49 protein-coding genes and 2 pseudogenes (2 of these 51 cut by a window edge) are annotated in these 57,671 nt (G+C 72.5%); 28 read left to right on the top strand and 23 right to left on the bottom strand.

Annotated features, from left to right (window positions below; translation table 11 throughout):
- A protein-coding gene (locus CG736_RS32505; protein ID WP_100589708.1) for an FAD-dependent monooxygenase crosses the window boundary here: on the bottom strand, positions 1-611 show its beginning. The gene continues 643 nt to the left of window position 1, outside the view; the window shows 611 of its 1,254 coding nt (coding positions 1-611); it begins with the start codon at positions 609-611; its stop codon lies off the left edge, out of view.
- On the bottom strand, positions 608-1,195 hold the full coding sequence (locus CG736_RS32500; RefSeq protein ID WP_100589707.1) for a chorismate pyruvate-lyase family protein: 588 nt from the start codon (positions 1,193-1,195) through the stop codon (positions 608-610). Before CG736_RS32500 ends, CG736_RS32505 begins: the two co-directional genes overlap by 4 nt.
- Before the next feature lie 137 nt (positions 1,196-1,332).
- Here CG736_RS32500 and CG736_RS32495 point away from each other — a divergent pair, with 137 nt between their 5' ends.
- Entirely contained in the window at positions 1,333-1,977 is a 645-nt protein-coding gene (locus CG736_RS32495) for a DUF2461 domain-containing protein (protein ID WP_100589706.1), read from the top strand.
- 27 nt (positions 1,978-2,004) lie between these two features.
- On the opposite strand, the gene CG736_RS32490 is transcribed toward CG736_RS32495, so the two are convergent.
- Positions 2,005-2,946, bottom strand: coding sequence for a heme o synthase (locus CG736_RS32490; protein WP_100589752.1), 942 nt, complete (start codon positions 2,944-2,946; stop codon positions 2,005-2,007).
- 402 nt (positions 2,947-3,348) lie between these two features.
- On the opposite strand from CG736_RS32490, the gene tkt reads away from it, so the two are divergent.
- The 5 genes from tkt to pgl all read left to right on the top strand — a co-directional run bounded on the left by tkt (position 3,349) and on the right by pgl (position 10,090).
- Positions 3,349-5,445 carry a transketolase gene (tkt, locus tag CG736_RS32485; protein ID WP_100589705.1) on the top strand — a complete coding sequence of 699 codons (2,097 nt, stop codon included), beginning with the start codon at positions 3,349-3,351 and terminating at the stop codon, positions 5,443-5,445.
- A 97-nt stretch (positions 5,446-5,542) separates the two neighbouring features.
- Complete coding sequence (tal, locus tag CG736_RS32480; protein WP_100589704.1) at positions 5,543-6,676, top strand: transaldolase; 1,134 nt, start codon at positions 5,543-5,545, stop codon at positions 6,674-6,676.
- A gap of 71 nt (positions 6,677-6,747) precedes the next feature.
- On the top strand, positions 6,748-8,307 hold the full coding sequence (gene zwf, locus CG736_RS32475) for a glucose-6-phosphate dehydrogenase (RefSeq protein WP_100589751.1): 1,560 nt from the start codon (positions 6,748-6,750) through the stop codon (positions 8,305-8,307).
- The gene (gene opcA, locus CG736_RS32470; RefSeq protein WP_100589703.1) at positions 8,304-9,374 is read left to right on the top strand and encodes a glucose-6-phosphate dehydrogenase assembly protein OpcA; all 1,071 of its coding nucleotides are present in this window, start codon (positions 8,304-8,306) and stop codon (positions 9,372-9,374) included. The genes zwf and opcA overlap by 4 nt, the downstream gene beginning before the upstream one ends.
- Positions 9,371-10,090, top strand: coding sequence for a 6-phosphogluconolactonase (gene pgl / locus CG736_RS32465; RefSeq protein WP_100589702.1), 720 nt, complete (start codon positions 9,371-9,373; stop codon positions 10,088-10,090). The genes opcA and pgl overlap by 4 nt, the downstream gene beginning before the upstream one ends.
- 492 nt (positions 10,091-10,582) lie before the next feature.
- Here the strand turns inward: pgl and CG736_RS32460 are convergent, their stop codons facing one another.
- The 9 genes from CG736_RS32460 to uvrC form a co-directional block, all read right to left on the bottom strand.
- Positions 10,583-10,918: an RNA polymerase-binding protein RbpA gene (locus tag CG736_RS32460; RefSeq protein ID WP_073814874.1), complete on the bottom strand. Its 336-nt coding sequence runs from the start codon at positions 10,916-10,918 to the stop codon at positions 10,583-10,585.
- A gap of 127 nt (positions 10,919-11,045) precedes the next feature.
- Positions 11,046-11,282, bottom strand: coding sequence for a preprotein translocase subunit SecG (gene secG, locus CG736_RS32455; protein ID WP_100589701.1), 237 nt, complete (start codon positions 11,280-11,282; stop codon positions 11,046-11,048).
- Positions 11,283-11,370: 88 nt separating this feature from the next.
- The gene (tpiA, locus tag CG736_RS32450) at positions 11,371-12,156 is read right to left on the bottom strand and encodes a triose-phosphate isomerase (protein ID WP_100589700.1); all 786 of its coding nucleotides are present in this window, start codon (positions 12,154-12,156) and stop codon (positions 11,371-11,373) included.
- A 7-nt stretch (positions 12,157-12,163) separates the two neighbouring features.
- Positions 12,164-13,369, bottom strand: a complete 1,206-nt coding sequence (pgk, locus tag CG736_RS32445) for a phosphoglycerate kinase (protein WP_100589699.1) — start codon at positions 13,367-13,369, stop codon at positions 12,164-12,166.
- Positions 13,370-13,528: 159 nt separating this feature from the next.
- A complete protein-coding gene (gene gap, locus CG736_RS32440; protein WP_100589698.1) occupies positions 13,529-14,536 on the bottom strand; it encodes a type I glyceraldehyde-3-phosphate dehydrogenase in 1,008 nt (335 codons plus the stop codon).
- A 232-nt stretch (positions 14,537-14,768) separates the two neighbouring features.
- Positions 14,769-15,749: a DNA-binding protein WhiA gene (whiA, locus tag CG736_RS32435; RefSeq protein ID WP_100589697.1), complete on the bottom strand. Its 981-nt coding sequence runs from the start codon at positions 15,747-15,749 to the stop codon at positions 14,769-14,771.
- A complete protein-coding gene (gene yvcK / locus CG736_RS32430; RefSeq protein ID WP_100589696.1) occupies positions 15,740-16,795 on the bottom strand; it encodes a uridine diphosphate-N-acetylglucosamine-binding protein YvcK in 1,056 nt (351 codons plus the stop codon). Before yvcK ends, whiA begins: the two co-directional genes overlap by 10 nt.
- A gap of 61 nt (positions 16,796-16,856) precedes the next feature.
- The gene (gene rapZ / locus CG736_RS32425) at positions 16,857-17,741 is read right to left on the bottom strand and encodes an RNase adapter RapZ (protein ID WP_369880792.1); all 885 of its coding nucleotides are present in this window, start codon (positions 17,739-17,741) and stop codon (positions 16,857-16,859) included.
- Positions 17,738-19,729, bottom strand: coding sequence for an excinuclease ABC subunit UvrC (uvrC, locus tag CG736_RS32420; RefSeq protein WP_100589695.1), 1,992 nt, complete (start codon positions 19,727-19,729; stop codon positions 17,738-17,740). The genes rapZ and uvrC overlap by 4 nt, the downstream gene beginning before the upstream one ends.
- 186 nt (positions 19,730-19,915) lie before the next feature.
- Between uvrC and CG736_RS32415 the strand changes: the two genes are divergently transcribed.
- The gene (locus CG736_RS32415; protein WP_100589694.1) at positions 19,916-20,347 is read left to right on the top strand and encodes a hypothetical protein; all 432 of its coding nucleotides are present in this window, start codon (positions 19,916-19,918) and stop codon (positions 20,345-20,347) included.
- A gap of 29 nt (positions 20,348-20,376) precedes the next feature.
- On the opposite strand, the gene CG736_RS32410 is transcribed toward CG736_RS32415, so the two are convergent.
- Both CG736_RS32410 and uvrA read right to left on the bottom strand, forming a co-directional pair.
- A complete protein-coding gene (locus CG736_RS32410) occupies positions 20,377-20,790 on the bottom strand; it encodes a Rieske (2Fe-2S) protein (protein ID WP_100589693.1) in 414 nt (137 codons plus the stop codon).
- A gap of 124 nt (positions 20,791-20,914) precedes the next feature.
- Positions 20,915-23,791: an excinuclease ABC subunit UvrA gene (gene uvrA / locus CG736_RS32405; protein ID WP_100589692.1), complete on the bottom strand. Its 2,877-nt coding sequence runs from the start codon at positions 23,789-23,791 to the stop codon at positions 20,915-20,917.
- A 238-nt stretch (positions 23,792-24,029) separates the two neighbouring features.
- Here uvrA and CG736_RS32400 point away from each other — a divergent pair, with 238 nt between their 5' ends.
- A complete protein-coding gene (locus CG736_RS32400) occupies positions 24,030-24,782 on the top strand; it encodes a maleylpyruvate isomerase family mycothiol-dependent enzyme (RefSeq protein WP_100589691.1) in 753 nt (250 codons plus the stop codon).
- A 47-nt stretch (positions 24,783-24,829) separates the two neighbouring features.
- Complete coding sequence (locus tag CG736_RS32395; protein ID WP_100589690.1) at positions 24,830-25,483, top strand: MBL fold metallo-hydrolase; 654 nt, start codon at positions 24,830-24,832, stop codon at positions 25,481-25,483.
- A 48-nt stretch (positions 25,484-25,531) separates the two neighbouring features.
- Here the strand turns inward: CG736_RS32395 and CG736_RS32390 are convergent, their stop codons facing one another.
- The 3 genes from CG736_RS32390 to uvrB all read right to left on the bottom strand — a co-directional run bounded on the left by CG736_RS32390 (position 25,532) and on the right by uvrB (position 29,595).
- The gene (locus CG736_RS32390) at positions 25,532-26,512 is read right to left on the bottom strand and encodes a TerC family protein (protein ID WP_100589689.1); all 981 of its coding nucleotides are present in this window, start codon (positions 26,510-26,512) and stop codon (positions 25,532-25,534) included.
- A gap of 234 nt (positions 26,513-26,746) precedes the next feature.
- The gene (locus tag CG736_RS32385) at positions 26,747-27,328 is read right to left on the bottom strand and encodes a TerD family protein (RefSeq protein WP_100589750.1); all 582 of its coding nucleotides are present in this window, start codon (positions 27,326-27,328) and stop codon (positions 26,747-26,749) included.
- A gap of 176 nt (positions 27,329-27,504) precedes the next feature.
- Positions 27,505-29,595, bottom strand: coding sequence for an excinuclease ABC subunit UvrB (gene uvrB, locus CG736_RS32380; protein ID WP_100589688.1), 2,091 nt, complete (start codon positions 29,593-29,595; stop codon positions 27,505-27,507).
- Between the two features lie 76 nt (positions 29,596-29,671).
- On the opposite strand from uvrB, the gene CG736_RS32375 reads away from it, so the two are divergent.
- Positions 29,672-30,220 carry a hypothetical protein gene (locus CG736_RS32375; RefSeq protein WP_232734331.1) on the top strand — a complete coding sequence of 183 codons (549 nt, stop codon included), beginning with the start codon at positions 29,672-29,674 and terminating at the stop codon, positions 30,218-30,220.
- 21 nt (positions 30,221-30,241) lie between these two features.
- Here CG736_RS32375 and zapE read toward each other — a convergent pair whose 3' ends face one another.
- Positions 30,242-31,198, bottom strand: coding sequence for a cell division protein ZapE (gene zapE / locus CG736_RS32370; protein WP_229847577.1), 957 nt, complete (start codon positions 31,196-31,198; stop codon positions 30,242-30,244).
- Positions 31,199-31,388: 190 nt separating this feature from the next.
- On the opposite strand from zapE, the gene CG736_RS32365 reads away from it, so the two are divergent.
- From CG736_RS32365 to CG736_RS32345, 5 genes are all read left to right on the top strand, one after another.
- Complete coding sequence (locus CG736_RS32365) at positions 31,389-32,165, top strand: pyrimidine reductase family protein (RefSeq protein WP_100589685.1); 777 nt, start codon at positions 31,389-31,391, stop codon at positions 32,163-32,165.
- Between the two features lie 128 nt (positions 32,166-32,293).
- Positions 32,294-32,758 carry an indole-3-glycerol phosphate synthase gene (locus CG736_RS32360; protein ID WP_100589749.1) on the top strand — a complete coding sequence of 155 codons (465 nt, stop codon included), beginning with the start codon at positions 32,294-32,296 and terminating at the stop codon, positions 32,756-32,758.
- A gap of 101 nt (positions 32,759-32,859) precedes the next feature.
- The gene (gene murC / locus CG736_RS32355; protein WP_255419055.1) at positions 32,860-34,266 is read left to right on the top strand and encodes a UDP-N-acetylmuramate--L-alanine ligase; all 1,407 of its coding nucleotides are present in this window, start codon (positions 32,860-32,862) and stop codon (positions 34,264-34,266) included.
- 27 nt (positions 34,267-34,293) lie between these two features.
- Positions 34,294-34,698, top strand: a complete 405-nt coding sequence (gene msrB / locus CG736_RS32350; protein ID WP_100589684.1) for a peptide-methionine (R)-S-oxide reductase MsrB — start codon at positions 34,294-34,296, stop codon at positions 34,696-34,698.
- Between the two features lie 39 nt (positions 34,699-34,737).
- Positions 34,738-36,867 (top strand): restriction endonuclease, encoded by a 2,130-nt coding sequence (locus tag CG736_RS32345; protein WP_157815822.1) that lies wholly within the window; start codon positions 34,738-34,740, stop codon positions 36,865-36,867.
- A gap of 21 nt (positions 36,868-36,888) precedes the next feature.
- Here CG736_RS32345 and CG736_RS32340 read toward each other — a convergent pair whose 3' ends face one another.
- The gene (locus CG736_RS32340; RefSeq protein ID WP_232734330.1) at positions 36,889-37,803 is read right to left on the bottom strand and encodes a GNAT family N-acetyltransferase; all 915 of its coding nucleotides are present in this window, start codon (positions 37,801-37,803) and stop codon (positions 36,889-36,891) included.
- Between the two features lie 192 nt (positions 37,804-37,995).
- Between CG736_RS32340 and CG736_RS32335 the strand changes: the two are divergent.
- The 4 genes and pseudogenes from CG736_RS32335 to CG736_RS32315 all read left to right on the top strand — a co-directional run bounded on the left by CG736_RS32335 (position 37,996) and on the right by CG736_RS32315 (position 41,802).
- Positions 37,996-39,274: pseudogene (locus CG736_RS32335) on the top strand (DUF692 domain-containing protein).
- An 82-nt stretch (positions 39,275-39,356) separates the two neighbouring features.
- Positions 39,357-40,400 (top strand): TIGR04222 domain-containing membrane protein, encoded by a 1,044-nt coding sequence (locus tag CG736_RS32325; RefSeq protein WP_100589681.1) that lies wholly within the window; start codon positions 39,357-39,359, stop codon positions 40,398-40,400.
- Positions 40,401-40,480: 80 nt separating this feature from the next.
- Positions 40,481-41,242 carry a TIGR04222 domain-containing membrane protein gene (locus tag CG736_RS32320; RefSeq protein WP_100589680.1) on the top strand — a complete coding sequence of 254 codons (762 nt, stop codon included), beginning with the start codon at positions 40,481-40,483 and terminating at the stop codon, positions 41,240-41,242.
- 92 nt (positions 41,243-41,334) lie between these two features.
- A complete protein-coding gene (locus CG736_RS32315; RefSeq protein ID WP_100589679.1) occupies positions 41,335-41,802 on the top strand; it encodes a hypothetical protein in 468 nt (155 codons plus the stop codon).
- A gap of 77 nt (positions 41,803-41,879) precedes the next feature.
- On the opposite strand, the gene hemQ is transcribed toward CG736_RS32315, so the two are convergent.
- Both hemQ and hemG read right to left on the bottom strand, forming a co-directional pair.
- Entirely contained in the window at positions 41,880-42,590 is a 711-nt protein-coding gene (gene hemQ, locus CG736_RS32310) for a hydrogen peroxide-dependent heme synthase (protein ID WP_043909976.1), read from the bottom strand.
- A pseudogene (hemG, locus tag CG736_RS32305) lies at positions 42,587-44,020 on the bottom strand (protoporphyrinogen oxidase); the annotation flags it as partial. The gene hemQ and the pseudogene hemG, both read right to left, overlap by 4 nt.
- A gap of 151 nt (positions 44,021-44,171) precedes the next feature.
- Between hemG and CG736_RS32300 the strand changes: the two are divergent.
- Positions 44,172-45,158, top strand: a complete 987-nt coding sequence (locus CG736_RS32300) for a DUF4349 domain-containing protein (RefSeq protein WP_100589677.1) — start codon at positions 44,172-44,174, stop codon at positions 45,156-45,158.
- 131 nt (positions 45,159-45,289) lie between these two features.
- Here the strand turns inward: CG736_RS32300 and CG736_RS32295 are convergent, their stop codons facing one another.
- The gene (locus CG736_RS32295; protein ID WP_100589676.1) at positions 45,290-47,167 is read right to left on the bottom strand and encodes an FtsX-like permease family protein; all 1,878 of its coding nucleotides are present in this window, start codon (positions 47,165-47,167) and stop codon (positions 45,290-45,292) included.
- 138 nt (positions 47,168-47,305) lie between these two features.
- On the opposite strand from CG736_RS32295, the gene CG736_RS38210 reads away from it, so the two are divergent.
- Entirely contained in the window at positions 47,306-48,571 is a 1,266-nt protein-coding gene (locus CG736_RS38210) for a sensor domain-containing protein (protein ID WP_232734329.1), read from the top strand.
- A complete protein-coding gene (locus CG736_RS38205; RefSeq protein ID WP_304528236.1) occupies positions 48,571-49,212 on the top strand; it encodes a response regulator transcription factor in 642 nt (213 codons plus the stop codon). Before CG736_RS38210 ends, CG736_RS38205 begins: the two co-directional genes overlap by 1 nt.
- A 7-nt stretch (positions 49,213-49,219) precedes the next feature.
- Here the strand turns inward: CG736_RS38205 and hemE are convergent, their stop codons facing one another.
- Entirely contained in the window at positions 49,220-50,299 is a 1,080-nt protein-coding gene (gene hemE / locus CG736_RS32285) for a uroporphyrinogen decarboxylase (protein ID WP_100589675.1), read from the bottom strand.
- 175 nt (positions 50,300-50,474) lie between these two features.
- On the opposite strand from hemE, the gene CG736_RS32280 reads away from it, so the two are divergent.
- The 6 genes from CG736_RS32280 to CG736_RS32255 form a co-directional block, all read left to right on the top strand.
- A complete protein-coding gene (locus tag CG736_RS32280) occupies positions 50,475-51,128 on the top strand; it encodes a DUF3000 domain-containing protein (protein WP_100589674.1) in 654 nt (217 codons plus the stop codon).
- A gap of 407 nt (positions 51,129-51,535) precedes the next feature.
- Complete coding sequence (locus CG736_RS32275; RefSeq protein WP_043909973.1) at positions 51,536-52,267, top strand: response regulator transcription factor; 732 nt, start codon at positions 51,536-51,538, stop codon at positions 52,265-52,267.
- Positions 52,268-52,446: 179 nt separating this feature from the next.
- Positions 52,447-53,682, top strand: coding sequence for a ribonuclease D (locus tag CG736_RS32270; protein ID WP_100589673.1), 1,236 nt, complete (start codon positions 52,447-52,449; stop codon positions 53,680-53,682).
- A gap of 345 nt (positions 53,683-54,027) precedes the next feature.
- Complete coding sequence (locus CG736_RS32265; RefSeq protein ID WP_100589672.1) at positions 54,028-55,245, top strand: acetyl-CoA C-acyltransferase; 1,218 nt, start codon at positions 54,028-54,030, stop codon at positions 55,243-55,245.
- A 2-nt stretch (positions 55,246-55,247) separates the two neighbouring features.
- Positions 55,248-57,374 carry a 3-hydroxyacyl-CoA dehydrogenase NAD-binding domain-containing protein gene (locus CG736_RS32260; RefSeq protein WP_100589671.1) on the top strand — a complete coding sequence of 709 codons (2,127 nt, stop codon included), beginning with the start codon at positions 55,248-55,250 and terminating at the stop codon, positions 57,372-57,374.
- Between the two features lie 108 nt (positions 57,375-57,482).
- On the top strand, positions 57,483-57,671 hold the 5' portion of the coding sequence (locus tag CG736_RS32255) for a hypothetical protein (RefSeq protein WP_232734327.1). It continues 177 nt past the right edge of the window; the window shows 189 of its 366 coding nt (coding positions 1-189); the start codon lies at positions 57,483-57,485; the stop codon falls past the right edge of the window.

Below are 57,671 nucleotides of genomic sequence, written 5' to 3'. Positions count from 1 at the left end.
TCGGCGTGCACCGCGTAGCGGATCTGCTCGACCGGCCGGGGGATCCGGGCCAGCACCGTCAGCCAGTCGTACGGGTAGCGCCGCCCGGGCCCGTCGGCGCCGTCGGGGAAGGCCGCGGCGACCGTGCTGTGCGCGCCGTCGCAGCCGATCGCGTACTCGGCGTGCAGCGGGCCGTCGGCGGTGTCCAGCACCGGCCGGCCGTCGGCGTCGAGCGCGACGCCCAGCACCGGGCGGTCGAACGCGATGCTGCCGCCGGCCTGCTCGTACGCGGCGATCAGGTCGCGCAGCAGCAGCTGCTGCGGGTACACCCAGTGCCGGACGCCCCCGGACAGCGCGCCGTAGTCGACCAGCACCCGCTCGCCGAGGCAGCTGATCTCGCACCGGCCGTGCCGCTCGCCCTCGGCGGTCAGCCGGTCGGCGAGGCCGAGCGCCCGCAGGTACTCCACCACCCGGTGCTCCAGCACCCCGGCCCGGGCGGCGCTCTCCACGGCGGCCCGGGAGAGCCGCTCGTGGACGGTGACGGCGACCCCGGCCCGGTGCAGCACGTGGGCGAGCACCAGCCCGGCGGGCCCGGCGCCGACGATCGCGACGGTGGTGGTGCGGCGGGTCATCGGCGGCCTCCGACGGCGAGCAGGGCGGCGACGGACGCGGCGGGCACCACGGCCGGGTTGAAGGTCTCGGTGACCACGGCCAGCGGCTGCGGACCGTGCCACATCAGGTAGGTCTTGTACGCGGCGTCCGCGCCGTCCCAGTCCCGCACCCCGGCGTCCAGCACGGTGCGCCGGTGGCCGGTGCCGGAGGCCTGCAGGGCGGCGCCGATCGGCGCCCCGGTGTCGGTCAGGCACTGCTCGGCGGCGGCGGAGAGCACCGGCCGGGCGACCACCGCGTTGCGGGAGAGCTCGACGCCGCCGTCGGTGAGCACCGAGCGGCGGACGATCAGCTCCTCGTCCGGGCCGGCCCGCAGCAGCGCCGCCGCGCCGGGCGGCGCCGCGCCCGCCGCGACCCGCAGGTGGTCGGCGCACCCGACCCGCACCGGCCCGCGGGTCCAGGCCGCCAGCAGGACGGTGGTGAGCCCGTCCGCGCCGAGCAGCATCCGGGTCGGCGGTTCGGCGAAGGCGCCGATCCGCTCGGCGAGCTCGCCCGGCTCCCGGGACAGGAACAGGTGTCCGGACAGGACGACGGACTGCAGCGGCATCGGTTTCCCCCGAAAGACGACGACAGGATCGCGGCGATCGCCGACCCTACTGGAGAACTGTTTCCGCTGACGAAACGTCACCCCTCGTCCGGGCACCGCCTCCCGGCCCGCGCCGAGCCGGCGTGAATACTGGCCCGGTGAACGATTTCCGTGGCTGGCCCGCCGAGGCGCTGGAGTTCTACGAGCACCTGGAGGCCGACAACTCCAGGACGTTCTGGACGGCGCACCGCGCCCGGTACGAGGAGCAGGTGCGCGCCCCGATGGAGGCGCTGCTGGCCCGGCTGGAGCCCGAGTTCGGGCCGGGGAAGATCTTCCGGCCGAACCGGGACGTCCGGTTCTCGGCCGACAAGTCCCCGTACAAGACGCACATCGGCGCGGTGCTGGAGTCCGGCGGGTACGTGCAGCTGTCCGCCGAGGGGCTGGCCTGCGGGCTGGGCTACTACCACCTGGAGAGCGACCAGCTGGCGGCGTACCGCACCGCGGTCGCCGAGGAGCTGCCGGGCGCCGAGCTGGAGCGGGTGGTGGCGGCGGTGCGCGCCGCCGGGCCCGAGGTGGTCGGTCGGGACAGCCTGAAGACCGCGCCGCGCGGCTACCCGCGGGACCACCCGCGGATCGAGCTGCTGCGCCACAAGGGCCTGATCGCCTGGCAGGAGTGGGAGCCCGCGCCGTGGCTGGGCACCGCGAAGGCGTACGGCCGGGTCACCGGGTTCCTGCACGCGGCCGCGCCGCTGCACGAGTGGCTGGAGAACCACGTCGGCCCCAGCGGGCTTGCGCCGCGCTGAGGCCGAGGGGGTGGAACGGAGGGGGTGTCACCCGATGAACGGGTCGATCGCGATCTCCAGGAACAGCAGCGTCAGGTACGTGATCGACCAGTGGAACAGCCGCATCTCCTTGAGCTTGGCGCCCACGATGCCGGCCTTGGCGCGCGACTGGAGCGCGTACGCCTCCTTCATCCACAGCACGCCGAGCACGGCGGCGGTGACCGGGTACAGCCAGCTGGTGTGCGCGACCGGCCACACCAGCATCGAGGTCGCCACCATCACCCAGGAGTAGACGACGACCTGCTTGGCGACGCCGATGTTGCCGCGGATCACCGGCAGCATCGGCACGCCGGCCCGGGTGTAGTCGTCGCGGACCTTCATCGACAGCACCCAGGTGTGCGGCGGCGTCCAGAAGAACACCACCAGGAACAGCAGCAGCGCCGCCCAGGACAGCGAGTTGGTCACGGACGCCCAGCCGACGAACACCGGCATGCAGCCGGCGATGCCGCCCCAGACGACGTTCTGCGCGGTGCGACGCTTCAGGCCCAGCGTGTAGACGAACACGTAGAACAGCAGGGCGGCCAGCGCGAGCGCCGAGGACAGCCAGTTCACCAGGACGCCGAGCCAGACGGTGGAGACCACGGCCAGCGTGATGCCGAAGACCACGGCCTCCCGGGGGGAGACCATGCCGGTGACGATCGGGCGCCGCTCAGTGCGGGACATCACCGCGTCGATGTCGCGGTCGATGTACATGTTGAGCGCGTTGGCGCCGCCCGCGGACAGGTAGCCTCCGACCACCACCGCGAGCACCCGCCACAGGTTGGGCACGCCGCCCTGGGCCAGGAACATCACCGGCACCGTGGAGATCAGCAGCAGCTCGATGATCCGGGGTTTGGTGAGGGCGACGAAGGCCCCGATGCGGGCCCCGAACGGCCGGCGTACGGTGCTCGTCCCTACCACCCCGGCGGGGCGGGATTCGACGGCGGTCACGGACACCTCAACAGTCGATGAACTTCCACAGGCGTCCCGGAGACCCGCAGGGTGCCCACCGTCCGCGCTGCGCGTACCACGCAACCATAGACGCTCCATATCTCCCGATCCGCCCCGGGGTCCCCCGGCGAGCCGTGCGCCCGCGCGTCTTACGCCTCGGACGGGCAAACCCTCTCCTGACGGGTGAATGTAGGACAGAGGAGTTGACGTCCCGACAGGGGAATGCGACGCCGCCGATCCTGGTTGCCCGGCACGCAGGGTGAGGTGCCTCGCAAACGGTAGGCTCGCACAGAGAAGCGGGATCAACCCTCCGTGATCGGCGCCGGCCACAGCGGCGTGGCCGACCGGTCCCCTTCACGGGGTGACACTTCTACAGAAATCCGGAAGGAGCCCTGAGTCAGGGTGAGCACGACGCCGAACGTATTCGAGTGGAGCGAGCTGGACCAGAGGGCCGTGGACACGGCCCGGGTCCTGGCCATGGACGCCGTGCAGAAGGTGGGGAACGGGCACCCGGGCACCGCCATGTCGCTGGCCCCCGCCGCGTACCTCATCTTCCAGCGCTTCCTGCGCCACGACCCGACCGACCCGACCTGGGCCGGCCGCGACCGCTTCGTGCTCTCCCCGGGGCACACCTCCCTCACGCTGTACACCCAGCTCTTCCTGTCCGGTTACGGACTGTCGCTGGACGACCTGAAGGCCTTCCGGGTCGCGGGCAGCCGCACCCCCGGCCACCCCGAGCACGGCCACACCGCCGGCGTCGAGACCACCACCGGCCCGCTCGGCCAGGGTGTCGGCAACGCGGTGGGCATGGCGATGGCCGCCCGCTACGAGCGCGGCCTGTTCGACCCGGACGCGCCGGCCGGCGCCTCGCCGTTCGACCACACGATCTGGGCGATCGTCTCCGACGGCGACCTCCAGGAGGGCATCTCCGCCGAGGCGTCCTCGCTGGCCGGCCACCAGAAGCTGGGCAACCTGGTCGCGCTGTACGACGACAACCACATCTCCATCGAGGGCGACACCGCCACCGCGTTCTCCGAGGACGTGCTGGCCCGCTACGAGGCGTACGGCTGGCACGTCCAGCGGGTCGTCCCGAAGTCGGACGGCGACATCGACGTCGTCGCGCTGGCCGCCGCGCTGGAGGCCGCCAAGGCGGAGACCGGCAAGCCGTCGATCATCGCGATGCGCACCATCATCGCCTGGCCCGCGCCGAACGCCCAGGACACCGCCAAGGCGCACGGCTCGGCCCTCGGCGACGCCGAGATCGCCGCCACCAAGAAGGTGCTGGGCTTCGACCCGCAGAAGACCTTCGAGGTGACCGACGAGGTCGTCGGGCACGCCCGCGAGGTCGTGCAGCGCGGCCAGGCCGCCCGCACCGCCTGGGAGGAGCAGCTGCGCGAGTGGCGCGCCGCCAACCCGCAGCGCGCCGCCGAGTACGACCGGATCCAGATCGGCGAGCTGCCCGACGGCTGGGAGAAGGCCCTGCCGGTCTTCCCGGCCGGCAAGGACGTCGCCACCCGCAAGGCCTCGGGCGACGCGCTGAAGGCCGTCGGCAAGCTGGTCCCCGAGCTGTGGGGCGGCTCCGCGGACCTCGCCGAGTCCAACCTGACCACCATCGACGAGGAGTCCTCCTTCCTTCCGGAGGGCAACTCGCTCAAGAGCGCCTCGCCGTACGGCCGCACCGTCCACTACGGCATCCGCGAGCACGCCATGGGCTCCGTGATGAACGGCATCGCGCTGCACGGCCGCACCCGCATCTACGGCGGCACCTTCCTGGTGTTCTCCGACTACATGCGCCCCGCGGTCCGGCTCGCCGCGCTGATGAAGCTGCCGGTGGTCTACGTCTGGACGCACGACTCGATCGGCCTCGGCGAGGACGGCCCGACCCACCAGCCGGTCGAGCACCTGGCCGCGCTGCGCGCCATCCCCGGCCTCGCGGTGGTCCGCCCGGCGGACGCCAACGAGACCGCCGTGGTGTGGCGCACCGTGCTGGAGCGGCAGACCAGCCACCCCGGCCCGGTCGGCCTGGTGCTGACCCGGCAGGGCGTGCCGACCTTCGACCGCGAGGTGTTCGGCTCCGCCGAGGGCGCGGCCAAGGGCGGTTACGTGCTGGCCGAGGCCGAGGGCGGCGAGCCCAAGGTGATCCTGCTCGGCACCGGCTCCGAGGTGCAGCTGGCGATGCAGGCCCGCGAGGCGCTGCAGGCCGAGGGCACCCCCACCCGGGTGGTGTCGATGCCGTCCGTGGAGTGGTTCGCCGAGCAGGACCAGGCGTACCGCGACAGCGTGCTGCCGCCGAACGTCCGGGCCCGGGTCTCGGTCGAGGCGGGCATCGCCCAGGGCTGGCGCGAGCTGGTCGGCGACGCCGGTCGGATCATCAGCCTGGAGCACTTCGGCGCCTCCGCCGACTACAAGGTGCTCTACCAGGAGTTCGGCATCACCGCGGACGCCGTCGCCAACGCGGCCCGCGCCTCGCTGCGCACGGTCGAGGCCGTCTCCCGCTAGCGGTCACACCCGGCCCGGGGGACCGCACTCCCCCGGGCCGGGTCCCCGGACTCCACCGCAGACGTACGAAGAACAGAAGAAGAGGGACTGAAGCACCATGACCGACGCATTGAACCGCCTCAGCGAAGAAGGCGTGGCGATCTGGCTGGACGACCTCAGCCGGGAGCGCCTGAACTCCGGCAACCTGGCCGAGCTGGTGCAGGAGAAGCACGTCGTCGGCGTCACCACCAACCCGACCATCTTCCAGAAGGCGATCGCCGGCAACGGCGCCTACAACCGCCAGCTGGAGGACCTCGCGGTGCGCAAGGTCACCACCGACGAGGCCGTCCGCATGATCACCACCTCGGACGTCCGCGACGCCGCCGACGTGCTGCGCCCGGTGTACGACGCCTCCAACGGCCGTGACGGCCGGGTCTCCATCGAGGTCGACCCGCGCCTCGCCCACGAGACCGCCGCGACCGTCGCCGAGGCCAAGCAGCTGTGGTGGCTGGTCGACCGCCCGAACGTGCTGATCAAGATCCCCGCCACGCTGGCCGGCCTGCCCGCGATCAGCGCCGTCCTGGCCAAGGGCATCAGCGTCAACGTCACGCTGATCTTCTCGCTGGAGCGCTACAAGGCCGTCATCGACGCCCACCTGACCGGCCTGGAGCAGGCCAAGGCCGCCGGCCTGGACCTCTCGCAGATCGAGTCGGTCGCCTCGTTCTTCGTCTCCCGGGTGGACACCGAGATCGACAAGCGCCTGGACGCCCTCGGCGGCGAGACCAAGGAGCTGCGCTCCAAGGCCGCCGTGGCCAACGCCCGCCTCGCCTACCAGGCGTACGAGGAGGTCTACGGCTCGGTCGACGGCGGCAAGCCCGCCTCGGCCCGCTGGGCGGCCCTGGAGGCGGCCGGCGCCAAGCCGCAGCGCCCGCTGTGGGCGTCCACCGGCGTCAAGGACCCGAACCTGCCGGACACCCTGTACGTGACCGAGCTGGTCGCCCCGGGCACCGTCAACACCATGCCCGAGGCCACCCTGGACGCCACCGACGACCACGGCGTCGTCACCGGCGACACCATCACCCCCCACTACGCGGACGCCAAGGCCGTGCTGGACGCGGTCACCGCGGCCGGCGTGGACTACGACGACGTGGTCCGGGTGCTGGAGGAGGAGGGCGTGCAGAAGTTCGAGGTCTCCTGGAACGAGCTGCTCGACACCGTCACCGCCGCGCTCCGGTCGCACGGCGACAACTGACACCTGCTCACGGAATCGACGCACGGAAAGCGGAGCACACCACAGTGAGCAACACCCAGCCGTACCCGGACGTGGAGGGAACGGAGCCGGCCGCGGGAGACACCCCGGTCCGGCCCGCCAACCCGCTGCGGGACCCCGCCGACCGCCGGCTCCCGAGGATCGCCGGGCCGTCCGGCCTGGTGATCTTCGGGGTCACCGGCGACCTGTCGCGCAAGAAGCTGATGCCGGCCGTCTACGACCTCGCCAACCGCGGCCTGCTGCCGCCGGGCTTCTCGCTGATCGGCTTCGCCCGGCGCGAATGGGCCGACGAGGACTTCGCGCAGGTGGTGCACGACGCCGTCAAGGAGCACGCGCGCACCCCCTTCCGCGAGGAGGTCTGGCAGCAGCTCGCCAAGGGCATGCGGTTCGTCCAGGGCGACTTCGGCGACGACGACGCCTTCGACACGCTGCGCCGCACCATCGAGGAACTCGACCAGGCGCAGGGCACCAGCGGCAACTTCGCGTTCTACCTGTCGGTGCCGCCGAAGTTCTTCCCCACCGTGGTCCAGCAGCTGAAGAAGCACGGCCTGACCGACCCGGCGCCGGGCTCCTGGCGCCGGGCGGTCATCGAGAAGCCGTTCGGCCACGACCTGGCCAGCGCCCAGGAGCTGAACCGGATCGTCCACGAGGTCTTCCCCCGTGACGAGGTCTTCCGGATCGACCACTACCTGGGCAAGGAGACCGTCCAGAACATCCTGGCGCTCCGCTTCGCCAACCAGATGTTCGAGCCGATCTGGAACCGGTCGTACGTCGACCACGTGCAGATCACCATGGCCGAGGACATCGGCATCGGCGGCCGGGCCGGCTACTACGACGGCATCGGCTCCGCCCGGGACGTCATCCAGAACCACCTGCTCCAGCTGATGGCGCTGACCGCCATCGAGGAGCCCGCGTCCTTCCACCCGAAGGCGCTGGTCGCCGAGAAGCTGAAGGTGCTCAGCGCCGTCAAGCTCCCCGCCGACCTGGGCAAGCACACCGTGCGCGGCCAGTACACCTCCGGCTGGCAGGGCGGCGAGGAGGTGGTCGGCTACCTGGACGAGGACGGCATCAACCCCGAGTCCAAGACCGACACCTACGCGGCCATCAAGCTGGAGATCAACAACCGGCGCTGGGCCGGCGTGCCGTTCTACCTGCGCACCGGCAAGCGGCTGGGCCGCCGGGTCACCGAGATCGCGGTGGTCTTCCAGCGTGCCCCGTACCTGCCGTTCGACTCCTACGCCACCGAGGAGCTCGGCCAGAACGCCCTGGTGATCCGCGTCCAGCCGGACGAGGGCGTCACCGTGCGCTTCGGCTCGAAGGTCCCCGGCACCGCGCTGGAGGTCCGCGACGTCACCATGGACTTCGCCTACGGCGAGTCGTTCACCGAGTCCAGCCCCGAGGCGTACGAGCGACTCATCCTGGACGTCCTGCTCGGCGACGCCAACCTCTTCCCGCGGCACCAGGAGGTCGAGCTGTCCTGGCAGATCCTCGACCCGATCGAGCAGTACTGGGACGCCAACGGCAAGCCCGCGCAGTACCCGGCCGGCACCTGGGGCCCGGTCGAGGCGGACGAGATGCTCGCACGAGACGGCAGGAGCTGGCGCCGCCCATGAAGATCGACCTGACGAACACCACGTCCAGCAAGATCAACGCTGCCCTGATGGACGCCCGCCGGGCCAGCGGTTCGACCGCCGCCGGCATGGTGCTGACCCTGGTCATCGTGACCGACGAGGGCAGCGCCTACGACGCCCTGAAGGCCGCCAACGACGCCTCCCGCGAGCACCCCTCGCGGACCCTGGCCGTCATCAAGCGGGCCGGCCGCTCGCCCCGCGCCCGGGCCGAGACCCGGCTGGACGCGGAGATCCTGGTCGGCAGCGACGCCGGCAGCGGCGAGACCGTCGTCCTGCGCATGCACGGCGAACTCGCCTCGCACGCCCAGTCCGTGGTGCTGCCGCTGCTGCTGCCGGACGCCCCCGTGGTGGTCTGGTGGCCGGACAACGCGCCGCTCAACCCCGCCCAGGACCCGCTCGGCGCGCTCGCCCAGCGCCGGATCACCGACGCGGTGACCGCCGAGTCCCCGGTCGGCCAGCTCGCCCAGCGGGCCTCCGGCTACACCCCCGGCGACACCGACCTGGCGTGGACCCGGATCACCGGCTGGCGCTCCATGCTGGCCGCCGCGCTCGACCAGCGCGACGTCGCGATCACCGCCGCGGTGGTCGAGGGCGAGTCGTACAACCCCAGCGTCGAACTGCTCGGCCTGTGGCTGCACAACCGCCTGCGGGTGCCGGTCGAACGGGTCGTCACCGGCGGCCCCGGCATCACCGCCGTCACGCTGCGCACCGAGGACGGCGACATCGTCCTGGACCGCCCCGACGGCCTGCTCGGCACCCTGTCGATGCCCGGCGCGCCCGACCGCATGGTCGCGCTCAAGCGCCGCGACACCGCCGAACTGATCGCCGAGGAACTGCGCCGCCTCGACCCCGACGACATCTACGCCACCGCCGTCCGCACCCCCGTGGACCGGCTGCGCGAGCGGATCGCCGGAGTCGAGCACGCGGGCCCCGGCGGCACCGTCGAGGGCCACGCCGCAGAACACGCGGTCGCGGAACACGCGGTCGGCGAGCAGGAGACGCCCGCCGCCACCAAGAAGGCCGCCGCCCGCAGGAAGAGCGCCCAGTGAGCGCCGGGACGGTCCTGATCCACCGCGACCCGACCCTGCTCGCCGAAGCGGCCGCCGCCCGCCTGATCACCACCGTGGTCGACGCGCAGGCCGCCCGCGGCAACGCCCACCTGGTGCTCACCGGCGGCCGCAACGGCAACGCCCTGCTCGCCGCGCTCGCCGCCCACCCGGCGCGCGACGCGGTGAACTGGGCGCAGGTCGACCTCTGGTGGGGCGACGAGCGGTACCTCCCGCACGACGACCCGGAGCGCAACGCCGTCCAGGCCGCCGCGTTCCTGGACGCCGTCCGACCGCTCGGCGCCCGCATCCACCAGATGCCCGCCGACGACGGCGCCTCCCCCGAGGACGCCGCCGCCCGCTACGCCGCGGACCTGGCCGCGGCCGGCGCGGTCTTCGACGTCCTGCTCCTGGGCGTCGGCCCGGACGCGCACGTCGCCTCGCTGTTCCCCGGCCACCCCGGGGTCCACGAGACCGGCAGCACCGTCATCGCCGTCCACGACTCGCCGAAGCCCCCGCCGACGCGGATCTCCCTGTCCCTCCCCACCCTCCGCACCGCCCGCCAGGTCTGGCTCCTCGCCGCCGGCCCCGACAAGGCCGACGCCGTCGCCTTGGCCCGCACCACCCGGGACGCGAACACCGCCCCGGCGGGCGCGGTGACGGGCACCGAGAAGACCCTCTGGCTCCTGGACGAGGCGGCAGCCGCCAAACTGTCCTGACGCCCCGTCAACCCCCCGCGCCCGCGCACCCACCCGGCACCCCGCCGAGTGACGTGACCCGACACCCGGACCGCCCGCAGCTTCCCACGCCCCATCAGGAACCTGCGGTCGGCCCCGCGCCCCGCCAGGGCCGGGGGAGAACTGCGCGAAGGGGAACGCAACAAGCCAGAAGCCGCCCACCCGGAGAACTCGAATCCCCGGGCGGGCGGCTTCAGCCGTTTCGGGTGCGCTCCCGCGAGGGGCCGCGCACTCGGCAGAAAGCCGCCCACCAAAGAATTCGAATCCCCGGGCGGGCGGCTTCAGCCGTTTCGGGTGCGCTCCCGCGAGGGGCCGCGCACCCGGCAGAAAGCCGCCCACCAAAGAATTCGAATCCCCCGGGCGGGCGGCTTCAGCCGTTTCGGGCGTGCTCCCCCGAAGGGGACGCCACCAGCAGAAAGCCGCCCATCCGGGGAATCCAGTCCCCGGTGGGCGGCTTTCGCGTTGCCGTACGGCTCAGATCTCGCCGCGCAGCTTGGCCAGCGCCTCAGCGAGAATCGCCTCGCCGTCCGCGTCCGTCCGCCGCTCGCGCACGTAGGCGAGGTGGGTCTTGTAGGGCTCGTTGCGGGCCGGGGCGGGCGGGTTGTGCTCGTCCTGGCCGGCGGGGAACCCGCAGCGGGGGCAGTCCCAGGTGTCCGGGATGGCCGCCTCCGCGGCGAAACTGGGGCGCGTCTCGTGCTTGTTCGCGCACCAGAAGGAGATCCGGTTGCGGGGGGCGGACTCGCCGCGCTCCGCCTCCCCCATCGGGCCGGCACCGACTCTGCTGCCTCGGATCGCGTTGCCACTTGCCACGGTCTGACTCCCCTGCGTGCTGGTGCCGTCCGGCCGCGGCTGGGCGGACGGTGGCGAAGTCGTCCTAGTGTAAGCGGCGGTTAAGGCTGCGCCACACCGCCGGCCGACTTCCTGTCAGATGCGAACGTCAGCTGCTGCCCTTGAGCAGCAGGCCGAGCACGATGATGCAGGCGAACCAGGCCAGGCCGATCACGATGGTGATGCGGTCGAGGTTCCGCTCGGCCACCGCGGAACCACCGCCGGTGGACATCGCGCCACCGCCGAACATGTCGGACAGACCGCCGCCCTTGCCCTTGTGCAGCAGCACCAGCATGATCATCAGCACGCTGAGGACGATCAGCGCAATCTCGAACCCGAGAACCACGACGGGACCAACTCTCTCGAATCTTCGGCGAAGGGGCCGGGCCCGCGTTACGCGGTCCGGCCCCAAAGCCTACGTTGCTGCGGCGGCGTTAGCCTACTGCCTGGTCACGGAAGCGCACGATCTTGACGAACTCGTCGGCGTCCAGCGAGGCGCCGCCGATCAGTCCGCCGTCGATGTCGGGCTTGGCCATCAGGCCGGCCGCCGACGAGGACTTCACCGAACCGCCGTACAGGACACGGACCTTGTCGGCCAGGTCGGTGCCGTACAGCTCGCCGAGCCGGGCCCGGATCGCGCCGCACACCTCCTGCGCGTCCTCGGGCGTCGCGACCTCGCCGGTGCCGATCGCCCAGACCGGCTCGTAGGCGACGACGATGCTCTCCGCGTCGCCGGCCGGGACGCCGTCCAGCGCGCCGTCCAGCTGCGCCAGGGTGTACGCGACGTGGGTGCCGGCCTTGCGGATCTCCAGCGGCTCGCCGATGCACAGGATCGGGGTGATCCCGTTGCGGTAGGCGGCCTTCACCTTGGCGTTGACGATCTCCTCGTTCTCGCCGTGGTACTGGCGGCGCTCGGAGTGGCCGATCACCGCGTAGGCGCAGTTCAGCTTCGCCAGCATCGCGCCGGACACCTCGCCGGTGTAGGCGCCGCCGTCGTGCTGGGAGATGTCCTGCGAGCCGTACTTGATCTTCAGCTTGTCGCCGTCGACCAGGGTCTGCACGGAGCGCAGGTCGGTGAACGGGACCAGCACCGCGACCTCGACGGCCGCGTAGTCCTTGTCGGCCAGCGAGAACGCCAGCTTCTGGGTGTGGCGGATGGCCTCGAAGTGGTCGAGGTTCATCTTCCAGTTGCCCGCCATCAGCGGGAGACGCTCAGTCATGTCTCTCTCAGTCCTCCAGGGCGGCGAGACCGGGAAGGGTCTTGCCCTCCAGGTACTCGAGGCTCGCGCCACCGCCGGTCGAGATGTGTCCGAACTTCGTCTCGTCGAACCCGAGGGTGCGCACCGCTGCCGCCGAGTCGCCGCCGCCGACCACCGTGAACGCGTCGGAGTCGAGCAGCGCCTGGGCGACCGCCCGGGTGCCGTCGGCGAACGCCGGGTGCTCGAACACGCCCATCGGGCCGTTCCAGAACACCGTCTTCGCGTCGGCGATCTTCTCCGCGAACAGCTGCGCGGTCTTCGGGCCGATGTCCAGGCCCAGCGCGCCGTCCGGGATGGCGTCCACGTCGACCACCGCGTAGTCCTCGACCGGGGCGCCGGTCTTGACGTCCGGGAAGCTGCCGGACACCGCGGTGTCCAGCGGGATCACGAACTCCACGCCCTGCTCGGCGCCGCGCTTCAGGTAGTCCTGGACGACCGGGATCTGGTCCTCCTGGAGCAGCGAGGCACCGACGCCGTGGCCCTGGGCGGCGATGAAGGTGTACATCATGCCGCCGCCGATCAGGATCCGGTCGGCCTTGCCGAGCAGGTTCTCGATCACGCCGACCTTGTCGGAGACCTTGGAGCCGCCGAGCACCACCACGTACGGGCGGGCCACGTCCTCGGTGAGGCGCTTCAGGACGCCCACCTCGGTGGCGATCAGGTCGCCGACGGCGTGCGGCAGGCGGGCCGGCAGGTCGTAGACGGAGGCGTGCTTGCGGTGCACCGCACCGAAGCCGTCGCCGACGTACAGGTCCGCCAGGGCGGCCAGCTGATCGGCGAACGCGCCGCGCTCGGCGTCGTCCTTGGAGGTCTCGCCGGCGTTGAAGCGCAGGTTCTCCAGCAGCGTGACCTCGCCGTCGCCGAGAGCGGCGACGGTGGCCTTCGCGCTGTCCCCGACCGTGTCGGTGGCGAAGCTCACCGGGCGGCCCAGGATCTCGCCGAGGCGGACCGCCACCGGCGCGAGCGAGAACTTCGGGTCCGGCTCGCCCTTCGGGCGGCCCAGGTGCGAAGCGACGACCACCCGGGCGCCGCGCTCGACGAGCTTGGCGATGGTCGGCGCGACGGCGCGGATCCGGCCGTCGTCGGTGATGGTGTCACCGGACAGCGGCACGTTGAGGTCGGCGCGGACGAACACCCGCTTGCCGGAGACCTCCAGGTCTTCGATCGTCTTCACGGTCTTGCTCCTCGATGGATGGATCGGCAGGCGGCGACACGGGGCAGCGCGTCACCGGGAGGGGTAGGACGGACGAGGGTGGGCGCAGCGGCAGGGCCCGGTCGGCGGTGACAGCCGTCCGGGCCCTGCCCCTTACGTCACGTCAGCTACCGCTGGGAGTCAGAGCTGCTCGCCGATGATGGCGACCAGGTCGACGAGGCGGTTCGAGTAGCCGAACTCGTTGTCGTACCAGCCGAGCACCTTGACCTGGTTCCCCTGAACCATCGTCAGCTTCGAGTCGAAGATGCAGGAGTGCGGGTCGTTCACGATGTCCGAGGACACGATCGGGTCCTCGGTGTACGCCAGGATGCCCTTCAGCGAGCCTTCCTGGGCGGCCTTCTGGAACGCGGCGTTGACCTCGTCCTTGGTGACCTCGCGCTCCAGGGTGACCACCAGGTCGGTGATGGAGCCGGTCGGGACCGGGACGCGCAGCGAGGTGCCGTCCAGCTTGCCCTTCAGCTGCGGCAGCACCAGGGCGGTGGCCTTGGCGGCGCCGGTCGAGGTCGGAATGATGTTCTGCGAGGCGGCGCGGGCGCGACGCAGGTCCTTGTGCGGGAAGTCCAGGGTGACCTGGTCGTTGGTGAAGGCGTGCACGGTGGTCATCAGACCCTTGACGATGCCGAAGTTCTCGTCCAGCACCTTCGCCATCGGCGCCACGCAGTTGGTGGTGCAGGAGGCGTTCGAGATGATGTCGTGCGCAGCCGCGTCGTACTTGTCGTCGTTGACGCCCAGCACGATGGTGATGTCCTCGTCGGTGGCGGGCGCCGAGATGACGACCTTCTTCGCACCGGCCGTCAGGTGCTTCTTCGCACCCTCGGCCTTGGTGAAGATACCGGTGGACTCGACGACGATGTCGGCGCCCAGCGCGGCCCAGGGGAGGTTGGCGGGGTCCCGCTCGGCGGTGACCTTGAAGGTGTGGCCATCGACCGTGATGGTGTCCTCGGTGTGCGAGACCTCGCCGGGGAAGGTACCGAGAGTGGTGTCGTACTTGAGCAGGTGAGCCAGCGTCTTGGTGTCGGTCAGGTCGTTGACGCCGACGATTTCGATGTCGGCGCCCTGGGCCTTGACCGCACGGAAGAAGTTGCGGCCGATGCGGCCGAACCCGTTGATGCCTACCCGGATCGTCACGAACCGATCTCCTTACAGGTACGCCGGGCCGGAGCCCGACGGGGGTGAAATTTTGGGTTTTCCCCGACCACTGCTGACCCTACCTCCCCCAAGTGTCGCAAGGCACATCGCCTCACCGGTAGGGCGCAAGGGCCCAGATGGCCGAAAGGAGCGTGCGGGCTTGTCCGCGGCGGATGCCGCGTCATGCTCCGCACGCCCCTTCGGGGTTGCGTTCCGGGAGGCTGACGGCCTGTCAGCTCAGGGCCATCTCCTCCGTGAGGTTGGCCTCGGTGTTGGGCAGGCCGAGTTCGGCAGCACGCTTGTCGGCCATCGCCAGCAGGCGACGGATCCGGCCCGCGACCGCGTCCTTGGTCAGCGGCGGGTCGGCGAGCGCGCCGAGCTCCTCCAGCGAGGCCTGCTTGTGCTGCATGCGCAGCGCGCCGGCCGCCGCCAGGTGCTCGGGCACCTCCTCGCCGAGGATCTCCAGCGCGCGGGCGACCCGGGCGCCGGCCGCGACCGCGGCGCGGGCCGAGCGGCGCAGGTTGGCGTCGTCGAAGTTGGCCAGCCGGTTGGCGGTGGCCCGCACCTCGCGGCGCATCCGGCGCTCCTCCCAGGCCAGCACCGACTCGTGCGCGCCGAGGCGGGTGAGCAGCGCGCCGATCGCGTCGCCGTCGCGGATCACCACCCGGTCGACGCCGCGCACCTCGCGGGCCTTGGCCGGGATGCCGAGCCGGCGGGCCGCGCCGACCAGGGCCAGCGCCGCCTCCGAGCCCGGGCAGGTGATCTCCAGCGAGGAGGAGCGGCCCGGCTCGGTGAGCGAGCCGTGGGCCAGGAACGCGCCGCGCCAGGCGGCCTCCGCGTCGCAGGTCGCACCGGACACCACCGCCGGGGGCAGGCCCCGGATCGGCCGTCCGCGTCCGTCCACCAGCCCGGTCTGCCGGGCCAGCAACTCGCCGTCCTTCACCACCCGCACCACGTACCGGCTGCCGCGACGCAGCCCGCCGGGGGCCATCACCACCAGATCCGAGGAGTGTCCGAAGATCTCCAGGAGGTCCTTGCGCAGCCGCCGTGCCGCAATGCCGGTGTCCAGCTCCGCCTCGATCACGATGCGGCCGCTCACAATGTGCAGTCCGCCCGCAAAACGCAGGATCGCCGAGACCTCCGCCTTGCGGCAGCAGGCACGGGTGACGGGAAGCCGGGAGATCTCGTCTTTCACCGCTGCCGTCATCGCCATGGGCCGATCCTTCCATGAGTCCGGAAAATCCGGTCGTACGCCGCGGCCAAGAGCTCCGGGTCGTGTCGCGGGGTGCCGTCGGCGCGGGCCACCCGGTCGAGCACCAGGGCGGCGCCCATCCGCTTCGCGGCCTGCTCCAGGCCCGTCAGGTCGGCGATCCCGAAAGCGCCTCCGCTGACGGCCCGCTCATCCACCAGGATCGCATCCACCGCGAGGTCCGGAGCGTGGTCGGCGATCACCTCCAGGTGGCGCTGCGGGGTGAAGCCCTCGGTCTCGCCGGGCTGCGGCGCCAGGTTGAGGGTCAGCAGGCGGCGGGCCCGGGTCTCGACCAGGGCCTTGGCCAGCTCCGGCACCAGCAGGTGCGGCAGCACGCTGGTGAACCAGGACCCGGGGCCGAGCACCACCCAGTCCGCCTCCAGCACCGCCTGCACCGCGTCCGGGACGGCCGGCGGCTCGTCCGGCACCAGGCGGACGGACTGCACCGTGCCGGGCGTCACCGCCACCGCGGCCTGGCCGCGCACCGCCGTCACCTCGCCCGGTCGCAGCGGGTCGTGGCCGCGCACCTGCGCCTCGATGTCCAGCGGCACCGCGGACATCGGCAGCACCCGGCCCTGCACGTTCAGCAGCCGGCCCACCCAGTTCAGCGCCTCCACCGGGTCGCCGAGCTTCTCCCACAGCGCCACGATCAGCAGGTTGCCGACGGCGTGGCCGCCGAGCTCGCCGGTGCCGGTGAAGCGCTGCTGGATCACCTCGGACCAGGTCCGGCCCCAGTCGTCGTCCCCGCACAGCGCGGCCAGCGCCTTGCGCAGGTCGCCGGGCGGCAGCACGCCGAGCTCGGCGCGCAGCCGCCCGCTGGAGCCGCCGTCGTCGGCGACGGTGACGACGGCGGTCAGCTCGGTGGTCAGCCGGCGCAGCGCGGACAGCGACGCGGACAGGCCCTGACCGCCGCCCAGGGCGGCGATCTTAGGCGCGCCGGGACGCTGCCCGGAGGTCCGCTCGGCAGGTCTGGTCCGGAGCTGCTGCCGCGCTGGCACGTATCCCGTCACGCCGACCCCATGTTCCTGTCTCGTGCACGGCCGGGGCGGCGGTACGGGTGGTTCCCGGCCGCTACTCCCGGCCCATGTCCCGGTGGACCAGCACCGTCTCGACCCCGTCCGCGATCAGACGTTTCGTCAGCTGCTCGGACATCGCGACACTGCGGTGTTTGCCTCCGGTGCAGCCTACGGCAAGCGTCATGTAGCGCTTCCCCTCGCGGCGGTAACCCTCGGTGATGATCCGCAGCAGCTCGGTGTAACCGTCCAGGAAGGGCTGCGCCCCGGGCTGCTGGAACACGTACTCTGCCACGTCCGGATCGGTTCCGGTACGGGCCCGCAGCTCCGGAACCCAGTGCGGGTTCGGCAGGAAGCGGCAGTCCACCACCAGGTCGGCGTCGACCGGCAGGCCGTACTTGAAGCCGAACGACATCACGGTGGCGCGCAGCTCCGGCTCGTCCTGGCCGGCGAACTGGGCGTCCATCTTGGCGCGCAGCTGGTGCACGTTGAGGTTCGAGGTGTCGACCACCAGGTCGGCCTCGCCGCGCAGCTCGCGGAGCAGCTCGCGCTCGCGGGCGATGCCGTCGACGATCCGGCCGTCGGCCTGCAGCGGGTGCGGGCGGCGCACCGACTCGAAGCGGCGCACCAGGGCGTCGTCGGAGGAGTCCAGGAACACCACCCGCAGGCGGACGCCGCGCTTCTCCAGCTCCTCCAGCGAGGTCAGCAGGTCGTCGAAGAACGTGCGGCCGCGCACGTCGACCACCACGCCGATCCGCGGCACCGCGCCCTGCGAGCGGGCTCCCAGGTCGACCATGGTGGGAATCAGCGCCGGCGGCAGGTTGTCGACCACGAACCAGCCGAGGTCCTCCAGGCACTTGGCCGCGGTGGAACGGCCCGCCCCGGACATGCCGGAGATGATCACCAGCTCGGGGGTGCTCTCTCCCCCGTTGGACACAGTCACGTCTCTTCCCCGCTTCTCGGTACTGCTGTGGCGCTACTGTCTTCGATGATCTCGCCGGTCGCGGTGTTCACTGCGAATGCGGCAGGTGTACGGGAGGCCAAGGCTGCGGCAACAGTCTCGGCCGTCCGGCGCCCGATCCCCGGGACCTCGCACAACTCGTCGACGGTGGCCGCGCGGAGCTTCTTCAGCGAACCGAAGTGCTTCAGCAGGGCCCGGCGGCGAGTCTCGCCGAGGCCGGGGACGGAGTCCAGTTCCCCCGCCGTGAGCCGCTTGGCCCGCTTCGAGCGCTGGTAGGTGATGGCGAACCGGTGCGCCTCGTCGCGCACCCGCTGCAGCAGGTACAGGCCCTCGCTGGAACGCGGCAGCACCACCGGGTCGTCCTCCCCCGGCAGCCACACCTCCTCCAGCCGCTTCGCCAGGCCGCACACCGCGATGTCGTCCATGCCCAGCTCGTCCAACGCCCGCTTCGCGGCCGCGACCTGCGGCTGCCCGCCGTCGACCACCAGCAGCTGCGGCGGGTACGCGAAACGCTTCGGGCGGCCGCTCTCGTCGATCAGCGACTCGCCCTCCTCCGGGACGGCCCACTCGCCGGTCTGCTCGCGCTCCTGGAGGTAGCGGCGGAACCGGCGGGTGATCACCTCGTGCATCGAGCGGACGTCGTCCTGGCCCTCGAAGCCCTTGATCTGGAACCGGCGGTACTCGCTCTTGCGGACCAGGCCGTCCTCGAACACCACCATGGACGCCACCACGTCCTCGCCCTGCAGGTGCGAGATGTCGAAGCACTCGATCCGCAGCGGCGCCGAGTCCAGCTCCAGCGCCTCGGCGATCTCCTGGAGCGCCCGGCTGCGGGTCGTCAGGTCCGAGGCGCGCTTGGTCTTGTGCAGCGCCAGCGCCTGCTGGGCGTTCCGCTGCACCGTCTCCATCAGGTCCTTCTTGTCGCCGCGCTGCGGCACCCGCAGATCGACCTGGGCGCCGCGCAGGCCCGACAGCCACTCGTGCACGGCCTCCTCCGGCATCGCCGGCACCAGCACCTCGCGCGGCACCTGCTCGGTGCCCGCGCCGTACAGCTGCTGCAGCGCGTGCTCGACCAGGCCCGCCGTGTCCACGTCCTCGACCTTGTCGGTCACCCAGCCGCGCTGACCGCGCACCCGGCCGCCGCGGACGTGGAAGATCTGCACGGCCGCTTCGAGCTCGTCCTCGGCGACCGCCAGCAGGTCCGCGTCGGTGCCGTCGCCCAGCACCACCGCGTTCTTCTCCATCGCGCGCCGCAGCGCCCCCAGGTCGTCGCGCAGCCGGGCCGCCTTCTCGTACTCCATCTCGGCGGCCGCCTCCTGCATCTGCTGCTCCAGGCGGCGCAGGTAGTTGCCCGTCCGGCCGGCCATGAAGTCGCAGAACTCCTCGGCGAGTTCACGGTGCTCGGCGGCGGTCACCCGGCCGACGCACGGCGCCGCGCACTTGCCGATGTAGCCCAACAGGCAGGGCCGGCCGACCTGTTGGGCCCGCTTGAACACGCCGTTCGAGCACGTCCGCACCGGGAACACCCGCAGCATCAGGTCGACCGTCTCGCGAATCGCCCACGCGTGTCCGTACGGGCCGAAGTAGCGCACGCCCTTCTTGTGCGCCCCGCGCATCACCTGGACCCGCGGGAACTCCTCGTTCAGCGTGACCGCCAGCTCCGGGTAGCTCTTGTCGTCCCGGTACTTGACGTTGAACCGCGGGTCGAACTCCTTGATCCAGGAGTACTCCAGCTGCAGCGCCTCGACCTCGGTGGACACCACCGTCCACTCCACCGACGCCGCGGTGGTCACCATCGTCGCGGTACGGGGATGCAGGTTGGCGACGTCCTGGAAGTACGAGGACAGCCGCTGCCGCAGGTTCTTCGCCTTGCCGACGTAGATGACCCGCCCGTGCGTGTCACGGAACTTGTACACCCCGGGCGAGAGCGGGATCGCCCCCGGAGCCGGACGGTAGGTGGACGGGTCAGCCATGCTCCTACCGTACCGACTGGCGCCGACACCTCGTGGCGATCACCGGCAACCGGACTCCTCCCGCCACGGACGCCTACCACTTCGACCGGCTGTCCGCGGGCAGATCCGCGAAACCGGACCCGGCCGGGCCGTTCTCCGCGAATCTGCGGTCGACCGATGTCAATGCCGCCCGGGAGAAGGACTGCTGTGAACGACCAGCCCCTGTTGGCCAACCCCGACCACTGGAGCGAGTTGGCCGGACTGCACCACTGGCGCACCCGGGCCTTCGTCGACCACCACGAGGAGCGCATCAGGCGCACCCAGCTGGAACGCGACCTGCGGTCGATCGCGGCCAGGGCCGCCGACCTCGCGGACCGGTCCAAGCGGATGCCGTGCTTGCTGCGCACGACGGTCGGGGAGGAACGGACCGTCTACCACTCGGCCGACGCCCCCTGCGGCCGGGTGACCGGCAAGCGGCGCAGCATCGAGTCGTTCACCCGGGTCCCCGAGGACCGAGTCGCGTACGCCGACCCCAAGTGGCGCTACATCTTCGTCGACCGCTGCTCCGCCTGTGGGTGGGACGACGCCGCCAGGGCCTACGGTCGGCGGCTGCTCGACACCAAGCTCCGTACGCAGTAGCGGATCGGGGTCCCGCCCCCGACGAGGCGTCAGCCCTTGGTGACCTCCAGGTTCCCGTTCTGCACCGCGACCTGGTACTCCGGCAGCGGCTTCGGGGCCGGGCCGTCCAGCACCGCGCCGTCGGTGATCGCGAAACGGCTGCCGTGGCACAGGCACTGGATCTGTTCCTTGGCCACGCCGTTGACCAGGCAGCCCGCGTGGGTGCACTTCGCGCTGAAGGCCTTGTACTCGCCCGCGGTCGGCTGCGTCACGACGACGGCCTGGTCGCGGTACACCTTGCCGCCGCCGACCGGGATGCCCGCGGCCGAGCCGAGATCGATCGGGCCCGCGGACTTGGTCTCCTCCTTGCCGCCGTTCGACGAGCAGCCGGCCGCCGTGGCGCCCGCCAGTGCAACGGCCGCGCAGCAGAGGACGGTACGACGGGACGCGACGGGCTCGGACATCGGGAACTCCTCGGTGCGGGGAAGGGCGCCAGCAACGTAGCACGCACAACGAGGTCCGCCCGGGGAGCCTCGTGCTCTCCCCGGGCGGACCTCGTTGACGCTCGCCGCCCGCCTTCGCGGGGGGCTACTTCTTCTTGCGCTTCACCGGCGTCGCGTCCGAGACGCCCGGGAGGATGTCCCTCAGGAACTTGCCGGTGTGGCTGGCCGTGGAGGCGGCGACCTCTTCCGGCGTGCCCTCGATGACGACGCCGCCGCCGCCGGAACCGCCCTCGGGGCCCATGTCGACCAGCCAGTCGGCGGTCTTGATGACGTCGAGGTTGTGTTCGATGACGATGACGGTGTTGCCCTTGTCGACCAGGCCTTCGAGGACCTTGATCAGCTTGCTGATGTCCTCGAAGTGCAGGCCGGTGGTGGGCTCGTCGAGGACGTAGACCGTGCGGCCGGTGGAGCGCTTCTGGAGTTCGGCGGAGAGCTTGACGCGCTGGGCCTCGCCGCCGGAGAGGGTGGTGGCGGGCTGGCCGAGGCGGACGTAGCCGAGGCCGACCTCCTTGAGGGTGCGCAGGTGGCGGGCGATCGCGGGGACGGCCTCGAAGAAGTCGAGGGCCTCCTCGATCGGCATGTCGAGCACCTCGGAGATGGACTTGCCCTTGTAGTGGACCTCCAGCGTCTCCCGGTTGTAGCGGGCGCCGTGGCAGACCTCGCAGGGGACGTAGACGTCCGGCAGGAAGTTCATCTCGATCTTGATGGTGCCGTCGCCGGAGCAGTTCTCGCAGCGGCCGCCCTTGACGTTGAACGAGAACCGGCCGGGCAGGTAGCCGCGGACCTTGGCCTCCTGGGTCTCCGCGAACAGCCGCCGCACGTGGTCGAAGACGCCCGTGTAGGTGGCCGGGTTGGAGCGCGGGGTGCGGCCGATCGGCGACTGGTCGACGTGCACGACCTTGTCGACCAGGTCGGTGCCGGTGATCCGGGTGTGCCGGCCGGGGACGCTGCGGGCGCCGTTCAGCTCACGGGCCAGGTGGGTGTAGAGGATGTCGTTGACCAGCGTCGACTTGCCGGAGCCGGAGACGCCGGTGACGGCGGTGAAGGTGCCGAGCGGGAAGGCGACCGTGACGTCCTTGAGGTTGTGCTCGCGGGCGCCGTGCACCACGATCTGCCGCTTCTTGTCGCGCGGGCGACGGGCGGCCGGGATCGGGATGGCGCGCTTGCCGGCCAGGTACTGGCCGGTCAGCGACTCGTCGTTCTTCAGCAGCTCCTTGAGCGAGCCGGAGTGGACGACCTTGCCGCCGTGCTCGCCGGCGCCGGGGCCGATGTCGACGATCCAGTCGGCGGTCTTGATCGTGTCCTCGTCGTGCTCGACGACGATCAGGGTGTTGCCGATGTCCCGCAGTCGGACCAGGGTCTCGATCAGGCGGTGGTTGTCGCGCTGGTGCAGGCCGATGGACGGCTCGTCCAGCACGTAGAGCACGCCGACCAGGCCGGAGCCGATCTGGGTGGCGAGCCGGATGCGCTGGGCCTCGCCGCCGGAGAGGGTGCCGGCGGCGCGGTTCAGCGACAGGTAGTCGAGGCCGACGTCGACCAGGAAGCGCAGCCGCTCCAGGACCTCCTTGAGGACCCGCTCGGCGATCTTCTTGTCGCGGGCGTCGAGGCGGAGCGCACCGAGGAAGTCCGCGCAGTCGTTGATCGACATGGCGGAGACCTCGGCGATGGACTTCTCCATCACGGTGACCGCGAGGACCACCGGCTTGAGCCGGGTGCCCTTGCAGGTCGGGCAGGGCACCTCGCGCATGTAGCCCTCGAAGCGCTCGCGGCTGGAGTCGCTCTCCGACTCGGAGTGCCGCCGCGTCACGAACGGGACGGCGCCCTCGAACGCGGTGGTGTAGGAGCGCTCGCGGCCGTACCGGTTGCGGTAGCGCACCTCGACCTGGGTCTTGTGGCCGTACAGCAGGGCCTTGCGGGCGCGGACCGGGAGCCCGGCCCACGGGATGTCGGTGCGGAAGCCGAGTTCCCCGGCCAGCGCGTTGACCAGCCGCTGGAAGTACTCCTTGGTGGCGCCCTGCGACCACGGGTGGATGGCGCCCTCGTCGAGCGACTTCTCCGGGTCGGGGACGAGCAGCTCCGGGTCGACCTCCATCCGGTTGCCCAGGCCCGAGCAGTCGGGGCAGGCGCCGAACGGGGAGTTGAAGGAGAACGACCGCGGCTCCAACTCCTCGAAGGAGACGTCGTCGTAGGGGCAGTAGAGGTGCTCCGAGAACATCTTCTCGCGCTCGGGGTCGTCCTCCGGGAGGTCGACGAAGTCGAGCACCACCATGCCGCCGGCCAGCTTGAGGGCCGTCTCCACCGAGTCGGTGAGGCGGCGCTTGGCACTGGACTTCACGGTGAGGCGGTCGATGACCACCTCGATGGTGTGCTTCTCCTGCTTCTTGAGCGTGGGCGGCTCGGTCAGCTGGACGGTCTGGCCGTCGACCCGGGCCCGGGCGTAGCCCTTGGACTGCAGGTCGGCGAAGAGGTCGACGAACTCGCCCTTGCGCTCCCGGACCACCGGGCTGAGCACCTGGAACCGGGTGCCTTCCTCCAGCGACAGCACCTTGTCGACGATGGCCTGCGGCGACTGCCGGGCGATCGGGCGGCCGCAGTGCGGACAGTGCGGCTTGCCGATCCGGGCGAACAGCAGGCGGAGGTAGTCGTACACCTCCGTGATGGTGCCGACGGTGGACCGCGGGTTGCGGCTGGTGGACTTCTGGTCGATCGAGACGGCCGGGGAGAGTCCCTCGATGAAATCGACGTCGGGCTTGTCCATCTGCCCGAGGAACTGCCGGGCGTACGACGACAGCGACTCGACGTAGCGCCGCTGGCCCTCGGCGAAGATCGTGTCGAAGGCGAGCGAGGACTTGCCGGACCCGGAGAGGCCCGTGAAGACGATGAGGGAGTCCCGGGGCAGGTCGAGCGAGACGTTCTTGAGGTTGTGCTCGCGAGCACCGCGGACGACGAGGCGGTCTGCCACTGCTACTGGCGCCTTTCTCCGGGTCGAAATGTGAGGTGTGCTTCTTCCAGGATGCGCCCGCCAGCGTACTAGCTCATCTGTTCGAATACCGAACCTGTCCAGCGGGGTCCACCCAATCGAGTGAACGGCACCCGCGGCCGACGGTAGCGTCAACGACTGACAACCGTTCCGGGCAACGGCCCGGGCCGGTCGAGAACCGCCCGGAACCGCTCCACCGACCGTCGAAAGGCACCACCCGATGAGCGACGCGACCACCGCAGCCGAGCAGTTGCGGGCCACTGTCGAGAGCACCGACGTCCTGCTGCACACCCTGTCCGAGCTGAAGCCCGAAGACGTGTTCGAACCGTCCGGGCTGCCCGGCTGGACCCGCGGCCACGTGCTGGCGCACATCGCCCGCAACGCCGACTCGCTGGTCAACCTGCTGACCGGCGCCCGTACCGGCCGGGACATCCCGCAGTACGCGAGCCCGGCCGCCCGGGACGCCGACATCGAGGCCGGCTCCGGCCGGCCGCTGGAGGTGCAGCTGGCCGACGTCCGGGGCAGCCAGCAGCGCTTCGTGGACGCCGCCCGGCTGCTCGCCCCCGAGCACTGGCAGGCCACCCTCACGCACCGCTCCGGCTACACCTTCCCGGCCTGGCAGCTGCCCGGGAAGCGGCTGGCCGAGCTGGAGTACCACCACGTCGACCTGAACGCCGGCTACACCCCGGCGCACTGGTCGGAGCCGTTCGCGATCGCCGAGTTCCGGCGCCTGGGCACCCACTTCGGCGCCCTCGACGGCCTGCCGGTGGTCCGGCTGATCGCCGAGGACGCCGGGCTGGAGGCCCGGCTCGGCGGCGCGGGCGAGCCGGAGCTGACCGTCGAGGGCCCGGTCCGGGCGCTCACCGGCTGGCTGTCCGGGCGTTCGGACGGCGACGGCCTGCAGGTGCACCGCGGCCACGAGGGCCTGGTCGACGCGCGCACCGCCCTGCCCGAGCTGCCCCCGATGGGATGATGGTGCCGGTTGACGGGACACCCCCAGCGGCAGCGAGGAGCGACGTGATGACGTACCACGGAACGGTCAAGGTCGGCGGTGCGCCGGACGTCCGGGAGCTGGCCCACCTGATCATCACCAAGGTGGCGGTCGGACCGTACGACAACAACGCCTACCTGCTGCGCTGCCGGGCCACCGACGAGCAGCTGCTGATCGACGCGGCCGCCGACGCGCCGGTGCTGCTGGAGACCGTGGGCAGCCGGCTGGCCATGGTGGTCACCACCCACCGGCACCACGACCACTGGGGCGCGCTGGCCGAGGTGGTCGCCGCCACCGGGGCGCGCACCGCGGCCGGGCGGATCGACGCGGAGGGCGTCGACGTGCCCACCGACGTCCCGCTGGAGGACGGCTCGGTGCTCCGGGTCGGGCAGATCGAGCTGACCGTCCGCCACCTGGTCGGCCACACCCCCGGCGCGATCGTGCTGGTCTACGACGACCCGCAGGGCCACCCGCACCTGTTCACCGGCGACTGCCTGTTCCCGGGCGGGGTGGGCAACACCTGGGGCGACCCGGCCGCCTTCGACTCGCTGTTCCGGGACGTCAACGGGAAGATCTTCGACGTCCTCCCGGACGAGACCTGGGTCTACCCGGGCCACGGCAACGACACCACGCTGGGCGCCGAGCGCCCGCACCTGCCGGAGTGGCGCGAACGCGGCTGGTGAGCGCACGCACGAGGGCCCCCGCCGGAGCGGGGGCCCTCGTGCGTGCCGTCAGGCCTCGATCTTCTCCGGCTTGTCGGAGTCGTCCTGCTTGCGCGCGGCGATCAGGCTGGTGACGGTGGTGACCGCCAGGGTGAGCAGGATGAAGCCCAGCGACACCGGGATGCTGATCTCCGGGACGTGCACCCCGGCCTCGTGCAGCGCGTGCAGCACCAGCTTCACGCCGATGAAGCCGAGGATCACCGACAGGCCGTAGGAGAGGTGGACCAGCTTCTTCAGCAGCCCGCCGATCAGGAAGTACAGCTGCCGCAGACCCATCAGCGCGAAGGCGTTGGCGGTGAAGACGATGTACGGGTCCTGGGTGAGACCGAAGATGGCGGGGATCGAGTCCAGCGCGAACAGCACGTCGGTGGTGCCGATCGCGATCATCACGATCAGCATCGGGGTCATCAGCCGGCGGCCGTTCTCCCGGACGAACAGCTTGGTGCCGTGGTACTGGTCGGTGGACGGGACGCGCTTCTGGATCGACCTGAGCAGCCGGTTCTCCTCGAAGTCCTCCTCGCCCTCCTCCTCGGCGCGGGCCTCCTTGAGCAGCTTCCAGGCGGTCCAGATCAGGAACCCGCCGAAGATGAAGAACACCCAGGAGAAGCTGGAGACCAGCGCCGCGCCGCCGGCGATGAAGACCGCCCGGAGCACCAGGGCGATGATCACGCCGAACATCAGCACGCGCTGCTGGTAGATCTTCGGCACCGCGAACTTGCCCATGATCAGGATGAACACGAACAGGTTGTCGACGCTGAGCGACTTCTCGGTGATGTAACCGGCGAAGAACTCCCCGGCCGGCTGCCCGCCGCCGTACCACCACAGGAATCCACCGAACAGCACCGCCAGCACGACCCAGACCGCGGTCCAGATCCCGGCCTCCTTGATGGAGACCTCGTGCGGCTTGCGACCGCCGATGAAGAAATCGGCCAGGATCAACAGGGCCAGCACCGCGATGGTGCCGGCCCACAGGCCTGCGGAAACGTCCATGACTGCTCCTCCGGCAGCTAGGCGAACATCGTCACTGCCGGAGGTCTCTTCCGCCGCACGGCGCGCCCGTCGGTCGGCGCCGCACGGCCAGCGCCCCGGGATGCCGCGACGGGCAGCCGTGATGACGGGGTCACTGAACGGGGAATACTCCCCTCCGCTCCCGTCGAGAGTAACAGGAACACCAAGGGAAGGTAAAGAAGGTAAAGGGATGCCCCCGGGTCGGGCCGGTCGGGCCTACAGGAAGGGCTCGACGAACGGCAGCATGTCCCGGAAGGTGCGGCCGGTGGCGGGCGCGCCGATCGCGGTCATCTTCCAGCCCGTGCCCTCCCGCTCCACCTTGGCCATGATCTGCCCGGTGTGGGTGCCGCCGCCGGTGAGGTCGTAGCGGGCCAGCTCCTGGCCGGTGGTCTCGTCGACCAGCCGGCAGTGCGCGTTCTGCACCTCCAGGAAGTTCTGGCCGCTGTACGAGCTGACGGTGAACACGATCTGGGTGACCCGGCGCGGCACCTTGGTCAGGTCGACCAGGATGCTCTCGTCGTCCTCGCCCGCGCCGACGCCGCCGACCAGGTTGTCGCCGGTGTGCTGCACCGACCCGTCGTTGCTGACCAGGTGCGAGAAGAACACCACGTCGCTCATCGCCTTGCCGTCGTACAGCAGGGCGGACGCGTCCAGGTCGATCTCCTTCGGGCGGCGGCTGAAGAAGCCGCGCTTGCCCGGAGCGGACTTCCAGCCGAGACCCATCCGGACCACGCTCAGAGTTCCGCCGCTGGACTTCGCCAGGCTGACGCTCTGCCCCTTCGCCAGGCTCACCGACACGCCGACCACCCCATTCCTCCGGGTTGCCCCCGGTCTCGCACCCGACCGGCCGTGACAGGAGCGTCCTGGCCCCACGCCGGCCGCGCACCACCCTACGCTGCCGCCCCGCCGCCCCGGTCCGGGACGGCGAGACTGTGGCAGAACCACGACATGACGGCCGTTTCGGACCGTTCGGATCAGGCCATGCCGGCCTCTCGCATCTGGCGCAGCTCGCGCTTGAGCTCCTTGACCTCGTCGCGCAGCCGGGCCGCCACCTCGAACTGCAGCTCGGCGGCGGCGGTGTGCATCCGGTCCGTCATGTCCTGGATCAGCTCGGCGAGTTCGGCCGCGGGCAGGCTCTTGGCGGGCTTGCGGTCGAGGCCCAGCGAGGGCACCGGGGCCTTGCCCTTGCCCTGCTGGCGGTAGCCGGTGGCGAGCAGCTCCTCGGTGTCCACGTCCTCGCCGGCCATGGTGGAGAGCAGGTCGCCGATCTTCTTCCGCAGCGGCTGCGGGTCGATCCCGTGCTTCTCGTTGTACGCCTGCTGGACGATGCGACGGCGGTTGGTCTCGGAGATCGCCAGGTCCATCGCCGGGGTGATCTTGTCGGCGTACATGTGCACCTGGCCGGAGACGTTGCGCGCGGCCCGGCCGATGGTCTGGATCAGCGAGGTGCCGGAGCGCAGGAAGCCCTCCTTGTCGGCGTCCAGGATCGCCACCAGCGACACCTCGGGCAGGTCCAGGCCCTCGCGCAGCAGGTTGATGCCGACCAGCACGTCGTACTCGCCGGCCCGCAGTTCGCGCAGCAACTCGATCCGGCGCAGCGTGTCGACGTCGCTGTGCAGGTAGCGGACCCGGATGTCCAGCCCGAGGAAGTAGTCGGTAAGGTCCTCGGCCATCTTCTTGGTGAGCGTGGTGACCAGGACCCGCTCGTTCTTCTCCACCCGCTGCCGGATCTCGTGCACCAGGTCGTCGATCTGGCCCTCGGTCGGCTTGACGATCACCTCCGGGTCGATCAGACCGGTCGGGCGGATGATCTGCTCCACCTGCCCGTCGCCGCGCGCCAGTTCGTACTTGCCGGGGGTGGCCGACAGGTAGACGGTCTGGCCGATCCGCTCCTGGAACTCCTCCCACTTCAGCGGCCGGTTGTCCATCGCCGAGGGCAGCCGGAACCCGTGCTCGACCAGCGTGCGCTTGCGCGAGGCGTCGCCCTCGTACATCGCGCCGATCTGCGGGACCGTCACGTGCGACTCGTCGATGACCAGCAGGAAGTCCTCGGGGAAGTAGTCGAGCAGCGTGTTCGGCGGCGAGCCCGGCTCGCGGCCGTCGAAGTGCATCGAGTAGTTCTCCACGCCCGAGCAGGTGCCGATCTGACGGAGCATCTCGATGTCGTAGGTGGTGCGCATCCGCAGCCGCTGGGCCTCCAGCAGCTTGCCCTGCTTCTCCATCCGGGCGAGGGTCTGCTCCAGCTCGGTCTCGATGTCCCGGACCGCGCGCTCCATCCGCTCCGGGCCGGCCACGTAGTGCGAGGCCGGGAAGACGTAGATCGAGTCGTCCTGGCTGATCACCTCGCCGGTCAGCGGGTGCAGCGTGTACAGCGCCTCGATCTCGTCGCCGAACATCTCGATCCGGACGGCGAGTTCCTCGTACACCGGGAAGATCTCGACGGTGTCGCCGCGCACCCGGAACGTGCCGCGGCTGAACGCCAGGTCGTTGCGGGTGTACTGGATGTCCACGAAGCGGCGCAGCAGCGCGTCCCGGTCGACCTCCTCGCCGACCTTCAGCTGCACCATCCGGTCCACGTACTCCTGCGGCGTGCCGAGGCCGTAGATGCACGACACCGACGCCACCACCACGACGTCCCGCCGGGTGAGCAGGCTGTTGGTGGCGGAGTGGCGCAGCCGCTCGACCTCCTCGTTGATCGAGGAGTCCTTCTCGATGTACGTGTCCGTCTGGGGGACGTACGCCTCGGGCTGGTAGTAGTCGTAGTACGAGACGAAGTACTCGACCGCGTTGTTCGGCAGCAGCTCGCGGAACTCGTTCGCCAGCTGCGCGGCCAGCGTCTTGTTCGGCGCCATCACCAGGGTGGGGCGCTGGAGCTTCTCGATCATCCACGCGGTGGTGGCGGACTTGCCGGTGCCGGTCGCACCGAGCAGGACGACGTCCTTCTCCCCGGCGCGGATCCGGCGTTCCAGCTCGGCGATGGCCGCCGGCTGGTCACCATTGGGCTGGAAGGGGCTGACGACCTCGAAGGGCGCCACGGACCGCTCAATACTCGTGATGGGACGCACGCCTCCACGGTACGACCGGCCACCGACAGTCCGGGGCTCGTCCCGGCTGTCGGCGGACCCGGCTAGCGTGCCCGGCATGACAGAGCTGGACGAACTGGTGCTCACGCCCGACGAACGGGCCCGCGGGGTCGACATCGACGGGGTGGCCTTCGCCATGGACTGGAGCGGCGAGGAGTCGCCCGGCCTGCTCGCGGCGTTCGTGGCCGAGCGGGTACGGGCCTTCGGGGCGGACCCGGCGGACGTCGACGACACCGTCGTCCGCCGCACCGCCGAGCAGGACCCGACGCTGCGGCGCGGCGACCTTCCCGTGCGCCAGCTCGACCACCTGTCCGCGGTGCTGGCGGGCCTCGACTGCACGCTCCTGCTGGTGCACCACGGGGACGACGCCTACACCGTGCTGGTCGCGCGAACCGGCGAACCGCCCGAACTGACCCACCGGGACAGCCCGGTACTGCCGTGGGGCGCCGGGCCGACCCTGGTCTGTCTGGACTGCCCCGGCTGCGGGCAGCAGTTGGTCTGGCAGCTGCTGCCCGACGAAACCCTGGCCGGGGAGCGCTGCGACTGCGGAACGCCGCTGTTCGACGCCGACGGCCGACCGCTGCCGGGCGTCACCCTGTACGACTGAGGCGCGGCCGGACGGGCCGGGCTACTTGGCTGAGTCCCGGGCCAGCGCGACCAGCCGGGACACCGCCCGCAGGTACTTCTTCCGGTAGCCGCCGCGCAGCATCTCCTCGGTGAACACCTGGTCGAACGGCACGCCCGACGCGGTGATCGGCAGCTCCCGGTCGTACATCCGGTCCGCCAGCACCACCAGGCGCAGCGCGGTCGCCTGGTCGTCGACCTGGCGGACGCCGCGCAGGAAGACCGAGCCGATGTCGTCCAGCAGGGCGCCGTAGCGGCTGGGGTGCACCTCCTTCAGGTGCTCCAGCAGGGCGTCGAAGTCGTCCAGCGAAGCGCCGGGGGCGGTGGCCGCGCGGTCCGTCACCTCGGCGTCGGTGTACGGCGGGGGCGCGTCCGGGAGACCGCGGTGGCGGTAGTCCTGGCCGTCGATCCGCACCGGGCGGAAGTGCGAGGACAGGCCCTGGATCTCCCGCATGAAGTCGGCGGCGGCGAACCGGCCCTCACCGAGCTTCTCCGGCAGCGTGTTCGACGTCGCGCAGAGCTTGACGCCGTTCTCCACCAGCCGGCTCAGCAGCGTCGACACCAGCACGGTGTCGCCCGGGTCGTCCAGCTCGAACTCGTCGATGCACAGCAGCCGGTGCGAGCTCAGCGTCTTCACCGCACCCTGGAACGTCAGCGCCCCGACCAGGTTGGTCAGCTCGACGAACGTGCCGAACGCCTTCGGCCCCGGCACGGCGTGCCACAGCGACGCCAGCAGATGCGTTTTTCCTACGCCGTACCCGCCGTCCAGGTAGATCCCTGCCGGCCCGCTCGGCGCCGGCGCGGACCGCCGGAACCACCCGCGCTTCACCGGCTCCGCACCCGCGTTCAGGCTCGCCGCGAAACCCTCCAGGATCTGCACGGCCTCGTACTGGCTCGGCTGCGAGGAATCCGGCAGGTAACTGCCGAAACTCACACCGGCGAACCGCGGCGGCGGCACCATCTCGGCCACCAGCCGCTCGGCCGGAACCACCGGCCGCCGAGAGGCGAGGGCTGTCACGGTACGGATTTCGGACTCCGAGGCAGGTGCAGACACGGAGAACAAGCGTACAGGTGAGCGGGAGAGCCGGCGGATGCGAGACCGGGCCGCGCAGGGGGCACCCGGTGGTGCTCTCCACTGCGAAACTTGAGCCATGGAGCAACTGATCGGCAACACCCCCGGCACCCCCGGCGGTCTGGAGTGGCTGGCCCGGGCGTACGCGTATCCGGCGGACGGTCCGTGGCTGCGGGCGAACATGGTGGCGTCGTTGGACGGCGCGGCCCGGCTCGACGGCCTCTCGGACGGGCTGTCCAGCGAAGCGGACAAGCGGATCTTCGGGGTGCTGCGCGCGCTGTGCGACGTGGTGCTGGTGGGCGCCGAGACGGTGCGGGCGGAGGGGTACCGGCCGGGGCGGGCGCGGAAGGAGTTCGCCGAGCAGCGCGCCGCGGCGGGTCAGTTGCCGGCCCCGGTGATCGCGGTGGTGACGCGGAGCCTGGACCTCGACCTCTCGGCGCCGCTGTTCACCGAGCCGCTGGTCCCGACGGTGGTGATCACCACTTCGGACGCGCCGGCCGACCGGCTGGCCCGGACCGCCGGGGTCGCCGAGGTGATCACCGCGGGAACGGGCACGGTGGACCTCCCGAGGGCGGTCGCGGCGCTCACGGAGCGCGGTTGGCGGCGGCAGCTCTCGGAGGGCGGTCCCCGTCTGCTCGGCCAACTCGCGGCGGACGGTCTGCTGGACGAGCTGTGCCTCTCGGTGGCCCCGCTGGTGACGGGAGGCGATTCACCGAGGATCGTGAACGGTCCGGGAATCGCGGACGTCCGGCGGATGCGGCTGGTGTCATTGATCGAGGAGAAAGGTTTCCTCTTCACCCGCTATCTGCGGCCGACCGATCCGGACCGCTCCCCGAGCGACCCCGCGCTCACCTGAGCCACTTCCTGACCGATGTGGACCACGTGTTCCGTGTGGCGCGTGTGCAGCGTGAGGAATCCTTCCTCCGGGCACTATGAAAGGAGGGGATGCCGGACCCGGGGGCCCGCACCAGCGAAGGGACTCACGTGTTCAAGACCGTACTGATGATCGAGAAGGCACTTTCCGACGCCGACGTGGAACTGGTCACCACTCTCCACGGCGACGAGCAGGTGTCCTTCGTCGTCCTGATGCAGCCGCGCGGCAAGCAGGACGAACTGCTGCGCGCCCTGGACGATGTGGCCCTCGGCCATCTCGACCAGGCGGTGCACGAGCACGACGAGCACGACGGCAACGGGCCCAGCCTCGCCGGGGAGTCCCTGGAGCACAGCCTGCGGCACCTGCAGCGGGCCGGTGCGGAGGCGGTCGGCGAGGTGGTCGAGCAGCAGCCGCTGGTGCGGCTGCGCGAGGTGGTGGAGGAGAACCGGGCCGACGAGGTGCTGGTGCTGACCTCGCCGCACTTCGTCGAGGAGTTCTTCCACCGCGACTGGGCCTCCCGCGCCCGGCACGAGGTCGGCGTCCCCGTACTCAAGCTGTTCGCCAGCGACTCCTGACCCGCCTCCCGATTAGGGCAGAATCGTCCCGTGGTCCCGCAACGCAGGCGGGACCGCAGGACGACCCGTTTCCGCCTCCTCACGCCAGTACGGAGCCAGCCTTGAACGACGCCGCGCACGACCTGCACGCCCCGCACTTCATCGGCATCGGCGGCGCCGGCATGTCCGGTCTGGCGAAGATCCTCGCGGTCCGCGGCGCGACCGTCTCGGGCAGCGACGCCAAGGAGTCGGACACCGTGCGGGCGCTGCGCGAGCTCGGCGCGACGGTGTTCGTCGGCCACGCGGCCGAGCACCTGCCGGCCGGGACGAGCAGCGTGGTGGTCTCCAGCGCGATCCGCGCCGACAACCCGGAGCTGGTGGCGGCGCAGGAGCGGGGCGTCCCGGTGGTGCACCGTTCGGACGCGCTGGCGGCGCTGATGGGCGGCCGGCGGGCGCTCGCGGTGGCGGGCACCCACGGGAAGACCACCACCACCTCGATGCTGGCGGTCAGCCTGGGCGAGCTGGGCCTGGAGCCCTCGTACGCGATCGGCGGCGACCTGGACCTGCCCGGGTCGAACGCGCACCACGGGGCGGGCGACATCTTCGTCGCGGAGGCGGACGAGAGCGACCGCAGCTTCCACAAGTACGCGCCCGAGGTGGCGATCGTGCTGAACGTGGAGCTGGACCACCACGCCAACTACGCGTCGATGGAGGAGATCTACGAGTCCTTCGAGACGTTCGTCGCCCGGATCGTCCCCGGCGGCACCCTGGTGGTGTCGGCCGACCACGAGGGCGCCCGCGAGCTGACCCGCCGGGTCGCCGGGCGGGCGGGCCTGAACGTGGTGACGGTCGGCGCGGCCGAGGACGCGGACGTGCGGGTGCTGTCGGTGGCGGCGCACGGCATGACCAGCGAGGTGACGGTCGAACTGGGCGGCGAGCGGCTGACGTTCACCGTCTCGGTGCCGGGCCGGCACTACGCGCACAACGCGGTGGCGGCGCTGGCCGCGGGCGTCGCGCTGGGCGTTCCGGCGGACGGGCTGGCGAAGGCGCTGGGCGCGTACACCGGCGTGCGGCGGCGGCTGCAGCTGAAGGGCGAGGCCCGCGGCGTGCAGGTGATCGACTCGTACGCGCACCACCCGACCGAGATGGCCGCCGACCTGGAGGCGATCCGCGAGGCGGCGGGCGCGGGCCGGGTGCTGGTGGTGTTCCAGCCGCACCTGTTCTCCCGCACCCAGCAGCTGGCCGAGGAGATGGGCCGGGCGCTGGCGCTGGCCGACGGCTCGGTCGTGCTGGACATCTACCCGGCCCGTGAGGACCCGATCCCGGGCGTCACCGCCGAGCTGATCATCGACGCGGCCCGCCGGGCCGGCGCGGACGTCCGGGCCGAGCACGAGTTCGCCGCCGCGCCCGCCGTGCTGGCCGGCCTGGCCCGCCCCGGCGACCTGGTGCTGACCATGGGCGCGGGCGACGTCACCAATCTGGGCCCGGAAATTCTGGCCGCCCTGGCGGACGTTGCACCTGCTGTCTGAGTCGAACGGCGAGCCCGGGAGAGTGCCGTGAGCTACGAGGTCCAGAAGTCCGACGCCGAGTGGCGGTCCGAGCTGAGCCCTGAGGAGTACCACGTGCTCCGCGAGGCCGGCACCGAGCGCCCGTTCGTCGGCGAGTACACCGACACCAGGACCGTCGGCGTGTACAGCTGCCGGGCGTGCGGCGCGGAGCTGTTCAGCAGCGAGACGAAGTTCGAGTCGCACTGCGGCTGGCCGTCCTACTACGCCCCGCTGGCCGGTGACTCGGTGGAGTACCTGGAGGACTCCAGCCTCGGGATGCGCCGGGTCGAGGTGCGCTGCAAGAAGTGCGGCAGCCACCTCGGGCACGTGTTCGAGGGCGAGGGCTACGACACGCCGACGGACCAGCGGTACTGCATCAACTCGATCTCGCTGCGGCTGAAGCCCGCCGAGTAGGAAGCGCCGACGCCCGCCCCCGTGGAAGACTGATCGCTCTTGTTCGGTCTGGACGTGGGTGGGGCGGGCGTGGCGCGGCGGCGGTCTTCCGGGGTGTGGTCGGTACTGGCGGAGGCGCAGCGTGAGCAGCACCGCCGCGTCGAGGCGCAGCGGAAGGCCGCGGCCGCCCAACAGCGGGACCACGAGCGGGCGCAGCGCGAGGCGCAGCGAGCCGCGGCGCGGGGCGAGCGCGAGGCGCTGAAGGCGTACCAGCAGCAGCGGGACGCGGACGCGGCCCGTCGGACGGCCGAACTGGACGACCGGGTCGCCGAGTTGCGCGGGGTGCTGGCGGCGGGGCTGGCCGGTCCGGGGTTCTCGCTGGCGGAGCAGAGCCGGGGCGGGCAGGGCGCGATCCCGCCGTTCGACCCGGGGCCGCTGGGCGTTCCGGTGCCGATGCCCGATCAGAACTGGTACCTGGTGCCGCCGTTGACGGGCGCTCAGGCGTACAACCCGGCGGCGCGCCGCCAGTGGGAGGAACAGGCCGGGCACGCCCGGGCCAGGTTCGAGTACGACTGGCAGGCGGCCTGGGCGGCCGAGCAGCAGCGGCAGCGCCAACTCGCCGACTACCGCGCCCAGTACGACGCGTGGGCGGCCGAGCGGCACCGTCTGCTGGCCGGGCAGAGCACCCAGGCGGGGCGGCTCGCGCAGCGGCTGCGGGCGGGCGAGGCGGCGGCGGTCGCCGAGTACTTCGAGGCGGTCGTCGACTGGCGGGAGGACTGGCCGGACGGCTTCCCCACCGACGGCGAGGCCTCCTGGGACGCGGACACCCGCCGGCTGGTGGTGCGCTGGGAACTGCCCGCGTTCGACGTGGTGCCGACGGTCGGCCGCTACCGCTACGTCCGGTCCGACGACCGGGAGGACGAGGTGGCCCGGCCGGCCGGCCAGCGCAAGGAGATCTACCGCGAGGTGCTGGCGCAGTGCGCGCTGCGGGTCCTGGCGGAGGTGTTCCGGGCCGACCCCGACGGGCTGATCGCCACCGTCGGCCTGAACGGCGTCGTGGTGGCCCCGGACCCGGCGACCGGCCAGGAGGGCGACCGCTGCCTGCTGGCGGTGGAGGTGCACCGGGCGACCTTCGCCGGGCTGGCCCTGGACCGCGTCGCACCACTGGACTGCCTGCAGGACGCGCTCGGCGGACGGCTCTCCGCCCGGCCCGAGAAGGCCGACACGGTGGCCGAGATCCCGACCGCCGCGACCTCCGCCGGGGACGGCGAGGAGCCGGACCTGTTCGCGATGGACCCGATCGAGTTCGAGAAGCTGATCGCCGAGCTGTTCCGCCGCCGCGGCTTCCGCACCAGCACCACCGCCCGCAGCGGCGACGAGGGCGTGGACGTGCTCGCCGAGGACCCCGACCCGATCACCGGCGGAAAGATCGTCATCCAGGCCAAGCGCTACCGGCACACCGTCTCCCCCAGCGCCGTCCGCGACCTGGAGTCCACGATGCGCCGCCAGGGCGCCAACCGCGGCATCCTGGTGACCACTTCGGGCTTCGGCCCCGGCTCGCGCAAGCACGCCGAGGGCCAGCCGCTCACCCTGGTGGACGGCCCGATGCTGCTCACCCTGCTCCGCGAGCACGGCCTCCCCGGCCGACTGGGCCCGGCCCCGGTCCCCGCCCGGCAGGCCGACGGGCCTGCGGCCGTGGAGTTGATGCCCGGTCAGAACACCGTGCTGCCCGACGGCGAGGTACGGGTCCGCTTCCGGTCCGACGGCGCGGACGCCGACCTGACGCTGCTGCTGCTCGACGCGCTCGGCAAGGTCCGGGCCGACGAGGACTTCGTCTTCTACCACCAGCCGACCGCGGCCGCCGGGGCCGTCACCCTGGAACCCGGCGACGGCAGCGCGGTGGTCCGCACCGACCGCCTGCCGGACACCGTCCACCGCGTGGCCGTGTCCGTGAACCTGGACGCCGACGGCGACGCCACCTGCGCGGACCTGATCGACCCGACGGTGGAACTCGCCGCCGGCCCCGGCCGCTGGACCTTCCGCCCGCCGACCGACCCGGCCATCTCCGCGATGCTCGTCGCCGAGCTCTACCGCCACCCCGCCGACGGCTGGAAACTCCGTGCCGTGGGCCAGGGCTGGTCCGACGGCCTGGCGGGCCTGGCCCGCCACCACGGCGTCGACGTCGAGTAGCGGGCGAGGGCGTCCCCGGAGTCAGAGCGTGCGGCTGTGCTTCCACTCCTCCGCGCACACCCGGTACCCGAACCAGTCGTTGATGGCGAGCATCGGCGCGTTGTCGCCGTCGTTGTTGGTGTACGCCGCGGTCAGGCCGCGGGCCTGCGCGCGGTGCAGGGAGTGGGCCTTGGCGAGTTTGGCGAGGCCGCGGCCGCGGTGGGTGGAGCAGGTCGCGGTGAACGCGGACCAGTAGCTGCGGCCGTCGGTCTGGGCCGCGGAGAAGGCGACCGCCCGGCCCCGGTCGAGGACGACGGTGGTGAGGGTGTGGTCCTGGTCGGGCCGCTGCCAGATCTCGGCGAGCCAGCTCTCGTAGGACTGGTCCGCCAGGTCGAGGTCGCCGGGTTCGGCGCGGGTGCCGTCGATGTCGACCAGGTAGACGGGGTACGGGTCGTCCAGGAAGTCTGCGGCGGTGCGGAGTTCGATGCCGGGCGGGGTGGGCGGCAGTGGCGGCAGCGGGACGGTGAGGTCGCGGCCGGCGAACTGGGCGCGGCGGCCCCGCCGGTAGCCGCGGGCGGCGGCGAAGCCGAGGGCTTCGGGGGTGCCGTCCGCCCAGCCGTGGGCGTCGCGGACGCCGAGGACGGCGAGTTCGCGTTCGGCGGCGGTGAGCAGCGCGGTGCCGATGCCGCTGCCGCGGTGCTCGGGCAGCACGCTGACGTTCAGGAAGCCCTGGTGCGGGACGGTGCTCTCGGTGACCGGGCCGAACCTCGCGGAGCCGACCACCTGTCCGGCGCGTTCGGCGACCAGCAGGTGGTAGTGCGGCAGGCCGACGAGCCAGCTGGTCACCTCGGGTGTGACGACCAGGTGCGGTCGGCCGGCCCGGTAGGCGTCGGTGGCCCCGGCGGCGTCCTCGGGGGCGAACGGGCGGATGTCGTACGGCATCGAAGTCATAGGCATGTCACGTTAGTCAGTCGTTCGCCTGCGCGCCGCTGAATTTCCCCCCACCTGCGGGCCGTCCCGTTCAGCGGGACGGAAAGCTCAAGTTCAGCTCTGAGTTTCCGGTGTCCCGCTTGGCACCGGCCCCGGCCGGATACACCCTCGGCAGGGGGAGTCGAGGCCGTCGAAAGGCCCGGCGGGAAGGGGTGGAATATGTCCTCGCACGGAATTCCGCGGTTGGGCACGGGGCTCGGCTGGCGCCCCGAGATCGACACCGCCGTGGAGCGGCTGCCCGGGCTGGACTGGGTGGAGGTGGTCGCCGAGAACGTCTGCGCCGACCACCTGCCGCCCTCGTTGACGGCGCTGCGGGGCCGGGGCGTGACGGTCGTTCCGCACGGCGTCTCGCTGGGCCTCGGCGATGCCGCCGCGCCCGATCCGGCGCGGCTGGCGCGGCTGGCCGCGGTCGCCGGAGCGCTCGGTTCGCCGCTGGTCAGCGAGCATCTGGCGTTCGTCCGGGCGGGCGGCCTGGAGGCCGGCCACCTGCTGCCGGTGCCGCGCACCCGGGAGGCGTTGCGGGTGGTGGCCGCGAACGTGCGGATCGCCCAGCAGGAACTGCCGGTGCCGTTGGCGCTGGAGAACATCGCCGCGCACCTGGCCTGGCCGGGCGACGAGCTGACGGAGGCCCAGTTCCTCGCCGAGCTCGTCGAGCGCACCGGCGTGCACCTGCTGGTGGACGTCGCCAACCTGCACACCAACCGGGTCAACCTGGGCGTCGACCCGGCCGCCGAGCTCGACCGGCTGCCGCTGGACGCGCTGGCCTACGTGCACGTCGCCGGCGGGGTGGAGCGCGACGGCGTCTGGCACGACACCCACACCCATCCCGTCACCGCCCCCGTGCTGGAGGTGCTCGCCGCACTGTGCGAACGCACCGACCCGCCCGGGGTGCTGCTGGAGCGGGACGGCGCCTACCCGCCGCCCGCCGAACTGTCCGCCGAACTCGACGCCGTTCGCCGGGTCCATCGCACGGCCCACGACCGCCGGAAGGAGCCCGACCGTGTCCGAACTGGACGAGTACCTGATCCGTGACCGCGCCGACGCCGAACTCGCCCTGGCCCGCCGCAACCTGGCCGCCCGTCAGGAGGAGCTGCTGACCGCCCTGGTGGCGGGCGGCCCCGCCCCCGCCGGGTTCGACCCGACGCACCTGCACACCCAGTCCGAGGGCCTGCTCGCCAAGCGCCGGGAGACCGTCGGCCACCTGATGCCCGAACTGCCCGAGCTGCTCGGCCCGGACTTCGCACCGCTGTTCCGCCGCTACGCCGTCGGCCGCCCGCTCACCGGCGGCTACCGGGCCGACGCCCACGCCTTCGCCGCCTGGGCCCTGGACGCCGCACCCGCCGCGCCGTGGCACCCGGCGCTGCACCGTCTGCTCCACCCGGCCGCCCGCCGCTGGGCCGGTCTGCTGCCGCGCCGCACCGCCCGGGCGCACCGGTAGCCCTCGCGAACGCCGCACTCGGCACCACCTCACCGGCCGTGTCGCCGCCTCTCGCACCACTGCACGAAAGGACTTCGGGGGAATGTGGAACACCCAGTTCGTCGTGGCCCTGGTCATGGTCGCCCTGTCCATGGTCGTCGCCACCGTCTTCGACCGGCGCTGCCGCCGGGTCACCGAGCCCCGGGGCCTGCCCGGGAACGGCATGCCGCTGCTGGAGGCCGCGTTCCTGGCCGGCGGCCCGGCCCGGGCGGTGGACACCGCGCTGGTCCGGATGGAACGCGAGGGCCGGGTGGTGATCTCCCGGGCCCAGCGGGTCACGGTCACCGACACCGCGCCGCGCGACGCCGTCGAGACCGTGCTGATCACCGCCGTCGGCGGCCGCACCGGGCGGGACCTGTCCGTGCTGCGCGCCTCCGTGCTGGGCAGCCCGGACGTGCAGCGGATCGGTGACGCGCTGGCCGCCCGCGGCCTGCTGCGCCGGCCCGCCGCGCTCAAGGCCGCCTGGCGGGCCCGCCGGCTGGTGGTGCTCGCGCTGGTGGTCACCCTGGTGCTGGGCACGGCCGCCACCGTCCAGTGGCTGTCCGAGCCGGGGCGGGACGCCGCCACTCCCCCGTTCTTCGCGTTCGGGGCGCTGGCCGTGGTCGCCGTCGTGCACCTGGTGGTCGGCCGGCCGCCGAGGGCGCGGATCACGCCCGCCGGGGAGCGTCAGCTGCAGCTGATGCACGGCAGCAGCCCGTGGCGTCCGCGCGAGGTGGACCGCGGGCACGCCGCCCTGGTCGGCGCGTTCGCCCTGGACGGGCCCGCCGCGCTGAAGGACGCCGCGGACCGGCCGCTGCGCGAGGCGCTCGGCGGCACCGCGCCCCGGCCGGCCTCCCTGGTGAAGGCGGGGCGTTCGAGCAGCTCGGGCGGCGCGGCGGAGACCGGAGGGGCCGCGGGCGCGGCGTGGTGCGGAACCACCGTCAGCTCCTGCGGCTCGTCCGGACACTCGGGGCACTCCGGCGGGCACTCGGGGCACTCGGGCGGGCACTCCTGCGGCGGGTCCTCACACTCCTGCGGGTCGTCGAGTTCGTGCGGTTCGTCCAGTTCGTGCGGGTCGAGCTGCGGCGGCGGGGGCTGCGGGTCCTGAGTCGGGATCGTGTCACAGTTCGGTATCGCGGCAGGTGGATCCATTCCGCTTGCCGCGTGAGCGGGACTAGAACAAACACCATGTGGGTGCTGCTGCTGATCCCGACCTGTGCCGCCGCGGTGCTGTCCTGTCTGCGCCTGGTCCGGGTCGCCTCGGTCGCCGACGCCCTCGTCGAGCACCTGCCGACGGCCGACCGGACCTCGGGGATCGGCCTGTACGAGACCGCGTACCTGGCGGGCGGACCGGCCCGGGTGGTGGATCTGGCGCTGGTCCGGATGGCCGGGCTGGGCCGGCTGCACCTGGCGCACACCGGGTGGACCACGGTGGTCGATCCGCAGGGCCGGGGCCGGCTGGAGCGGGCCCTGATCACCGCGATCGGCCCCGAGGGCCAGTGCCGCACCGCCCAGTTGAAGGCGGCGCTGGCCGCCCACCCCACCGTCCGGGACATCGGCGACCGGCTGGCGCTGGCCGGTCTGGCCACGCCGGCGGAGGTCCGGGTCCGGGCGCTGCGGGCGATCCGGCACGTCCGGTACGCACTGCTCGGGTCGGTCGCGATGCTGCTGCTCACGGTGGTGCTGAACTCCGACGGCGAACTGGCCCGGACGGCCGTCGCCTGGTACTCGCTGCCGCTGGTGCTGACCGGCGGCACCCTGATGATGGCCCGGGTCGACGTGCACTCCTACACCGCCTGGGCGGCCCCCGCCGGGCAGCGCCTGCTGCGCACCCTGCGCTGGCCGCACATCTGCCGGGCGGGCACCGACGACCTGCTCACCGCGGTCGCGATCCGCGGGCCCGAGGCCGTCCAGGACCCGCGCCTGCGGGCCGCGCTGAGCCACCGTTAGCCGGCCGGGCCCGGGGCCGTCCGGGCCGAGTTCCGACGCCGCGTCAGCGCGTTGTGCGCCGGGGCCCTCCGGCCGCTCGCAGACTCGACGGCATGATTCGTTTCCGCATCGCCGCCGCGGCGGTCCTCGTCCTCTCGCCGGTCGTCCTGTCGGCGCCCGGCCCGGCGGCACTCGCCGTCGAACAGCACCGGGCCCCGAGCGTCTCGCAGCCGCAGGCGTTCCGGACGCCCGCCGAGCAGCGGGTCGACACGTTCTTCTCCGCGTACCGCGACGCCGTCCTCCAGGGCGGGCCCGAGGCGGCCAGGACGGTCCGGCAGAAGTACCTGACCGCCGACCTGAACGCCCGGCTCGACCGGTGGGCGCAGGCCAACGACGCCGACCCGGTGTTCCGGGCGCAGGACGTCCCGGTCGGCTGGACCGTCGCCCAGGACAGCAGCGGCGCCGGACACACCGCCGTGCTGCTCACCGAGCAGTGGGGCGACGGCTCCACCACCCCCGTCGAGTACCAGCTGCGACTGCCCGACCTGGAGATCGACGACCTGGAGAACGCCCCCGCGTGACCGCGCCCCGGAACGCCGGCAGCCGCCGCCGCGCGGGGGCGCGGTGACGGCTGTCGGAGCGGTTCGGAGCGGTCGGGTCAGAACAGCCCGGCGACCAGGTCGCCGACCGACTTGCGGCGGCCGGTGAAGAACGGCACCTCCTCGCGCACGTGCAGCCGCGCGCGGGACGGGCGCAGGTCGCGCATCAGGTCGACGATGCGGTGCAGCTCGTCGGCCTCGAAGGCCAGCAGCCACTCGTAGTCGCCGAGCGCGAACGAGGCGACGGTGTTGGCGCGCACGTCCGGGTAGCCGCGGGCCATCTGGCCGTGCTCGGACAGCATCGCCCGGCGCTCCTCGTCGGGGAGCAGGTACCACTCGTAGGAGCGGACGAACGGGTAGACGCAGACGTACTCGCGGGCCCGCTCGTCGGCGAGGAACGCGGGGATGTGCGACTTGTTGAACTCGGCGGGGCGGTGCAGCGCCATGTTCGACCAGACCGGCTCCATCCGGCGGCCCAGCTCGGTGCGGCGGAAGCGGTTGTACGCCTCCTGCAGGTCGTCCGAGTTCTCCGCGTGCCACCAGATCATCAGATCGGCATCGGCGCGCAGGCCGGACACGTCGTAGGTGCCGCGGATGGTGACGTCCTTGGCGGCGAGCTGCTCGAAGAGGGCGTCCACTTCGGCGACCAGGGCGGAACGGTCCTCGGGGAGGCCGTCCTTCAGCTTGAACACCGACCACATGGTGTAGCGGATGACCTGGTTGAGGTCGCGGGCCTTCTTCTTCACAGGCTGCTCAGTGCTTTCGGTCATGAGCCCATTGTCCCTTCTGTTCGGGTGGTTCCGGTGACGGGGTGGACGGCGGCGGCCCGGCGGGCGCTCGCGACGACGGCGGGGATGCCGACGCCGTCGTAGGCGGCGCCGCAGACGGCGATGCCGCCGAGCGCGTCCAGCCGGGTGCGGATCCGGGCGACCCGGTCGAGGTGGCCGACCGGGTACTGCGGCAGACCGTCGGTCCAGCGGGTGACGGTGTGGTCGTACGGGGTGGCGCGCAGGCCGACGGCGGTCTGCAGGTCGGCCAGCGAACGGGCCACCAGTTCGGCGTCGTCCAGCTGGAGCGCGGCGGCCTCGCGGTGCCGGCCCAGCGAGGTGCGCAGCAGGAAGGTGTCCGGCGCGGAGCATTCCAGCCAGCCCCACTTGTTGCTGGAGAAGGTGGACGCCTTGATGGTGCGGCGGTCCACCGGCGGCACCAGGAAGCCGCTGCCGACGAGCGGGCTGTCCGCCAGGTCGGCGCGCCGGAAGGCGAGCGTGACCAGCGCCATCGAGGCGTACTCGATCCCCCGCAGCTCGGCCGCGGCGGCGGGCGCGTCGGCGGCGAGCAGCGCGGCGGCGTGCGGGGCGGGGACGGCCAGCACCACGGCGTCCGCGTGCAGTTGCCGTCCGCCGGTGGTGACCTGCCAGCCGTCGGGGGTGCGGCGCAGCGCCTCGACGGGGTGGCCGGTGAGCAGTTCGGCGCCGTGCGCGCGGTCGTGCGCGGCGATGGCGTCGGGGAAGGTGCCGAGGCCGCCGCGCAGGCCCTGGAAGACCGGGCCGGTGGCGGTCGAGCGGCCGGTGAGCTCGCGCACCGCCTCGGTCAGCGAGCCGTCGCGCTGCGCCAGTGCCAGCAGCTGCGGGACGGCGGCGCGGATCGAGATCTCGTCGGCGTGCCCGGCATACACGCCGCCGAGCAGCGGCTCGACCAGCCGGTCGACGACCTCGCGGCCGAGCCGGGCGGCGATGTAGGCGCCGATCGGGGCGTCGTCGCCGATCTCGGCGGGCTGCTCGTGGACGGCCCGCTCCAGGCCTTCGGGCGTGAGCACGCCGGAGGCCTTCAGCGCGTCCAGGTCGCCGGGCACGCCCATCAACTGGCCGCCGGGCATCGGGCGCAGGCCCTCCCGGGTCCAGATCGACGCCTTGGCGGTGGTCGGCGGCTCCAACTGCTCGCCGAGACCGACCTGCCGGGCCAGTTCGACGGCTTCCGGGCGGCGGGCCAGCATCGACTCCGCGCCGAGATCGACCCGGACGCCGCCGACCTCCCCGCCGCGCAGTTTGCCGCCGAAGCGGTCGGACGCCTCCAGCACGGTGACCCGCACCGGCCGGTCACTGAGGAAGGCGGCCGCGGCCAGGCCCGCGACGCCGCCACCGATCACCACGACGTGAGGTTTCGCCATGTCCCGCAGTCTTCCAGCCCTTATCCCGAATCCGGAATCGGCCCACGCGACCGTCGAGACCGCCGTGAGGCCGAGGCGTGATCGTTCCGGTACCGCCGGCGCGGGTCCGGTCCGCGGGCCCGCGCGTCACAGTGCTTGAGGGCGGGCGAGCGGCCCGCCGCACGGACACGGGGAGGGGACGGGCATGGGAGTACGGGTGCGCAGAGCGGGGGCGGCCGGCGTCCTGGCGGCGGTGCTGCTGCTGGCCGGGTGCAGCGCGAACGGCAGCGGCACCAGCACATCCGCGGGCAAGGCCGACGACGCGGCGGCGGCCGCACCGGCCGACGCGAAGGCCGCGGCGGGCGCGGCCGGGACGGGCGGTGCGGGCGCGGGCGCGGGCGGTGCCGCGGCCGCGCCGTCGGCCGGGGCGAGCGGACAGTCGGTGAACCGGCAGATCGCCTACCAGGCCCGGATGACGATCAAGGTGGACGACCTGGAACCGGCCCGCGACAAGGCCGTGGACCTGGTCACCCAGGCGGGCGGATTCGTGTCGGGCGAGAGCCGGCGCGGAGCGGGCGAGGGCGCCCAGGCCACCCTGACGCTGAAGGTGCCGTCCGAGTCGTACCAGAAGACCGTGGACGCCATCGGCGGCCTCGGCCGGCGACTCGCCCTGACCAGCCAGGCCGACGACCTCACCGGCCAGATCGCCGACGTGGACAGCCGGGTCAAGTCGATGCGCGCCAGCGTGGACCGGGTGCGGGCCCTGATGGCGGAGGCCAAGACGCTGTCCGAAGTGGTCTCGCTGGAGAGCGAACTGACCCGCCGTGAGTCCGACCTGGAGGCCCTGGAACGCCAGCAGCAGGCGCTGACCTCCCGCACCTCGCTCTCCACCGTGACGCTCGACCTGCTGACGGACTCCCAGCACCCCACCGGCGCGGTCGCCAAGCCCAAGGACGGCTTCTGGCACTCGGTCGGCAAGGCCCTCACCGGCGGCTGGCACGCGCTGCTGGCCGTCCTGCACGGCCTCCTGGTCGTCCTGGCCGCCGGCGCCCCGTTCCTGCTGGTCCTCGCCCCCGTCGCCTGGCTCCTCCTCCGTCTCCGCCGCACCCGCCCCCGCCCCACCCCGCCCCCGGCCCGGAACGCCTTCCCCGCCCCGCCCCAGCACCCGCCGACGCCCGGAACGGAGGACTGAGCCCACTCCGCCACGCCGGCCGGCCGGCGCCCGCGCAGCGAACGCCGGAGCTACGCCGAGTCAGCCCGCACCGCGACCTGAGGCCGACACTTCACCGCACCCGGCGAACCTCGGACCCGACCGTCCGCCGCTCAGCGCAGCGCCGCCACCGGCCGGCCCCGGACCGCGTGCAGGGCCGCTGCGCTCGCGCAGGTCACGGCGATCGCCGTGCACAGCAGGGTCGTCGCGCCCAGGGCCTGCCAGGGGACGGTGAGGGGGGCGGCGGTGCCGAGGAGGCGCAGCGCGGTCTGCATGGCGGCGAGGCCGGCGGCGGTGACGGCGGCGCCGAGCAGGGCGCCGGTGGTGGTCACGGCGAGGGTCTCGGTGGCGACCAGGGCGACCACCTGGGTACGGGTCGCGCCGGCCAGCCGGAGTTGGGCCAGTTCGCGGCGGCGGTCGGCGGTGGCGGTGAGGACGGCGTGGGCGAGGGCGATCGCGGTGTAGAGGAGCGCCAGGCCGAGCACGCCGACGATCCGCCGGATCCGGGTCGGGTCGTCGGTCGGGTACTGCGCGGCGAGCCAGTCGGCGCGGGTGGCGAGGGTCGCGCCGTGGGCCTGCGCGAGGTCGCGCAGGCGGCCTTCGAGCTCGGGGGCGAGTCGCAGGTCGATCCGGTCGGTGCGGGCGCCGGGGGCGTTGCGCGGGGTGAGGTGGACGGGGTTGTCGCCGGTGCCGTCGCGCAGTACGGCGGCGACCCGCAGGGTGCGGCGGGTGCCGTCGGCGAGGACCACGGGCACCCGGTCGCCGACGGTCGGGTGCCCCCATTCCTCGGCGAGGACCACGCTGTCGTCGTCGAGCGCGGTGACGTCGCCGGCGGCCACCGGGAGCCGGGTGACGGTGGCCAGCGCGGCCGGGTCGGTGACGGCGCGGGCCTCGGCGCGCACGGCGGTGCCGTCGGGTTCGAGGACCGCGAGACGAGTGGTGGCGGTCGGCGAGACCACCGCGCCGGGCAGGCCGCGCAGCGCGGCGGCCAGCGCGTCGCCGTCGCCGTCCCGCGGGACGAGCAGGTGGTCGGCGGCGGTCCGGTCGCGGGCTTCGGCGGCGCGGGCGGCGGCGACCGTGGCGGGCGCGCCGGTCAGTGAGCCGGCCAGGGCGACGGCCAGCAGGACGGGCGCGGCGATCGCACCGGTGCGGCGCACCCCGGTGAGCGCGCCGCCGCGCACCAGTCGGGGCAGCAGCCGGCTGCGGCGGGCGGTGAGCAGACGCAGCGGCGGGCGGGCGAGGGCGGGGGCGAGCAGGGCGGTCGCGGAGATCAACACCATCGGCTGCAGGGTGTACGTCTTGCGGTGCAGCAGGTCGGCGGGGTCGCCGAACAGGGCGGTGCCGGTGAGCGCGGCGGCGGTGCCGAGCAGGGCCAGGCCGCACAGCCAGCGGCCGGGCGTCATCACCCGGGTGTCGACGTCGGCCTCCCGCAGCGCCTCCAGCGGGCGGACCCGGCCCGCCCGCCACGCGGCGACGGCGACGGCGGTGAGGGCGACCAGGGGGCCGGTGCAGAACGCGGTGACCAGCGGCCAGCCGGGGGTGCCGATCCGGAAGCCCGCGGGGGCGAGGCCGGCGGCGGTCAGCAGCCGGGCGAACAGCGGGACGCCGCTCCGGGCCAGTGCGGTGCCGGTCGCCGCGGCGAGCACGCCGAGCAGCAGCGCCTCGGCCAGGACGCTGCGCCGCACCTGGCCGCGGGTGGCGCCGGCCAGCCGGAGCAGGCCGAGTTCGCGCCGCCGCCGGGCCACCGCGTACGCGTAGCTGGACGCCACCACGAATCCGGCGGTGAACACGGCGACCCCGCAGCCGGTGCCGAGCTGCGCGATCAGCGCCGTCCGGTCGTCGCCGGGCGGCAGCGCGGTCGCGGCGGCCAGACCGAGCAGGGTGGTGGCCATCAACGCCACGCCGAGGGCGAGGGCGGTGAACGGGGCGAGCAGGGCGGGCCCGCCGGCCCGCAGCGAGCGGGTGGCGAGCCTGATCGTTCCGGTCTTCATGGCCCGTCAGCCAACCCTGACGAAACGTCATGCACAGCCGTGCTGGGTCCACTTCGAAAGGTAGAGCCCGCTCCACCGCGCGGGGTGCGGGCGGGGTCCTAGGGTGTGCGGGGTCCGGCGACGACAGGGGGGGTTCCGATGGCTGCGGACTGCTGGCAGGCACTGCGCCGACCGGATTTCCTGCGGACGGCGTGGCCGTGGCGTTCGGTGGCGTACCTGCTGGCGAGCGGGGTGTCCGGGCTGCTGCTGTGCGTGCTGCTGCTGGCGTGGACGGCGGCCGGTGCGGCGCTTTCGCTGCTGCTGGTGGGTCTGCCGCTGCTGCTGGCGCTGCCGCTGGCGGGGCTGCCGTTCGGGGCGTGGGAGCGGCGGCTGCTGCGGCTGATGGGCGCGCCCCCGGCCGATCCGCACCGGGTGCCGGACGGGCCGGGGGTGCGGGTGTGGCTGCGCACCCGGCTGGCCGAGGGGGCGACCTGGCGGGAGTCGGGCGGCGCGGCGCTGTCGGCGTTCCTGCTGTGGCCGCTGGACCTGTTGGCGGCGTCCGGGGCACTGGTGCCGGTCGCGTTGCTGGCCACGCCGCTGCTACTGGCGCTGAACGGCCAGGTGCACGTGCTGAAGGCGGCGCACGTGGACTCCCCCGGCCCGGCCTGGGCGCTGGCTGCCGCGGGTGCGGTGCTGCTGCCCGCCGTCGGGTATCCGCTGACGGTGCTGGCGGGCGCCCGGGCCGCGCTGGTGCGGATGTTGACGGGTGCTCAGGAGCAGGTCGGCGAGCTGGTGCGCTCGCGGGCCCGGCTGGTGGACGCCTTCGAGGCGGAGCGCCGCCGGATCGAGCGCGACCTGCACGACGGCGCGCAGCAGCGGCTGGTGGCGCTGTCGATGGTGCTCGGCCTGGCCCGGCTGGACGCCCCGGCCGACGGCCCGCTGCGGGAGCGGCTGGCGGCGGCGCACGCCGAGGCGGACCGGGCGCTGGCGGAGCTGCGCGAGCTGATCCACGGCATCCACCCGCGGGTGCTGGCCGACCGCGGCCTGCCGGACGCCTGCGCGGACCTGGCGGACCGTTCGCCGCTGCCGGTGCGCGTGGCCGTCGCGCTGCCGGGCCGGCTGCCCGCGGCGGTGGAGTCGGCGGGCTGGTTCGCGGTGTGCGAGGCGCTGACCAACGCGACCCGGCACAGCGGGGCGTCCCGGGTCGAGGTGGTGGGCCGCCGCGAAAGCGGGCTGCTGGTGCTGGAGGTGTCCGACGACGGCCGGGGCGGCGCGGACCCGGCCCGGGGCACGGGGTTGACGGGACTGGCCGACCGGATCGCGGTGGTGGACGGCAGACTGTCCGTCAGCAGCCCGCCCGGCGGGCCGACCCTGCTGCGTGTGGAGATCCCGTGCCCGTTGCTGCCCGACGCCCGCTCCGCCTAGTGCTGGCCGAGGACTCCGTCCTGCTGCGGGAGGGTCTGGTGGGCCTGCTGGAACGTTTCGGCCACACCGTGGCGGCGGCGGTCGGTGACGCCCCGTCACTGCTGACGGCGGTCGCCGAGGACCGGCCCGACCTGGTGGTCACCGACGTCCGGATGCCGCCGGGCCTGGCCGAGGAGGGCCTGCGGGCGGCGGTCGCGCTGCGCACCGAGCGGCCGGGGCTGCCGGTGCTGGTGCTCAGCCAGTACGTGCAGCGCTCGTACGCGGCGGAGCTGCTGGCCGACGGCGACGGCGCGGTGGGCTACCTGCTGAAGGACCGGGTCGGCCACGTCGAGGAGTTCCTGGACGCGGTGGACACGGTGGCGTCCGGCGGCACCGTGGTCGACCCGGAGGTGGTGCGCCGTCTGTTGTCCCGCCGCCGGGACCCGCTGGAGCGGCTGACGCCGCGCGAGCGGGAGGTGCTGGAGCTGATGGCCCGGGGCTGCTCGAACGCGGAGATCTGCCGCCGGCTGGTGGTGTCGGAGGCGGCGGTGGCCAAGCACATCGGCAACATCCTGCTGAAGCTAGACCTGCCGCCCGCCGAGGACACCCACCGCCGGGTCCTGGCGGTGCTGGCCTTCCTCGGCGGCGACGAGCCCCGCTGACGCGGGGTCAGCGGGCGCTGGCCTCGTGGACGAAGGCGACCAGGCGGGTCAGCGCGTCCGGGTCCATGGTCGGCATGACGCCGTGGCCGAGGTTGAAGATGTGGTGGCTGCCGCCGAGCGCCTGGGCGGCGTGCAGCACCTCGCGGGCCTTGGTCTCCACCACGTGCGTGGGGGCGTACAGCACGGCCGGGTCGAGGTTGCCCTGCAGGCCCTTGCCGGGTCCGACCCGGTTGGCGGCCTCGTCCAGCGGGACCCGCCAGTCGACGCCGACGATGTCCGCGCCGGCCTGGCCCATCAGGCCGAGCAGCTCGCCGGTGTTGACGCCGAAGTGGATCCGCGGCACCCCGTACGGCGCGACCGAGTCGAACACCTTGGCGCTGGCGGGCATCACCGAGCGGCGGTACTCGTCGGGGGCGAGCGCGCCCGCCCAGGAGTCGAACAGCTGGACCGCCGAGGCGCCCGCCTCGATCTGGATCTTCAGGAACGCCGAGGTGATCTGCGCGAGCCGGTCGACCAGCTCCGCCCACAGCTCGGGCGCGCCGTACATCATCGCCTTGGTGTTCTCGTACGACTTCGACGGGCCGCCCTCGATCAGGTAGCTGGCCAGCGTGAACGGGGCGCCGGCGAAGCCGATCAGCGGGGTGGCGCCGAGCTCGGCGACCAGCAGGCCGACCGCCTCGGTGATGTACGGCATGTCGTCCGGCTCCAGCGGACGCAGCCGCTTGAGGTCGGCCTTGGTGCGGATCGGGTCGGCGATCACCGGGCCGACGCCGCCCTTGATCTCCACGTCGATGCCGACCGCCTTGAGCGGGACGACGATGTCGGAGAAGAAGATCGCCGCGTCCACCTTGTGCCGGCGCACCGGCTGCAGGGTGATCTCCTTGACCAGCTCGGGCCGCATGCAGGCGTCGAGCATCGGGATGCCCTCGCGCACCTTCAGGTACTCGGGCAGCGAACGGCCGGCCTGCCGCATGAACCACACGGGGGTGTGCGGCACCGGCTCGTTGCGGGCGGCGCGCAGGAAGACGGAGTCGTACGCGGCGCCGCGGGGCCGCTGACCGGACTGGGCTGCGGGGGTCTCACTCACGCGTCACATCCTCGCACGCGACCGCTCCCGTCCCGGCCGCCGACCAGGCAAAACGGACACCTCGGACACCGGCGCGGCGCACCGCGGTCCCGGCCTGGCCGATTTCCGGAATTTCGGCACGCCGGAGGGACGAAAGTGCTCGGATTGCGGGCCCGCGCCACCTAGGCTTCCGAGCATGGCAGCGGTCGGCGGGCAATCCGCACAGGGTGGAGGAACGGGCGGGGAGTCGGCGCCGATCGAGTTCCGCGAGGCGGTCGAGGCGCTGACCGGGGCGCGGCTGCGTCCCGAGGTGCGGCTGTCCCCCCGGCCCGCCCCCCGCCGGCTGGCCCCTTACTCCTTCGCGCTGTCCGCCTCCGTCGAGGTGGACGGCGAGGAGCTGGCCGACGGCACCCTGGTGCTGCTGCACGACCCGTCCTCGCCGGAGGCCTGGAACGGCGACTTCCGGGTGGTCACCATGACCCGGGCCGAGCTGGAGCCGGAGATGGCGGGCGACCCGCTGCTGTCCGAGGTCGGCTGGAGCTGGCTGATGGACGCCCTGCAGGCGCACGGCGCCCGGTACGCCGAGCCGAGCGGCACGGTGACCAGGTGCCACTCGCAGTACTTCGGGGGGCTGGCCGAGCGCGGCGCCTCCACCGAGATCGAGCTGCGCGCGTCCTGGACGCCCGCCGACGGCCGCTTCGACCGGCACCTGGCCGCCTGGGCCGACCTGCTGTGCGTGTGCGCCGGGCTGCCGCCCGCCCCGTCCGCCCCGTCGCCGACCGGCGACTCCGGCGGGCTCGGCGGCGTGGTCCCGATGCCGGCCCGCCGCCGGCCGCGCAACCCGCACTGACCGCGCCCCGGCCGCCCCGGCCGCTTCTTCCCGCCCCGCCCCCGCGCCGCCGCTCGCACGGCTGTCCCGCGCCCTCCGCCCCGTAGACACCCCGGGGGGACAGTCGCACGCCCCGGTCCGGCGACCACCCGCAGGGCTGACGGAGTGTGACTTCGTAGACGCTCCCGGTCAATTAACCGACCGTTCCCGATCAGCATGTCGCCGAGAACGATCGAATCCGTGCGATTTCCGGGCACGTCGTACCGGTCGTCTGCACGATTTGTCCGTATTGTTACTCACCAGATCGTGATCACCCGCTAAAGCCGGTCACGGTTGATGCCGAAGGTGTCAGTGACCCTTTCCAGACGCGGAACACTCCGACCGCCCCCTCGGGGTTCCGTCCGCCACTCCCCCGCAGGAGGCCCCAGGTGTCGGTCCTTCTTGAGCACCCCGCAAACGTGGTCGCGTACCGTCCGACGAAGCCCACCGCCATGGTGGTCATCGCTGATCCCCGGGTCCGAAACACGGTGACCCGGCATCTATGGGCGCTCGGTGTCCGCGACGTCATCGAGGTCTCCTCGATCGCCGAGGCCCGGCCCCGCATCTCCAACCCGCGTGACATCTGCATCGCCGATGTCCACCTCCCCGACGGCTCCGGCCTGACCGTCCTGGCCGAGACCCGCGCCGCGGGCTGGCCCAACGGCCTGGCGCTGTCCGCCGCCGACGACATCGGCGCGGTCCGCTCGGCCCTGGCCGGCGGCGTCAAGGGCTACGTGGTCACCGGTACCCGCACCAGCATGGCGATGCCCGGCCGCCCCGGACTGCCGATCGGCGCCGGACTGGCCGGCCGGATGCGCCGCCCCGGAATCCCCGGCCACCACCACCCCGGAATGCACGGCGCCCCCGGCCAGCCCGGCGCCGCCCCCGGCGCTCCCGGCGCGCCCGGTGCGCAGCCCTCCGCCTACCGCGAGCTGTCCGGCCGTGAGGTCGAGGTGCTGCGACTGGTCGCCGAGGGCCAGTCGAACAAGGCGATCGGCGTCGCGATGGGCCTGTCCGCGCTCACCGTGAAGAGCCACCTGGCCCGCATCGCCCGCAAGCTCGGCACCGGTGACCGGGCGGGGATGGTCGCGGTGGCGCTGCGCACCGGAATCATCCACTGATCCGCATCGTCCCTGGTGGCGGCCCGGAGGAACGTTTCCTCCGGGCCGTTCCCGTTCGCTCCGGTGACGACCCGTCGTCCTGTCCGCTCGGCCGACCGCCGCCCACCGGCACAGGTTCGAACATGGTCCGACCAGTCGGACAACACTCCCGGCGGCGGCACACGACGTACCCTAGGGAGGTGACCGACGCCGTAGCCTCCATCCCAGAAGAGATCGCCCCGGTTCCGCTCCTCGAACCCAGGGACGGACTCCCACCGGTGGTGTCGGACCCGGCGGCGCTCGCCGCCACCATCGCGGCCTTCCGCACCGGCTCCGGCCCCGTCGCCGTCGACGCCGAACGCGCTTCCGGCTACCGCTACGGCCAGCGCGCCTACCTGATCCAGCTGCGCCGCAAGGGCGCGGGCACCGCGCTGATCGACCCGATCGCCTGCCCCGACCTGTCCGCGCTGGACGACGCCATCCACGACACCGAATGGGTCGTGCACGCCGCCACCCAGGACCTGCCCTGCCTGTTCGACGTGGGCATGCACCCCGGCGTGCTGTTCGACACCGAACTCGCCGGCCGGCTCGCCGGCTTCCCCCGGGTCGGCCTCGGCCCGATGACCGAGAACGTCCTCGGCCTCTCCCTCGCCAAGGAACACTCCGCCGTCGACTGGTCCACCCGCCCGCTGCCCGAACCCTGGCTGCGCTACGCCGCACTCGACGTCGAAGTCCTGGTCGACCTGCGCGACGCCCTGGAGGCCGAACTCGACCGGCAGGGCAAGCTGGACTGGGCCCACCAGGAATTCGCCGCCCTCGCCGCCGCCCCCCGCCCCGCCCCCCGGGTCGACCCCTGGCGGCGCACCTCCCAGCTGCACAAGGTCCGCCGCCGCCGGCAGCTCGCCGCCGTCCGCGAACTCTGGCAGACCCGCGACCGGATCGCCCGCGAGCGCGACGTCTCCCCCGGCCGGGTGCTCGCCGACGCCGCGATCGTCAACGCGGCGCTCGCGATGCCGCTCAACGCGCCCGCGCTGATCGCCGTCCAGGGCTTCGGGCCCCGGGTCAACCGGCGCCAGCTCGACCAGTGGCTGGCCGCGATCGAACGCGCCCGGGAGATCCCGGAGTCCGCGCTGCCCCCCGCGACCGCCCCGCACGACGGGCCGCCGCCGCCCCGCGCCTGGGCCGAGAAGGACCCGGTCGCCGCGGCCCGCCTCATCGGCGCCCGCGCCGCCGTCACCGCCCTCGCCGAACAGCACCACCTCCCCGCGGAGAACCTGATCACCCCCGACCTGGTCCGCCGCGTCTCCTGGGAACCCCCGGCGCAGCCGGACGCGACGGCCATCTCCGACGCCCTGCGGGCCCTGGGGGCCCGCGCCTGGCAGACGGAGCTGGTCGCCCCGGCGCTGGCGGAGGCGTTCAAGACGGCGAGCGAGTAGTAGCGCGTGGGGGTACCTCCCGGCCCGCCAGGGCTGGGGGAGAACTGCGCGACAAGCGCAAGGCCCGTCCGGGAGGTCGCGATCAACGGCAGGTCATTGCCCGCGTCGCGATCTTGCGGTGGGGTGCCTTCCGCCGCGCGCAGTTCCCCGCGCCCCTGGTTGCGCTCTCCCTGTTCTCGCGCCCCGGGTTCGCGCCCGCTCGCGTTTCGTGCCCGCTGGCGGTGCGTTCTCGCTCACTCTTTCTGCTCCTTGCCCGCCGTTGTTACTCGCGGGTAGATTGGTCGCGTAGCAGCGCCGATGTTTGGCGCGCTCGCCCAGCCATGTCCCCTTGGGAGGAGAGCCCCCGTGCCTCGTACCGCGAGGGACGTCGTCTTCGTCGACGGCGTCCGCACCCCGTTCGGCAAGGCCGGCCCGAAGGGCATGTACCACGAGACGCGGGCGGACGACCTGGTCGTCAAGTGCATCCGCGAGCTCGTGCGCCGCAACCCGAGCCTGCCGGTCGAGCGGATCGACGAGGTCGCCGTCGCGGCGACCACCCAGATCGGTGACCAGGGTCTGACCATCGGCCGTACCGCCGCGCTGCTGTCGGGTCTGCCGAAGTCCGTTCCGGGCTACTCGATCGACCGGATGTGCGCGGGTGCGATGACGGCCGTCACCACCACCGCGGGCGGCATCGCGTTCGGCGCCTACGACGTGGTCGTGGCCGGCGGCGTGGAGCACATGGGCCGGCACCCGATGGGCGAGGGCGTGGACCCGAACCCGCGGTTCGTCTCGGAGAAGCTGGTCGACGAGTCCGCCCTGTTCATGGGCATGACGGCGGAGAACCTGCACGACCGCTTCCCGCACCTGACGAAGGAGCGGTGCGACGCGTACGCGGTGCGCTCGCAGGAGAAGGCGGCGAAGGCGTACGCCAACGGCGACATCCAGCCGGACCTGGTGCCGATCGCGATCCGCAACACCAACCCCGCCATCGGCGAGACCGGTTGGGGCCTGGCGACCACGGACGAGCCGATGCGCCCGGGCACCACCATGGAGTCGCTGGCCGGCCTGAAGACCCCGTTCCGTCCGCACGGCAACATCACCGCGGGCAACGCGGCGGGCCTGAACGACGGCGCGACCGCCTCGCTGCTGGCCGCCGAGGACGTGGCCCGCGAGCTGGGCCTGCCGGTCAAGATGCGTCTGGTGAGCTACGCGTTCGCGGGCGTCGAGCCCGAGGTGATGGGCATCGGTCCCGTCCCGGCGACCGAGAAGGCGCTGGCGAAGGCCGGTCTGACCATCGACGACATCGGCGCGTTCGAGGTCAACGAGGCGTTCGCCGTCCAGGTGCTGGCGTTCCTGGACCACTACGGCATCGCGGACGACGACGAGCGGGTCAACCCGTACGGCGGCGCGATCGCGTTCGGCCACCCGCTGGCCTCCTCCGGTGTGCGTCTGATGACCCAGCTGGCCCGCCGCTTCGAGCAGCGCCCGGACGTCCGCTACGGCCTGACCACCATGTGCATCGGCTTCGGCATGGGCGGAACCGTCATCTGGGAGAACCCGCACTTCGAGGGTGGTAAGTGACCATGAGCACCACTGAGATGCTGCAGCGCGCCGCCGAACTGTTCCCCGGCGAGGTCGTCACCACTGCGCACGTGCGCCACCTGGACCTGCCGCTGCAGGCCGGCAAGCTGGCGCTGATCACCCTGGACAACGGCTTCGACCACACCAAGCCGACCACCTTCGGCCCGGGTTCGCTGGCGAAGCTGTCCGAGGCGCTGGACCAGGTCGAGGCCGAGGCCGCCGAGGGCAAGGTGGTCGCCGTCGCGATCACCGGCAAGCCGTTCATCTTCGCGGTCGGCGCCGACCTCAAGGGCGTCGAGGTGCTCAAGGAGCACTCGGACGCGCTGGCCATCGGCAAGGGCGGCCACGACGTCTTCAAGCGGATCGCCGCGCTGCCCGTCCCGTCCTTCGCGTTCTACAACGGCGCGGCGATGGGCGGCGGCGTCGAGGTCGGCCTGCACTGCTCCTACCGCACCGTCAGCGCGGGCGTTCCGGCGTTCTCGCTGCCCGAGGTCTTCCTCGGCCTGGTGCCCGGCTGGGGCGGCTGCACCCTGCTGCCGAACCTGATCGGCCCGGCCAAGGCGGTCAAGGTCATCGTCGAGAACTCGATGGCCCAGAACAAGCAGCTCAAGGGCACGGACGTCTTCGAGCTCGGCATCGCGGACGCGATCTTCGAGCCGGCCGACTTCCTGGAGCAGTCGCTGCTGTGGACCGCCAAGGTCCTCAAGGGCGACGTGGTCGTCGAGCGCGAGGAGTTCGACCGCGGCAAGGCGTGGGACGACGCCGTGCTGTGGGGCCGCTGGGTCGCCGACGCCAAGGTGCACGGGGCCGCTCCGGCCGCGTACAAGGCGCTCGACATCATCCAGCAGGTCAAGGACGGCGACCTGCAGGCCGGCTTCGACGCCGAGGACGCCGCGCTGGCCGACCTGATCATGAGCGGCGAGCTGCGCGCCGGCCTGTACGCCTTCAACCTGGTGCAGCGCCGCGCGAAGAAGCCGTTCGGCGCGCCGGACAAGTCGCTGGCCCGCCCGGTCACCAAGGTCGGCGTGGTCGGCGCCGGTCTGATGGCCTCCCAGCTGGCGCTGCTGTTCGCGCGCCGCCTGGAGGTGCCGGTGGTGCTCACCGACATCGACCAGGAGCGCATCGACAAGGGCGTGGGCTACGTCCACGGCGAGATCGACAAGCTGCTGGCGAAGGGCCGCATCGGCGGCGACAAGGCCAACAAGCTCAAGGGCCTGGTCTCCGGCCACCTCGACAAGGCCGTCGCGTTCGGCGACGCGGACTTCGTCATCGAGGCCGTGTTCGAGGAGATGGGCGTCAAGCAGAAGGTGTTCGCGGAGCTGGAGGCGGTGGTCTCGCCGACCACCATCCTGGCCACCAACACCTCCTCGCTGTCGGTCACCGAGATGGCGTCCAAGCTCCAGCACCCGGAGCGCGTGGTCGGCTTCCACTTCTTCAACCCGGTCGCGATCCTCCCGCTGCTGGAGATCGTCCGGGCCGAGAAGACCGACGACGCCTCGCTGGCCACCGCGTTCGGGGTCGCCAAGAAGCTGAAGAAGACCGCGGTGCTCACCAAGGACGCCCCGGCGTTCGTGGTCAACCGCATCCTGACCCGCTTCATGGGCGAGATCCAGAACATCATCGACGAGGGCACCTCGTTCGAGACCGTCGAGGCCGCGGTCAAGCCGCTCGGCCTGCCGATGTCCCCGATCGCCCTGCTCGAACTGGTCGGCCCGGCCATCGCCCTGCACGTCTCCGAGACGCTGCACGGCGCGTTCCCGGAGCGGTTCACCGTCTCCGAGAACCTCGGCAAGGTCGTCAAGGCCGGCAAGCGCGGCTTCTACATCTGGCAGGACGGCGCCCAGGTCCTCGACCCCGAGGTCCTCGCCCTCCTCACCTTCGGCGACTCCGTCCTGACGGAGGACCAGGTCCGCGCCCGCGCCCTGGACGCCGTCGCCCAGGAGATCGGCCTGATGCTCGACGAGGGCGTCGTCGGCGAGGCGCAGGACATCGACCTGTGCATGATCACCGGCGCCGGCTGGCCCTTCCACCTCGGCGGCATCACCCCGTACCTCGACCGCGAGGGCGTCTCCGAGCGCGTCAACGGCAAGAAGTTCCTGGCCCCGGGCCTGGCTTCGGTCCCCGCCTGACAAAGCGTTCCGTCAACGGGCGGGCAGCACTCCTCCACGGGGGATGGCTGCCCGCCCGTTGTCGTGCCACGGGGCTACGCTGGACCGGGCCGCCTCAGGGAGGATCTCATGACCGCGCAGCCCGACCACTCGGTTCACCCCGACGACGAGCTGATCCCGCGCCCCCAGAAATCTCCGGACGCCCTCCGGACGGCCCTGGCCGCGGTCGCCCCGCACCGGCTCCCGGAGATGGCGGAGCAACAGGACGAAGCCTTCGCCCTCGCAGTCCGGGCCGGCTCCATCGACCCCCTCCGAGTC

Source organism: Kitasatospora sp. CB02891 (assembly GCF_002803145.1).
In the GTDB taxonomy this organism is placed as follows: Bacteria; Actinomycetota; Actinomycetes; order Streptomycetales; family Streptomycetaceae; genus Kitasatospora; species Kitasatospora griseola.
The sequence above is the reverse complement of the archived record's forward strand: the minus strand, read 5'-3'. Positions and strand labels throughout refer to the sequence as shown.

Coding starts and splice junctions, on each gene's coding strand:
- uvrC (WP_100589695.1), bottom strand. CDS start 19,729: ATGGCTGACCCGTCCACCTACCGTCCGGCTCCGGGGGCGATCCCGCTC.
- opcA (WP_100589703.1), top strand. CDS start 8,304: ATGAAGATCGACCTGACGAACACCACGTCCAGCAAGATCAACGCTGCC.
- CG736_RS32395 (WP_100589690.1), top strand. CDS start 24,830: ATGACGTACCACGGAACGGTCAAGGTCGGCGGTGCGCCGGACGTCCGG.
- CG736_RS32300 (WP_100589677.1), top strand. CDS start 44,172: ATGGGAGTACGGGTGCGCAGAGCGGGGGCGGCCGGCGTCCTGGCGGCG.
- CG736_RS32340 (WP_232734330.1), bottom strand. CDS start 37,803: ATGCCTATGACTTCGATGCCGTACGACATCCGCCCGTTCGCCCCCGAG.
- CG736_RS32260 (WP_100589671.1), top strand. CDS start 55,248: ATGAGCACCACTGAGATGCTGCAGCGCGCCGCCGAACTGTTCCCCGGC.
- CG736_RS32410 (WP_100589693.1), bottom strand. CDS start 20,790: ATGTCCGAGCCCGTCGCGTCCCGTCGTACCGTCCTCTGCTGCGCGGCC.
- CG736_RS32295 (WP_100589676.1), bottom strand. CDS start 47,167: ATGAAGACCGGAACGATCAGGCTCGCCACCCGCTCGCTGCGGGCCGGC.
- CG736_RS32325 (WP_100589681.1), top strand. CDS start 39,357: ATGTGGAACACCCAGTTCGTCGTGGCCCTGGTCATGGTCGCCCTGTCC.
- CG736_RS32500 (WP_100589707.1), bottom strand. CDS start 1,195: ATGCCGCTGCAGTCCGTCGTCCTGTCCGGACACCTGTTCCTGTCCCGG.
- CG736_RS32375 (WP_232734331.1), top strand. CDS start 29,672: ATGACAGAGCTGGACGAACTGGTGCTCACGCCCGACGAACGGGCCCGC.
- CG736_RS32320 (WP_100589680.1), top strand. CDS start 40,481: ATGTGGGTGCTGCTGCTGATCCCGACCTGTGCCGCCGCGGTGCTGTCC.
- tal (WP_100589704.1), top strand. CDS start 5,543: ATGACCGACGCATTGAACCGCCTCAGCGAAGAAGGCGTGGCGATCTGG.
- CG736_RS32315 (WP_100589679.1), top strand. CDS start 41,335: ATGATTCGTTTCCGCATCGCCGCCGCGGCGGTCCTCGTCCTCTCGCCG.
- CG736_RS32280 (WP_100589674.1), top strand. CDS start 50,475: ATGGCAGCGGTCGGCGGGCAATCCGCACAGGGTGGAGGAACGGGCGGG.
- tpiA (WP_100589700.1), bottom strand. CDS start 12,156: ATGACTGAGCGTCTCCCGCTGATGGCGGGCAACTGGAAGATGAACCTC.
- hemQ (WP_043909976.1), bottom strand. CDS start 42,590: ATGACCGAAAGCACTGAGCAGCCTGTGAAGAAGAAGGCCCGCGACCTC.
- whiA (WP_100589697.1), bottom strand. CDS start 15,749: ATGGCGATGACGGCAGCGGTGAAAGACGAGATCTCCCGGCTTCCCGTC.
- CG736_RS38210 (WP_232734329.1), top strand. CDS start 47,306: ATGGCTGCGGACTGCTGGCAGGCACTGCGCCGACCGGATTTCCTGCGG.
- zapE (WP_229847577.1), bottom strand. CDS start 31,198: ATGGTGCCGCCGCCGCGGTTCGCCGGTGTGAGTTTCGGCAGTTACCTG.
- CG736_RS32390 (WP_100589689.1), bottom strand. CDS start 26,512: ATGGACGTTTCCGCAGGCCTGTGGGCCGGCACCATCGCGGTGCTGGCC.
- CG736_RS32400 (WP_100589691.1), top strand. CDS start 24,030: ATGAGCGACGCGACCACCGCAGCCGAGCAGTTGCGGGCCACTGTCGAG.
- CG736_RS32365 (WP_100589685.1), top strand. CDS start 31,389: ATGGAGCAACTGATCGGCAACACCCCCGGCACCCCCGGCGGTCTGGAG.